Below are 55,593 nucleotides of genomic sequence, written 5' to 3'. Positions count from 1 at the left end.
AAGCGGTCGGCGAGTGACCCGGCGACCGCGACGAGCAGGAGCATCGCGCCGGTCTGGACGAGGACGGACACGACTAGGGGCGGACGAGGTCGGCGACCGCTTCCTGGCTGTTCCGCGACCCGACGACGACGAGGACGTCGCCGGCTTCGAGGCGCGTATCCGAGTCGGGGTTCCCCATCGTGTGCGTCCCGCGCTGGAGCGCGACCAGCGTTCCGCCCGTCCGCTCTTCGAGGTCGACGTCGCGGAGCGTGTGGCCGACGAGCGGCGACTCCTCCTCGACTGTCGTCCAGTCGATGATGCTCTCGCCGAGGGGGACTCCGGGACTATCCGCTTCGACGGGCTGGAAGTACGCGCCTTCGAGGATGGAGCCGAGTTTCCGCGCGTTCGGTCCGTCGACGTCGAGGAGTTTCTCGCTGTCGCTGTCGTCGTCGGGGCGGCGGAAGAGCTCGCGCTTCCCGTCGTGGTGGACGAGGACGACGAGGCGCTCACCGCCGCGGCGTTCGAGCTCGTACTTCTTCCCGACGCCGGGGACGTCCGTCTCGTAGACCGTCATCGGCGATGACTACGAGAGGTTCACGTAAAAGCTCCGAGGCCGACGATGCGTATTTGTTTCACATACTGGCCGTTTTGTTTTTACGGTGTGGCGTCGAAGGTGGTGACGTGACCTCGGGCGGGGCGATACGTCGGTCGCGTGGACCTCGGCCCGCCCGCCGGAGCGCTGCCCTACAATGACACGACACGACGCCGTTCCAAGCGGCGACGACACGACGCCCGCCCGACCCGGCCCGAACCCCGCGGCGGACACGTTCGCGGGCGGCCGCCGGTCCGCCACCGCCACGCTCACCGACCAGTTCCGCCGCGTCCACGGCGACCACGCGGACCCCGACCCCGTCCTCTACCGGCGCGTCGACGGCGCGCTCACGCGCCTCGCCGCGACCGCGACCGGTCGCGAGACCTGGGACGTCGTCCGCTGGTACGCCCTCTACGGCCGTCTCGACTCCGTCGGCTACGACGCCGACTGGATGCACGCGCAGGTCGAACCGCGCTGCACGCGCTGCGGCGGCCGCCTCCGCTACGAACTCGACGGCGACATCACCGGCGTCTGCGCCGCCGACGACGACGACTGCACCGACACCGACCAACTCGCCGCGTTCCGCGCGCTCGTCGCCCGCCTCTACGAGCGGACGTTCGACGACGCCTTCGACGCGGCCCGCCTCATCGTCCCGTGACGGGGACCGGAGGACGCTGACGTGGCCCGCCAGGACATGCGGAAAGTCGAGATGATCATCCTCTCCGACGCCGCGCTCGACACCGTCACCGACGCCCTCGAAGTGAAGAACGTCGACTTCGCCGTCTCCGACCAGACGCACGGCCGGAAGGACGACGCGATGGTGACGTTCACCGTTCCCGTCACGCAGGTCGAGCGGATTCAGAAGTACATCGACACCCGCCTCCCCGACCAGCGGAGCGCGGAGAGCGTCTACACCATCGTCACCGACCCCGAGACCGTCACCTCGCCCCGGCTCGACTCCGGGTCGAACTCGGACTTCCGGGAGCCCGACGGCCCGGCGCGCATCAGCCGCGACGAACTCCACTCGCGCGCCTCCGATATGCTCCCCGACCTCGCCATCTACACCATCCTCACCGCCATCGCCGCCATCGTCGCGACCGCCGGCGTCCTCCTCGACTCCGTGTCCGTCCTCGTCGGCTCCATGGTCATCGCGCCGCTCATCGGCCCGCCGATGGCGACGAGCGTCGCCACCGTCATCGACGACGAACGGCTCTTCCTCCGCGCCGCCCGCCATCAGCTCGCCGGCGGCGGCGTCGCCGTCCTCGTCTCCGTCGCCTTCGCCTTCCTCGCGAAACGCGCCGACCTCGCGCCGAGCGGCGGCGTCTCCCGGATACTCGAGATGTCGAACTACACCAGCCCCGCCGTCCTCATCATCGTGGTCGCCGTCGGCGCGGGCGTCGCCGGCGCTATCAGCATGTCCACCTCCGGCACCGTCGAACTCGTCGGCGTCATGATGGCCGCCGCCCTCGTCCCGCCCATCGCCATCATGGCCGTCGGCCTCGCCTACTTCCAGTTCTGGGCGGCGCTCGGCTCCGCCACCGTCGTCCTCGTCAACCTCTTCTCCATCAACCTCGGCGCGACGCTCAGCCTCTGGTACCTCGGGTATCACGAGACCGCGTGGAACCCGCGACGGTCGACCCGAAGCACTATCCTTCGGCGCGTGCTCGTCATCATCACGATGCTCGGCTCGCTCGCGCTCGGACTGACGATACTCGCTCACGGGAGCGGGCTCACAGACCTCCCGGGGATCTGATATGGGTCTGCTCGACAAACTCAAATCCTCGCACGTTCTCTCCGCCGCGCTCACCATCCTCCTCGGCTGGGTGCACGTCGCCGCGCGCCTCGGCCTCGTCGCCATCCGCGTCCTCGCGCGCCTCACCGGCGTCGGCGTCATCGCCGGCGGCGCGCTCCTCACCAACGAGGAACGCCGCCGCGACGCCCACCACTGGCTCCTCCTCGCCGGCAACCGCTGGCACATCGTCGGCGCGATGGTCGGCGCGCTCGTCCTCTTCACCTTCGCCGCCGGCCTCCTCGGCATCATCGGCGTCCGCGAGTCCGGCTTCGTCACGAACATGTTCTCTACCATTAACGCCGGGCTGTTCTCCTTCGTCCCCATCGTCATCGCCATCAACAGCCTCACCATCAGCCGGCTGTTCGGCACGCCGGAGGGCCTCCGCGACCGCATCGCGGACGTCGAGGAGTTCCGCGAGAACGTCGAAACTCTCTCCCGCGTCACCGTCTCCCCCACCGACCCCGCCGGCTTCCTCGCGCTCATCGTCGACACCGTCCAGGACCGCGGCCACCGCCTCGTCGAACAGGTCGAAGACGCCCCCGACGACACCCGCGACGACGTCGCCGACTACGTCGGCCGCATCCTCGAAGACATGGACCACATCGAGACCGAGCTCGCGCAGGGCGACGCGAGCATCTTCTCCGTCCTCCTCCCGATGGTCAACGACGAGTACTCCCGCGACATCAACCGGGCGCGCGAACTCAGCTTCGAGCACGCCGACGACCTCTCCGAGGACGCCGAGGAAACGCTCTCCGACCTCCAGGACCTCCTCGTCTCCGCCGACGTCGCCCGCCAGTACTTCAAAATCGTCTACCTCCAGCAGGAGCTCTCCGCGCTCTCACGCTACCTCGCGTACTCCGGCATCTCCGCCTTCGTCATGAGCATCTTCATCATCATGATCTACGCGTCCGGCTACCCGCCCATCGTCGACGCGACGCCGCTCCTCTTCCTCGTCAGCTTCTCCCTCGGCCTCGCCTTCCTCCCGTTCTCCATCCTCTTCGCGCACACCATCCGCGTCGCCACCATCGTCAAGCGGACGTCCGCCCCCGGCGCGTTCACCCCGCAGGGCGAACGCCCCGGCCACCTCCGCTGACCCCGACAATCGCGCTCTGACGGCCTTGCCCCCGCTCCGTCACCGCCCCACGGGCATTCTGTCCCCCGCCCGTCACCGTCCCGCTCCCATCCCGTGGACCGGTGTTTTCACGTAACTTCGCGCGGTAAGCAACGGTAGTCAATGGACTCCTCCCGCCGCGCGTTCCTCGCCAGCGGCCTCGCGGGAGCGGGCGCGCTCGCCGGCTGCACGACCCGGAGCGCGAGCGCGACGCCCTGGGAGCACGTCCAGTCGAACACGAGCAGCGCTCTCTACGACGTCGTCGTCGGGAACGACGCGCCCTACGCCGTCGGCGAGAGCGGACTCGTCCTCCGCCGCGGCGGCGGCGACCAGGGCTGGCAGCGCGTCGTCGAGAACGGCCCGCACGCCCTCCAGAGCAGCCTCGTCGGCGCGGCGACGACCGACAACGGCGGGAACGTCTGGTTCTGCGGCGGCAGCGGCACCATCGGCATGTGGAATACGGTTACTCAGTCGATGACGGACTACTCGCAGCCGAACGACATCACGTCCTCGTGGGAGGACGTCGCCGTCGTCGGCCTCGCCGGGCAGGAGTACGTCTACCTCGTGAACAGCTCCGGGGAGCTCCTCGTCGGCTCGAATAACGACGGCGAGATGACGTGGGCGGACGCAGTCACGAAGCCCGGCGGCGGCTCCACCGCGCCCGCCATCGTCTTCGACGTCCACGGCTTCGGCTACGTCGCCGACACCGGCGGCGCGGTCTACGAGTCCGTGAACGGCGGCCGCGACTGGCGGCAGATCGGCATCCCGAACGCCGACGTCGCGCTCCACGACATCTCCGCCGTCGCGACGAACACCATCGACGTCGCCGGCGGCACCGGCTCCCTCTACCGGTTCGACGGCTTCGACTGGTCGACGCTCCGGCTCGGCGAGAAGACGCTCTACGCCGTCGACCGCACGCGCCGCGACGGCATCGTCGGCGGCGAATCCGGCACCGTCTTCGAGTTCACGGCCGACGGCTGGCGGGCGTCTCCGACGCCCGCGGACGACACGCTCCACGGCGTCATCATCGCCTCGCCGTCCCAGCCCGCGCTCGCCGTCGGCGAGAACGGAACCATCATCGAACGCCAGGACTGAGGGGTTCGTTTCGCCACCGATAGCCCCGTGTTTTTTAGTGGAGTACGAGGTAGAGAAACCCATCAGTAGCCCCGTGTCTCACGGGCAGGAATCTACATGGTACTCTCACAAATCATCGACGCGTTCCAGACGTTCTTCGGGATGGCCTGGGACACGTGGTGGGCGCTCGCGCTCGGATTCACCATCACGGGTGCCGTCGAGACGTTCGTCACCGAAGACCAGATGACGGACTGGCTCGGCGGGAACGACTGGGAGGAGATCGGTCTCGGCACCGCGCTCGGCGCGGCCTCCTCTTCGTGCTCGTTCGCCGCGACCTCCACCGCGAAATCCCTCTTCAAGAAGGGCGCGTCCGCCGAAGCCTCCATCGCCGGCTACCAGTTCGCCGCGACCGACCTCGTCGCCGAACTCTTCCTCATCCTCTGGATTCTCATGGGCTGGCAGTTCGTCGCCGCCGAAATCGCCGGCGGCGTCGTCGCCGTCGTCGTCATCGCCCTCACCTGGAAGAAGCTCGTCCCCCAATCCTGGTTCGACGCCGCGCGCGACAACCTCATGAGCTTAGAGGACGTCGAGTGCGCGACCTGCGGGATGTCCGCCGACCCCGACGACCCCGACACCATCACGTGGACCGACCCGCAGACCGGCGCGACGAAGTACTTCTGCTGTGGCTCCTGCCTGAACTCCTACAAGCACATGGACCGCAACCCCGACGAGGAACGCGGCTGGCAGGACAGAGCCACGAGCGTCTCGGGGTGGAAGGACGCCTCCCGGAACACGATGAAGGAGTGGGATATGCTCTGGGACGACATCCTCATCGGGTTCGTCATCGCGAGCCTCCTCGCCGCGTTCGTCCCGAACTCCTGGTGGCTCGCGCTCTTCGGCGGCGACGGCGGCTTCACGTGGGTCGTCACCGGCGCGATTCTCGGCGTCGTCATCGGCATCGTCACCTTCCTCTGCAGCGTCGGGAACATCCCGTTCGCGCTCGTCCTCTGGCAGGCCGGCACGCCCTTCGGCGCGATCATGTCCTTCATCTACGCCGACCTCCTCATCCCCCCGCTCCTCAACACCTACCGGAAGTACTACGGCACGCGGATGGCGGGCGTCATCTTCGTCACGTTCGGCTTCGCGTCCGTCGTCGCCGGCGTCGCCATGCACTACCTCTTCGCCGGCCTCGGCATGATGCCCGCACAGGGACAGGTCGGCGGCACCGCCCCCGAGGGCTACACGCTCTGGCTCAACCTCCTCTTCACTATCGTCTTCGTCGCCCAGGCGTACGTCGCGTGGGGCGAAGACAAAGTGAACGAAATCGCCGCCGGCGTCCCGCCCGCCGCGATGGCGTACGTCGACCGCGGGAAGGAGATCGCCGCGGCCGTCGCGAACGTCCTCGACGACCTCGTCGCCGCGCTCCAGCGGGCCTTCCGCCTCCTTACCTCTGCCGTGCAGAGCGTCGCGAAAGGCATCCAGCTTCTCGCGCGCGGCGTCCGCCTCTTCATCCGCGCGCTCTCCACCGTCTGGGAGGCGCTCGCGAAGCTCGTCCGAGCCATCGCTGACGCCGCGGGAGCCGGGAAGTAGATGGCGACCGACGACCGCGACCCCGAACCGCTCTCCGACCCGCTGGTCGGCGTCTCCTCCGTCCGCGAGTTCGTCGCCATCCCGCCCGAACTCCTCGTCGTCGCCGTCGCCATCCTCGGCTACGACCTCTCCATCCAGCTCTCCATGCGCTTCGTCTCCCTCCACCTGATGTCGCTCGGCGCGTCCGCCGTCGCCGTCGGCGCGTTCGGCTCCGCCGGGATGCTCGCCGGCCTCGTCGTCCCCTACCTCGCCGGCGAGTTCCCGGACGACCTGAACGACACCGCCGTCCTCCTCGTCCTCGGGTCGCTCTCCGTCGCCGGCCTCCTCCTCTGGCTCGCCGCCCCCGAACTCGCCGCCACGACCGGCGACCTCGGCCCCGGCTGGTTCTGGCTGCTCGTCGGCCTCGCCCTCATCCACCTCTGGAAGCTCCAGGGCGTCGCCGCCGAGTTCGACACCGGCCGCCGCCGCCTCCCCTACGAGCCCCTCGTCACCGGCCTCGAATCCGACGAATCCGTCCGCCGCCTCCTCGTCGTCTTCGGCGTCGTCCCCGTCGTCGCGCTCTTCGTCTTCCTCCCCTTCGTCCCCGGCTTCCACGTCCTCGTCGCGCTCGGCGCGGCGCTCGGCTTCACCGCCGTCCTCGCGCAGGTCACCGTCGTCGACCGCGACCCCACCGGCACCGACGGCCGCGACCCGTCGACGCTCGACACCCTCCGCGGGGAACTCGCGTCCGTCCCCGACTCGCTCGAACCCCTCCTCGTCGGCGACCTCCTCGCGCAGTTCGCCGTCGGCATGATTCACCTCTTCCTCGTGATGTACGTCGTCACCGTCCTCGGCCTCGACGCCACCGTCTTCGGCGTCTACTTCTCGCCCCCGTCCGTCTTCGCGCTCCTCATCGGCGTCGAAGCCGCGACCGCGCTCGCCGGCGTCGTCCCCGGCGAGGAGCTCGTCCGCGAGTTCGGCGTCCGCGCCGTCCTCCGGTACGCCCTCGTCGCCACCGCCGCCTTCCCCCTCCTCCTCCTCGTCTCCCCCGGCGTCGCCGACGCCCTCCACCTCCCCCACCTCGCCGTCATCGTCGGCCTCTTCGCGCTCTACGGCACGCGCTTCTTCGCGCTCCCCGCGCGCAACGCGCTCTTCGACGGCATCTCCGGCGTCGCCGGCACGAACGCGGGCGACGCCTACCGAACCGTCCGCAACACCGCGGTCGTCCCGAGCGCGCTCGTCGGCGGCGCTCTCTACGCCGTCTCCCCGAACGCGCTCCTCATCGGCGCGGGCGCTGCCGCCGCGCTCGGCGCGTTCGCCTTCCACCGCGTCGACGACCTCCCCGACCACGCCGACCCATTCACCCATGCTCGATAGCCCAGCCATCGACGGCGACGAGAAACCCCCCGGCATCTGGCGGTGGCTCACCACCGTCGACCACAAGGACATCGGCGTCCTCTACATCGTCTTCGCCGCTTTCACCGGCATCTGGGGGGCCGTCGACGCGATGATGATTCGCACCGCCCTCCTCACGCCGGCCGCCGACATCTGGCACGAGATGACCTACAACGGCCTCTTCACCTCGCACGGCCTCACGATGCTCTTCCTCTTCGCGACGCCGCTCGCCATCGGCCTCGCGAACTACTTCGTCCCGCTCCTCGTCGACGCCGACGACATGGCGTTCCCCCGCGTGAACGCCGTCGCCTTCTGGCTCCTCCCGCCCGCCGCCGTCCTCATCCGCACGGGCATCATCACCGACCTCCTCGGCCTCACCACGTGGGCTCCGCCGATGGTCGGCTGGACGCTCTACGTCCCGCTCTCCATCGAGAAATCCAACTTCACGGTGAACATCGTCCTGCTCGGCCTCCACCTCTCCGGCGTCGCCACGACGCTCGGCGGCATCAACGTCGTCGCCACCGTCGTCGCCGAACGCTCCCCCGACGTCTCCTGGGCGGACCTCGACATCTTCACGTGGACGATGTTCACCACCGGCGGCCTCATCCTGTTCGCGTTCCCGCTCCTCGGCGCGGTCCTCCTCATGCTCCTCGGCGACCGGCTCCTCGGCACGATGTTCTTCACCGGCCCCGGCGGCCCCGTCCTCTTCCAGCACCTCTTCTGGTTCTTCGGCCACCCCGAGGTCTACATCCTCGTCCTCCCGGCGATGGGGCTCATCAGCCACATCCTCCCGCGGTTCACCGGCCGCACCCTCTTCGGCTACAAGGCCGTCGTCTACTCGACGTTCGCCATCGCCGTCCTCTCCTTCGGCGTGTGGGCGCACCACATGTTCACGACGGGCCTCGACCCGCGCCTCCAGGCGTCCTTCATGGTCATCACGTTCGCCATCGCCGTCCCGTCCGCCGTCAAGACGTTCAACTGGATCGCGACTATCTGGAACGGGCGGATTCGGGTGACCGCGCCGTTCCTCTTCTGCTTCGGCGCGATCGCGAACTTCATCGTCGGCGGCATCACCGGCGTCTTCCTCGGCGCGATCCCCGTGGACCGAATCGTCCACGGCACGAACTTCGTCGTCGGCCACTTCCACCTGATGCTCGTCGGGATGATGGTGTTCTCCTTCTTCGCGGCCTGCTACTACTGGTTCCCGCTCCTCACCGGCCGCTGGTACAACGTCCCGCTCGCGAAACTCCACTTCTGGCTCTCCTTCGTCGGCGTCGTCGCCGCGTTCGGCGCGATGCTCGTCCTCGGCATCGACGGCCTCCCGCGCCGCATGGCGTCCTATCCGGTGTCGTTCGCGCCGCTCCAACAGCTCATCACGGTCGCCGCGTACGTCCTCGGCATCGGCCAGCTCGTCTGGCTCTGGAACGTCCTCCGGTCGCTCGTCGTCGGCGACCGCGTCGAATCCGGCGACCCCTGGGACCTCGCCGACGACGGCCTCCTCACCCGCGAGTGGGCGTGGTTCGACGACCGATTCGACCGATAGCCGCCGGCCAACGGCTTTATGCGAATAAGGTGGGAAATGAAAATATGTCCTGCGTGGTGTGCGCTCCGTGACGACGGTGAACGAGGACATCGCGCTCGGCCTGCTGACGTCCGTCGCGTTCGTCCTCGCCTCCGTCATCACGCTCGCGTGGCGGATGCGCGCCGCCGGCAACCTCTCCTGGCGGATGCGGCAGGTCGGCCTCCTCCTCACCGGCGGGAGCATCGCCTCCTTCCTCGCCGCCGAATTCGTCATCGCGTACTGGCTCTTCGGCCAGTTCGCGCTCGCTCCCACCGTGCAGTCCAGCCTCCTCCTCGCCGTCGCCGCGCTCACCCCGTTCTTCCTCTTCATGTTCGTGGTCTATCGGGAGACGAAGAACAAGGCGAACTAACCCCTCTCAGAGCCATTGATTTTATACCAATAAAGTTTGTAAACTATGGTATCGTGACGGCGGTGACCCCGTCAAGCCCCAACCATGAGCAACGACATCACTATCGCGTTGAAGCTGTTGCAGATGATCTCACTGGCGATTCCGCCCGTCGCGGTTCTCGTCAAGATGCTCCGCAAGGCCGAGAACATCTCCTGGCAGACCCGCCAGTTCAGCTTCGCGCTCGCCGGCGGGAGCATCGTCATGTTCCTCTGCGGCGAAGCCGCCGTGCTCGTGTTCTTCTACCAGCAGGTCGAACTCAGCCCCATCATCCAGATCGCGATGGTGTTCATCATGCTCGCGCTCGTCCCGTTCGCCCTGTTCATGTTCGTCCTCTACAGAGAGCAGCAGCTCAACTTCGCCTGAGGCCCCGAGATGTCACTCGCCGTCGCCTCCGGCATCCTCTCCGCCGCCGTCCTCAACGTCCCCTCCGTCCTCGTGCTCTTCCGGATGGTCGACGGCCTCGACGACGTCACCCCGCGCGCCCGCCGCTTCACCGTCACCATCGGCACGCTCTCCCTGCTCCTCCTCATCGCGAGCGCCGCGACCAGCGGCTACTGGATACTCGCACAGGTCACCGGGAGCCGCCTCGTCGCCGGCGCGCTCGCGCTCACCGTCCTCGGCGTCCTCCCCTTCCTCTTCGTCGAGGAAATCCTCTACCGCAGCTACTTCGACGCCCTCAACACCTGACTCCGCGCATCCACCGGCCTTAACCCCGCGCGCCTCCTCTCCTCACGCATGGCCGACGTGCTCGACTCGCTCCCCGACCGCCCGCTCACCACCACGGAAGTCGCCGCGCTCAACGACGCCGACGCCCTCGACCTCGCCCTCCCCGTCGAAACCGAGGAAGCCGTCCGCACCGAGGACGACGAACCCGTCGAAATCGCCACCGGCGTCATCCTCGCCACCCCCGGCCGCGTTACCGGCGTCGTCCACGACGACGGCTGGACCGTCGTCGCCGCCGAACCCGCCGGCGACGACCGCACCGACGCCCTCGTCGCCTGCGAAGACGCCGTCGAAGACGCCCTCAAACCCGGCGAACGCGCCGACCTCGACGAACGAACTGACTAGTCGCCTCTCGACATTTACGACCTGACCTACACGCATTTACATTTCCGCGCGAAACGAGCGCGCGTGTCCTTCCTCGTCACCGTCCTCTTCTGGACGCCGATCGCGCTGGCCCTCATGGCGTACGCCTCGTACCTCGGCACGAAGATGGCGCTCAAGTCCTACTTCGACGGAGAAGCCCTCCCGTCGAGCGTCATCCGCATCGACGACGAAAACGGCAGGAACGACTGAAAACGGCGGGGGCGGCTGACCCCCCTTTCTCCTCTCTGATGTGGCTGCGCCGACGTCGCAGAAGCGGAAGCGACTACCGCAGTCGGAAGTTCACGCGCTCTTCGTCGCTCCCCTTCGTCTCTCGGCCCGTGACTTCGAACATCCCCACGTCAGCGGTGTTGGAGACGTGCGTCCCCGCGCAGGCCGTCCGGTCCACGCCCGCGATTTCGACGATGCGAATCTCGCGGATGGAGTCGGGAAGCAGTTCGATGCGCGTGCGCTCCGGGTCGAGTCTCTCTTCTGCTTCCTCGCGCTCCAGCGTGTACCACTCGACGGGAATCGCGCGCTCGACGTAGTCGTTCACGCGGGCTTCGAGGTGGTCGAGGTCGCCGTCGTCGAACTTCGGGTAGGCACAGTCGATGCGCGCCCGCTCCGCGTACACCTGATTCCCCGTCGTCTCCGCGTCGAACTCTTCTAAGAGGACGGCGGAGACGAGGTGCTGGGCGGTGTGGTGGCGCATATGCCCGTATCGGCGCTCCCAGTCGATGGTTCCCGTGACCGTCGTTCCCGCGCTCGGCGGGTCGCCGCCGTCGAGGCGGTGGTAGATGGTGTCCTTCTTCTCCACGCCGACGACGTCCCACGTCCCGCCGTCCGCTTCGAGCGTCCCGGTGTCGTGGGGTTGACCGCCGCCCGTGGGGTAGAACGCGGTCCGGTCGAGGACGACGCGGTCGTCGGCGACGCGCTCTACGGTCGCCTCGAACGACCGGGTCTCCGTCTCCGCCAGGTAGATCGCCTCCGTCATACGCGTCCGTGGGACGGCCGGGGACTTCAACGCCTCGCGTCCACGTTTCAGCCCTGCAAAAGGCTAAAGAACGAAACCACCATCACTACTAGTAACAATGAGTACGCGACAATCGGTTCCGGAGGTGGACAGATGGGTGTCGAGATAAAGGACTCACGCGTCTCCGACGGCGAGTTCGAGTCCATGCGCACGTTCGTCTACGACTACCTCCAGGCGAGCGTCGACAACGAGGACGACGGCGGCCGGATGCGCTGGTACCCCTGGCACTCCGCCGAATACCGCTTCAACCACATCCGGAACGTCGTCGACCTCGCGACCACAATCGCCGCGAAGGAAGGCGCAGACGAGGACGTCGTCCGCGTCGCCGCCCTCTTCCACGACATCGCGAAACTCGACGCCGACCAGGACGTCCACGCCGAAGAGGGCGCGCGCGTCGCCCGCAAATACCTGGAGACGCACGGCGACTACCCGGCGTCCTTCGTCGACCGCGTCTGCGCAGCCATCGAAGACCACAGCCACCAGGGCGACCTCACGGACCTCTCCCTCGAAGCGCAGTGCCTCGTCGAAGCCGACCTCCTCGATAAGGTCGGCGCGAACGGAACCGCACTAATGCTCCTCCGCATGGGGTACGAGGCGCGGACGCACATGGACGCCGCCGAGATGGTAGAACGCGTCCTCGAACGCGGCCGGAACGCCACCGCGCGCGTCGAGAGCGACGCCGGCGAATCCATCGCCTACGAACGCCTCAAACGCGTCCGTTGGTTCCGCGAGTGGCTCGAAGACGAAGTCCCCGGCATGGACGCGGCCGACCTCGACTGAGCCACCGGCGACGGCTCGTCTCGACCTCTCTCGAGACGCCGAGCGCCGGTCGCGCGGTCAGAGCGTTTTCAGGAGGGCGTCGACGCTCTGGTAGCAGAAGAGAACGCCGAATCCGGCGAGGAGGACGGCGCTGCCGTAGCCGACGGCTTTCGCGAGCGAGTCGACGCGCCGGCCGGTGGTCACGAGGACGCTCGGGAAGCCCGTTATCCAGAGGAAGATGCCGGCGAAGAACCCGACGACGGTGAGCGTGCCATTCCCCGTCGCGAGCGTGTATCCCGCGACCTCGACGCTCCCGGGATCGAGGAGCGCGACGCCGGCGGTGAGCCACCAGACGACCTGATACGGGTTCGTGATCGCGAGCGCGAACGCCTTCCTGAACCCCGCGCCCGGGGCGCTCCGCTCTGAGAGCGCGGTCTGCGCGTCGAGATACGCGCCGTACGCGAAGTAGAGCATCAAGAGCCCGCCGATACCCACCATGACGCCGCGGACGACCGGGAACTCCCGGACGAACGTCACGACGCCGAGGAGCGCGAGCACGAAGAAACAGGCGTCCGCGGTCATCGCGCCGAGCCCGGCGGCGACGCCGGAGCGCCACCCGCCGTTCACGGATTCGTTCGCGATGACGGCGTTCATCGGCCCCGGCGGCGCGGCGAGCGACAGCCCGAGGAGAACGCCGGCGAGTAGTGAGACGACCATACCACGAGACGGCGACGCGACGGGAAAAATCCACGGACAGCGACAGTCCACGCAGCGAGTGACGCGACGGACGACCGACCCGGAGCGCGCTCTTCGAGTTACGCCGTCGCTTCGGTCCGCGGCTGGACGCGTATCTGCGCCGCAATCGCCGTCGGCAGATGGACGCGCTCGCTTCCGGATTCGGCTGGCGCATCGGGACGCCCTTCGCTCGTCCCGGCCGCATCGGGACGCCCTTCGCTCGACCCGGCTGGCGCGTCGGGTCGCCCGTTGACTTCTACCGTGAGCATGTCGATGGGCGTGACTTCGACGACGGTGAGAATCGCGCCGGGTTTGACGCCGGCGTCGGCGAGGTAGGAGAGGTGTTCGTCGTCGCGGTCGCTGACGCGCGAGACGACGACGACGTCACCCTCCTCGGCGTCGGTGAGGCGCGCGGTGTCGTCGCCCGGGAGCGGTTCGAGGTCGGGCGTCGGAATCGGGTCGCCGTGCGGGTCCACGGCGGGGTCGCCGAGCGCGCTCGCGACGCGCTCCTCGAACGCCTCGGAGATGTGGTGTTCGAGCGTGTCCGCCTCCTCGTGGACTTCGCTCCAGTCGTAGTCGAGGTGCTCGGCGAGGTAGGCTTCGAGGAGGCGGTGGTGACGGAGCACTTCGAGCGCGACGGCCTCGCCCTCCTCCGTGAGCTCTGCGCCCTTGTACTTCTCGCGGTCGACGAGCCCGCGCTCTTCGAGCTTGTCGAGCATGCTCGTCACGGTCGGCGGCGTCACGTCGAGGGATGCGGCGATGTCGGACGTCCGGACCGGAGCGCCCTCCTCGCGCTCCAGCGTGTAGATGGCCTTCAGGTAGTCCTCCATCACGTCACTCAGCATCACGAGACGAGTTAGACGGGGCTAACGCTTGAACGTACCGACGCAAAACACGCGCGTTCGACGGGACCGCGAAGCACGGCGAGCGAGAACCCTAGATGCCGCGGCTCATCAGACGCGAGCGGAGCACGTCCGCGTCCTTGTTCCCTTGACTCGTGTTGAGGAGGACGACGGTGTCGTCCGCGGCGAACGCGCCCTCGTCGGCGAGGTTCCACGCGCCCGCCGCGGCGACCGCGCCCGAGACGCCCATCTCGACGCCGACGCCCTCCGCCACGGCGAGCGCGGCGTCGAGGATATCGCCGTCCGTCGCCGTCACGCCCGCGCCGCCGGTGTCCTCGACGGCGTCGACGGCGAGTTGTGCGCCCGACGGGTCGGGGTCAGGGACCTCGATGGCCCCGGCGATGGTGTCCGGCGCGTCCCACGGCTCGACCGCGTGGTCCTCCTGGAGCGCGCGGACGATGGGCGCACACCCCTCGGCCTGCGCGGCGTAGAGCCGCGGCATGGACGGGGCCTTCCCCAGGTCGACGAGTTCGCGCGCCGCCTTCCCGAGGCCCGCGAGCAGTTCGCCGTGCCCGGTCGGCGCGATAACGGCGTCCGGCACCACGCCGAACTCGTCGTCGACGACCTCGTAGAGCACCGTCTTCAGCCCCTCGTGGCGGTACGGCGTGTCGAACGCGCCGACCGCGTGCCAGTCGTCGTGTTCCTCGACCGCGTCCCGGTAGGCGCTCACCGCGTCCCCGAGGCGGCCCTCGACGACGGACATCTCGCCGCCGTGGACGTTCACCATCGCCTTCCGCGAGAACCCCGCGCGCGTCGGCACGAAGGACTCGCTCGGCAGGCCCGCGCGCGCCGCGTACGCCGCCGCCGACTGCGCGTCGTCGCCCGTCGACGCCAGCGTCACTGTGCTCTCGCCGCCCGCCGGCGTCACCGCGAGCGAGAGCCCGCGGTCCACCGCCGTCCCCGTCGGGTTCCGCCCGTCGTCCTTTATCAGCACGCGATTCACGCCGAGCTCCTCCGCGAGCCCCGGCGCTTCGACGAGGGGCGTGCCGCCCTCGCCGAGCGACACCGCCGCCGACCCCGCGAACGGCAGGACCGGCTCGTACGCCCACATCGACCCCTCGTCGTCGAGCGCCACCGACCCGAGGTCGTACTGGGCGTCCAACACCCCGCTGCACTCCGGACACCGACCCAGCGCCGGGTCGTCGAACGTCTCCCCGCAGTCCACGCACGAGAGCCCGCTGAAAGCCGTCGTCGTCTCCATACTCGCCCTCGCATCCGAACCGCGGAAATGCTGTCGGTCTCGCTCCGGCACGGAACGCCGCGTGCCGCGGACCGTCGGGGTTTTTGCCGGTTCGGCGTCGAGACCGTGTATGGTCGACGCGCTCGCCGACAAACGAACGGCGACCCGCTTTCGCATCCTCGCGGAGATCGCCGACCGCCAGCCCGCCGTCAGCCAGGGCGAGATCGCGGACGCCGTCGGCGTCACCACGCAGGCCGTCTCCGAGTACATCCGCGAGCTCACCGAGGACGGCCTCGTCGAGAAGGAAGGTCGGTCGCGCTACCGCGTGACGAAGGAGGGCGTAGACTGGCTCCTCCGCACCGCGAACGACGTCCGCCGATACGCGGACCACGTCACCGGCGACGTCCTCGGGAACGTCCACGAGGACGCCGCTATCGCTACCGCCGCCATCGAACAGGGCGACACCGTCTCCCTCGTCATGCGCGACGGCCTCCTCCACGCCACCCCCGGCGGGGACGCCGCCGCCACCGGCGTCGCCACCACCGACGCCGACGAGGGCGAGGACGTCGGCGTCACCGGCTTCGAAGGCATCATCGACCTCCAACCCGGCTCCGTGACGGTCTTCCAGATTCCGCCCGTCCGCTCCGGCGGCAGCCACGCCGTCGACACCGCCGACCTCGCCAGCGCCTGCGCGGACGCCGACCTCGTCGTCGCCGCCGGCGTCGAAGCCGTCGTCTCCCTCCGCAAGAGCGACGTCGAACCGAGCGTCGTCTTCGCCGCCGGCGACGTCGCCGCCGACGCCGCCGGCCGCGGGCTCTCCGTTACTGTCGCCGCCACCGCCGACGCCGTCGGCCGCGTCACCGACCCACTCAGGGACGCCGGCGTCTCGTACGAAGTTACGGACCTCGCGTAGCGCGTCCGTTGCACGCGAGACTTTGTCTGCGGAGTCACGGATTTAGCGTGAGAAGGTTGGTGAGCAGTCGGTGAGAAGCGGCGGGGAGCGTTCACTGGGTAACACGGAAAGCCCGCGGGACCCAATCAGGAGGTAGTGCTCAGTGATACGCCCGGCGTCCACCACGTCACGGGGACGGTGGGGGACGCGCAGGAGAACGTCGACTTCTACACCGGCGTGCTCGGCCTGCGACTCGTCCGGCAGACGGTGAACCTGAACGATATTCTCGCCTACCACCTCTTCTACGGGAACGCGACGGGCGAGCCGGGGACGGTCTTCACGACGTTCCCGTCGCGGGACGCCGAGGAGGGCCGCGTCGGCCCGCCACAGCCAGAGGCGCTCGCGTTCGCCGTTCCCGAGGGGAGCCTCGACGACTGGCGCGACCGCCTCGACGACCACGGCGTCGACTACGCGGAGCGAGAGCGATTCGGCGACGAGACCGCGCTCGCGTTCGCGGACCCGGACGGCACGCGCCTCGAACTCGTTCCGACTACTCAACCCGTCGAGCCGTGGACGGAGGTCGTCCCCGAGGAGACGGCCATCCGCGGCATCTTCGGTGTCACCGTCCGCTCCGTGAACCCGTACGCGACCGCGAGCGTCCTCGACACGCTCGGCTTCGACCTGGTCGCCGAGGACGACGACCGCGTCCGCTACCGCGCCGCCGGCGACCACGCCGCCGTCGTCGATATTCGCACCGACGACGTCGAGGGCTTCGGCCGCGACGGCACGGGGACGCTCCACCACGTCGCCGTCCGCGTCCCCGACGAGGACGCCCTCCACGAGTGGCGGGAACTCCTCGCCGACCGCGACGGCCTCGAGGTCTCCCGCGTCAAAGACCGCCACGTCTTCCACGCCCTCTACGTCCGCGAACCCGGCGGGATTCTGTTCGAGCTCGCCACCGAAGGGCCGGGGTTGGTCGGCGATCAGGACGAGCCCTACGGTGAGGACGTCGTCCTTCCCGGTCGCCTCGAAGAAGACCGAGCGCTCGTCGAATCCCAACTCCCTCCTCTGAATCCGTGAGCGAGCGATTCCTCCCCGGCGACCCCGCGGACCCGCACGCGGACCAGCCGCTCGTCGCGTCGGGCGCGCCGCTCCGCGCCGCCGACGTCGCGGTCGTCCTCCTCCACAGCCGCGGCGAGAGCGCCGAAAGCGTCACGAAGCTCGCCGAGGAGTTCTACCGGCACGGCGTCGCCTTCCTCGCGCCGCAGGCCGCGAAGTACACGTGGTACACGGGGCGAACGGAGAGCGGAGACGGCGAGAGACCCCCACGAGGCGCGGAGAACGCGGACGACCCGTGGCTCGTCTCGGCCGTTTTGGCCGTCGACCGCGCCGTCTCCACCGCCGTCGACGCCGGCGTCCCTCGCGAGAAGGTCGTCCTCTGGGGGTTCAGTCAGGGCGCGTGCCTCGCCGCCGAATACGCGGTCAGGCATCCACAGCGCTACGGCGGCGTCTTCGCGCTCGCCGGCGCGCTCCTCGCGGACCACGAGAATCCCGCGGGGTCGCTCGACGGCACGCCGGTGTTCCTCGCCGCCGGCGACGACGACCCCCACGTCACTCGGGAGGAGCTCGAAGCGACTCGCGAGACCTTCGACGCTCTCGACGCCGACACCACGCTCGAAACCTACCCCGACACCGGTCACGTCATCACCGATGAGGAAATCCACGCCACCGAAACCCGCCTCGACGCCCTCCTTAGCGAGTAGCCGTCCGGGAGAACCGACCGGTGACACAGACAATTCGGGTGGGACTGAAAGGGTCCTCGCGAGGACCAACGGTCCGAGTGAGGGCAAGCGGGACCGGAGGTCCCGCCATGGTCGGCGGGTCGCGTGATTCTCACGAGGCAGGCACGTGAGCGAAGCGAACGCGCGCAAGGAGGGACGCGCAGCGTCCCTCTAGCAGTCGACGCGGAGCGCCGACGACAGCGAGTGAGAGCGCGCGAGCCGACGGGGGCTTTCGAGGAGACGAAGTCGGCCAGTACTACGCGGTTACGGTCACGATAGCCGAAGAAAACGGCGGAACCGGATCAGCCTCTTACTGCTAGCCGATGTAGCGGAGGTCTTCTTCGCTCGGCGCTTGCTGTTGGCCTTCCATCTGCTGCATCTGCTCGACGACGTCTTCCATCTCGTCGGCGCGGTCGTCGAGGGCGTCGTGGTCGGTTTCGAAGTCGAGGTGGGTTTCGAGGACGTCGAGGACGGCGGCGGCGCTCTTGGGGTCGACGAGGTAGCCGGAGGTTTCGCCCATGAGGCAGGCGACGTGGAACCCGCGGCGGCCGCCGAGGCCGACGAGGAGGCCGCTGGTGCCGACGATGCCGCCGGCGGGTTCCTCGGCGCGGAATTCGACGCCGGCGTCGTCGAGGTCGGGTTTGAGGTCGGCGTCGCTGACCGCGCCGACGACGGTGTACTCGTCGACGAGTTCGCCGGTGGGGACGCCGCCGAGCGCGAACACGTCGCTCACGTCGAAGTCGTCGGCGACGTCGAGGAAGGTCTCGGCGACGCGGTAGTGGCCGGGGCCGTCGCTCGCCTGGTGGTTGCCGGTGAGGACGAGGAGGTCGCGGCCGTCGGTCGGGCACGCGTAGAAGTCGACAGAGGCGAGCGAGCCGACGCCGTCGTCGTCGACCTCGACCTGCGGCGGGAAGTGCTCGGAGTGGACGCGTCGGACGAGCGTGCTCTCGGTCTCTTCAACGAGGTGTTCGGCGACGAGCTTGCCGACGTGCCCGACGCCGGGGAGGCCTTCGACGAGCACGGGGTCGTCGAGTGACGCCTCTTCGACGGATTCAACGAGGATTTCTTCCATGCGGGCTAGTCGCGGGCGCGCCGCTTAAGAGCGCGTCGGTACGCGCCATAGGGGTCCTCGGGGCCGAATCGCGCGGGTGCGGAGTTCACGGCGTCAGCTCCGCACTCCGGGCACTGTTGAGAGAGCGTGTAGACGGGACGGTCGTGCGCCGACTCCCACGCCGAACAGACGCGGATGTCGGATCTGACCATCTAGTCCTCGTCGAGCTGGCGCTCGCGGTGGAACTCGCCGCTCCCGCCGGCGGCGTCGATGGCGTCGACGGCGCGCGCGGCGGCGGCTTCGAGTTCGTCCTCCGCCGTCTTGTAGTTCGGCGCGCGGACGCGAATCCGGTATTCGGGCGACCCGACGTACGTCACGTCGAGTTCGGCTTCGTCGGGGACGTCGTCGCCTTCAGCGGCCTGCAACGCCTCCTTCACGTCGTCGACGCCGTCCGGGTTCGGTGATTCGAGGTGGACGTAGCCGGTCACGGTGACGTAGGGAACGGAGACGTTCTCCCGCGCCGTCTCCACGATGGCGTCCACTTCGTCGTCGTCGAGCCCGGTCGGTTCGAGGGCTTCGTGGCCGTGAATCGCGGCCTCCTCGAACCCGTCGTAGAGGCCGCCGAACGACTCTAAGAGTTCGTTCGCGATGTGGCGGTACTGGTCGTCCGCCATGTCCTCGCCGAACGCGATGGCGAGCCACTTGTCGGCCTTCTGCTCGTTCTTCCACTCCTGAATCTTATCGGAGCGCTGGTGGTCGTTGACGTCCTTGATCGTGAGGTCGATCTGCTGGGCGGACTCGTCGACGTCGAGGACTTTGGCGACGACAGTCTGCCCTTCGCGGACGTGGTCGCGCACGTTCTTGATCCAGCCGGACGCGACCTCGCTGATGTGGACGAGACCGCGCTTGCCCTCGTATTCTTCGAGGTCGACGAACACGCCGAAATCCTCGATTTCGTCGACCTTCCCGACGACGAGCTCGCCGGGTTCAGGCCACCCCTCGTACTTCATCGAGCCTCGACGGTCTCCAGGACGTCGCCTTCGATGTCGGCGTTCCCACCGGTGGGTCGCGCGAGCGTCGTCCCGCAGACGGCGCACGCGACCTCGGTGGACGCCTTCCCGAAGACGACCTGTTCGTTTTCACAGTCCGGACATTCGACTTTGTAGAAGCTCCCGGACATGATTACTCCTGGAACTCCAGTTTGCCGGCGCGCCATCCCTCGCGGAGGTGGGCCTTCCCGCAGTCGCTGCAGCGGTACTTGAGGTCGGTCTTCTTCGTCGGCTTGTCGCCGCCGGGCACCTTCGAGAACTTACCCGAGTTCCCGATGGTGGACGACTTCCGCTCGGACTGGCGGTCGTTCACCTTCTTCATCCCCGTCGAGCGTCCGGTGCGGACTTTCTCGACTTCGTGTTCGTTGTGCTCGTTACAGTGCGGGCAGTACGTATTGAAGCGTCGTGGCATCTGCATAGCGAATCAGCTCTGTTGTCCTTCGGTTCGTGTCGCCCCCTTAAAATCGACACGGTTCGAGCCCGGCGGTGGTTCCGACTCCCGGCTACGAGTTCGCGTTCTCGTTCGAAACCCGCTTTGCGTCGACCACGCTTCGCGCTCGTCGCCAGGACGTGGCACGCGACGCGGGGAGCGGTCTGCAACGGCCGGCGTCGACGGCCGCTCTGCGGATGGATGAGCGATTCGTGTGAGCGACCCGTAGTTATAGGTTCGCGCGCGTCGATGCGCCGATATGACGCGAGCTGCCCTCCTCGCCCTCCTCGTCGTCACCGCGAGCGTCGGACTCGGCGTCGTCGCCGTCGACTCCGCGACCGCGCGCGCACCGCCGCAGGCCGCGTGCGGTGTCTGCACCGACGCGCTCGACGACGCCGCCGCCGACCACGGCGTCACCGTCGAACGCGGAACCAGCGTGATGCACGTCCACGTCTACGCGAACGGCTCTTCGCGGTGGACCGCGACCGTTCAGCTCACCGACGGCGCGGCCGCGCTCGCCGCGAACGACACCCTCCGTCGCGCCGTCGTCGACACTGCTCGACACCGCGTCATCGTCGACGACCCCGTACACCTCCAGAGCCGCGTCGTCGACGACAGCCTCCGCGTCACCTACCTCGCGCGGAACACCAGCCACACCAGGCTCGGCGTCGTGCGATTCGACGCCTTCTACGCCTCCTCTGCGGCCCCGTTCGCGGTGGGCGGCGAGGGCGCACCCTACCCCGGCGCGGACACCCTGGTCGTCCACGCGCCCGCCGACCACACCGTCTCCGGGCACGGCGACACCGGCAGCGCGAACGCCACCGCCGTCACGTGGCAGGGCGACAGCCACGCCCGGTACGCCGGCGACATCGACGACCACACCGTCGTCTCCTTCACCGAACGCGGCGCGCTCCTCCCCGGCGTCCGCACCGCGCTCGCCGGCCTCGTCGACTGGCTCTGAGCAACGCCAGTGCGAAGCGTTTAATCGGAGCGCCGGAGAACCCACGGGCATGAAGCGGCTCATCATCCACGGCGACCCCGGCATCCGGAAGGGCGCGGTCGTGGAGGTCGACGGCCTGGACGGCGAACAGGTCCTCTTCGGCATCTCCCGAAACGGCGAGTGGCACGGCCCGGACCGCGTCCAGCTCTGGTGTACCGCCGGCGACGCCTCCGAACGCGAAGACTACGACCGCCGGAACTACGTCCCCCAGTTCCTCGACGTCGTCACCGCCGACGCCGAGGACGTCACCGTCAAGCAGGCGCGCGGCGCGCACTCTGGCGTCTAACGCCCCGCAGTCACTCGGTCTCGTTCTCGCCCAGTCTACCTCTCACCGTACTTCAACTCCCGGTGGTTTCGCTCTCGGTCGCGTTGTACGCGTAGATGGTGACGCCGTCGTCCTCGTAGGCGGCGGTGAGCGCGGGGTCGTCGTCGAAGCGGTTCTCCACGTCGCCGTAGCGCTCGCGTTCGAGCGGGCCGACGTAGACGTACTCGACGTCGTACTTCTCGAGGAGGACGTGGCGCGTCCGGGTGTCGTTCGTCGTGTAGGCGATGTCGGCGTCGTTCGCGCGCGTCTGGTAGGCGTCGCCGCCGCGATAGATGGCCTCGTGCACCCAGCCGACGACCGACGGGACGCCGGTGAGACTCGACGCGGGGTTCCGCCACGTGTACGCGGTCCGCCCGGGGCGTTCGAGGATGTGCGGCTGGCCCTCTCGGTCGTTCACCCACTCGATGGCGTCCGCCTCCGCCGGGTGCGTCTGGTGCGTGTACTCGATGGCGTCGAGCGTCGGGTCGCTCGCGCCGTCGAAGTGCTGGGTGAGCGCCATTCCCGCGTACGGCGCGAGGACGACGGCGAGCACGAGCGTGACGAGGACGATGCCGACGGACCGCCGGCGGTCGGCGTCGACGGGGAGCCACGTGCGCGTGCGGGCGAGGAGGCTGGCGAGCGCGACGCCGGCGGCGACGCTCCACAGCGACCACGTGGAGAAGTAGGTCTTGAAGACGGTGTTGAGGCGGCCGGGCGCGGCGGCGTCGGAGAGGTAGGCGAACTCGACGACGACGAGGAGGCCCGCGCCCGCGACGACGAGGAGCGTCTCGAACCCGACTCCTCGTTCTCTGAGCGCGTACCAGCCGACGGCGACGAGCGGCCCGGCGAGGAAGAGGCCGACGAGGTCCAGCCACCACCCCGCGACGACGAGCGCCGCGCCGGCGAGAACGACGCCAGCGACCTGTCGACGGTCCGGGTCGAACGTCCCGGTGAGGTGGCTCGCGAAGACGAGGAGGAACGCGCCGTGGACGAGGAGGAAGCCGCCGAGCGGGCTGCGCTCCGGCGAGAAGGAGACGTGCCGGCTCCCGACCCCGGTGAGGAGGACGTTGTCGACGAACGGCGCGACGACGAGGAGGGCGAGCGCGGCGACGACTGCGGCCCCGGCGACGCCGACGAGCGGTCGCGCGGCCTCGTCCGCCAGACGCGTTCGCGGCTCCACCGTCGCGAGTCGCGCGGGGAGGAGCGTCCACGGGCTCGCCGGCGCGAGCGCGAGCGTCAGCGTCACGAGGCCGAGCGAGACCGGGAGGCTCCACGTGTTCACCATCGTCACGAACCCGACGCAGGGCGCGAGCGCGAGCAGGAGGCCGCGTCGCCGCCGCACCTCGCGCTCCGGCGTCTCGTAGTACGCGTAGAGCACCGCGGCGACGAGGAACGTCACGAGCACGGCGAGCATGTGCGCGTGCAGGTCGCCGTTCCGGTAGGAGAAGAGCGGGAACTCCGTGATGTAGGTCATGTCGCCGCGCTGCATCGCCCGCGACGCCGGCCAATACGAAAAGGTCGCCGGCGTCGTCCCCGCCTTCGAGAGCGGGACGCCGAGCCAGCCCGCGATTGGTGCGACCCACGAGGACGGCAGGACGCCCGCGAGCAGGCGAACGGGCGTGTAGAGGTTGCTCGCCAGCCCGAACCACACCGCGCCGAGCGCGCCCGCCGCCCGGGCCGGATACTCTCTCTCTGCCGCGAGGTCGCGCGCCAGCCCGAACACCGCCGTCACCTCCGCCGCGTACACGCCCGCGAGCGCGAGATTGTACGCGTACCGCCCCGACGTGTCGGTCAGGAGGGCGAGCGTCGCCGCGAGCAGGTGGCCGCCGTAGTAGTAGACGACGCGCTCCCCCGCGAACCACACGTCCTGTGGCGGCAGGGAGTTCGCGCGCAGCAGCGACTGGAGGATGCCGAAGTCGAGGAACTTCTCGCCCGCACCCGGGTCCGCCGCCGGGTCGACCGCGCGGACCGCGAGCAAGAAGCAGAAGGCGAGCGTGAACACCGCGAGCGTCTCCGCGAGCTCGCGCCGCGGGAGGTCGACGCCGCCGCGCGCCGCCAGCGCGGCGAGCGCGACGAGGACGACCACGCCGACGAACACCGCCGGCCGGCCGAACGCCCACAACCCCACCCAGTACGTCGGCAGCACGACGACGACGAGCGCGAGCGGCAACGCCACGCCCAGCCCGCGGTCCACCGCCGCCGGAAGCAGCCGCGCCGCGAGCGGCGCGCCGAGCAGGAACAACCCCGCGAACGCCACCCACCAGAGCGCGACCAGCCCGAACTCCATTACCGACAACCCGGGCCACGACGCGCTAAACGCTTTCGGGTTCCCGACTCACCGCGCCGCCGACGCCCGAGGCGACGTCACCACTCTCCGACGAACTAACGCGAGGAAGCCGTTTCGGCCGAGTTCACTCGGCGGTCGAGTCGTCGAGGAGTCGGTCCGCGAGCCCCGCCGCGACCGGCACGCGGGGCGTCTGCCCCTGGTACGCGCGGACGAGCAGGTAGAGCCAGAGACCGAACGCCCCGAGCCCCATTACGAGCCAGACCACGCCGAGCAGCAGCGACAGCGCGCTCCCGAGCGCGAACGCCCAGCCCCCGCCCGCGAAGAACGACGCGGACACCACGAGCTGCAGTATCGAGAGCGCCACGTACGCGACGACCACCACCCCCGACACCGCGATGCTCTGCGCCGCGTGGAACCGAACGAACGCGCGGTCGTCCACCAGGAAGAACGCCACGCCCGTCACCACACCGAACAGGTACGCCAACGCGCCCGCCACGTTCTCGTCCAACCCGGCCGCCCCAGCCGTCGCTCGCGGCTCTCGCCCGAGCTCCATCGCCGGCTCACGCTGTTCAGTCGTCGTCATTGTCTCCTCCGGCGACCCCGCGCCCGGCCGCCACGCTCGGCGGTCACTCAGACGCCATCGCCACTCCCAGTAGGCGCTCTCCGACTCTCAAGTCACCGAGTGACCGAATCAATCGAAAACCGCCATGAACGGCTCTCCAGTCCACCACGTACTTCCCTCCCGATACGGAACTCCGTCGACGCCGAGACATTGAACACAACAGGACTTACTCATCGATCGGTAGAGCGCGCACACCTGTTCTAAGTAATAGCGGGAGGTGAACTGCCGGGCTCGGCTTCCCGCGGGTTCTGCTGACACTCCCGTCGCCCATCGGCGTGGTATCCTCAGACTGGGCCACGGGTCGCGGTCGGGGCGTTCACGGCCCCCGATACCTCCCGTCTCAGACTCGAACCGCCGGGAGTCTTTCGAGAGGAGGGACAGTTACGTTCGTTTTTGACGACCCCCGTATCGCGATATTCACACTGGCGTTCCTATCCGCGTGGTCTTGATGACCGCAGGAACGACATTTGAACCGATCTTTCCGCCGGTTGCCTCGTTCGACATGCCGACACCACGTCAGCGCGCACGTCTGGCTCGTGTATGCTGGGTCGACTCGAAGGTTGGGTATTCCCTCGAAAGCCGCCTTATACGCGGTGTAAAATTGGAGCATCTCGAACGGGATTCGGTGGACGCGATTGTTCGTCACGGCATCGTAGTGGAGATCGTCGCGGAGGCCTTTGAGGTCTTCAAAGACCACGCACGCGCTCTGGAAGCGTTCCGCGAACTCGACGATTCGACGACTCACCTCGTGAACCCGGTTCTTCACGTACCGGTGTTCTCGCTTCCTGAGTGTTTCGAATGCGCTCGTCTTCCCGGCACGCTGTATGCGCTTTCGAATTGTAAGGTATCTGTGGCGCTGAGACTTGACATCCGTGTACTCGACACGCCGACTCTCTCGAATGCCATCGGTCGTCAGTGCGGTGAGCGTCACGTTGTCCTCGTTGATGTCGACGCCGATCACGGTTTCACAGGACATCGGATTTCTCACTTCACGCTCCGTGTTTCGAACGGTGATGTGAAGCTCCGGAACGTCACTGACGAACAGTGCTTCCGCGGTTCCGACATCCCACTCTTTGCTCGTGAGCGCGGCACGAAGCACTGCAGTGTCTGCTTCACTCCCGTTGAGGATCCCAGTAATGTGTTGATAGGGTTTGGAACTCACTCGGAACTGAATGTCCCCGGCGTCGCTCGTGTCGAGCGTATACCCTTCTCCGAAGTTCGACCTGAGGGGGTACGGTTCGCTTTTTTCGGTGTCTGGCACGCCGTAGTCGTCGTTCTCACGATACGCGCGAACGGAGTCCAGCGCTTTCGAGACAATTCGCTGGGTCGTGTTCCTGACGAGCGCAACATCGTCAGCCACGCGTGACGGAATCGACCGGAAGTCGACACCTGACAGTGCGAGGCTCACTGCTTCGTTGTACGCTTGACGTGCTTCGATTGTGGCGTCACGAAGCAGTTCCCGACCGTTTTCCTCCACGTCTAACTGGAAGACGAGCGTCTTGACCAGTGTGGAGGACGACATCGGGATACCCGACCAAGGGCACCCAAGTACAAAATATCACACGTCGAAAACGTCGCGCGATAGCGGGAGGTAGATTTGAACTACCGATCTCCGGGTTATGAGCCCGGCGGAATCTCCTGGCTATCCCATCCCGCTGATTCTTCGTAACGCCGTGCGACAGTTAAGGGTTCTGATTCGGCCGCCGTCGTGTGATTTCCTCTCAGTGTTCGAGCTCGTCGAGGAGGGTGTCGGCGGCGGCGGCGGAGGAGCCGGGGCCGCGGGCGGTGATGAGGTCGCCGTCGACGGTGACGCTCGTGTCCTGGTCGAGTTCGGCGTCCCAGTTCGCGCCGATGGCCTTGACTTCGTCTTCGACCCAGTAGGGGAGTTTGCGGCCGTCGGGCATCCGGTCGTGGTCGTCGACGATGCCTTCCTCCCACTCGTTCGGGAAGCCGGTGACGTCGCGGCCGGCGGCGAGCGGCGCGCCGTCGCTCGCGCTCGTGAAGGCGAGGATGCCGACGGCGTGGCAGACGACGAGGGCTTTCGCGTCCTCGCCTTCGACGGCGTCCCGGAGGAGCGCGCGGGCGTGCGTGTCCTGATTGATGTCCCACTCGGTGCCGTGGCCGCCGGGGAAGACGACGGCGTCGTAGTCGGCGGCGTCGACGGCGGCGACGGGTTCGGGGTCGTTGAGTCGGGGGTCGGTGTCGTCGACTTCGAGCACCCACGCGGCGGTGTTCTCGCCGACGTTGTCGGGGTCGGCGGAGCGCTCGTCGATGACCGGTGGCTCCCCGGTGGGCGTCGCGACCGTGATGTCGATTCCGGCGTCGTCGAGGGTCGTGAGCGGCTCGATACATTCCTCGCCCCAGTAGCCGTGCTCGCTCACGACGAAGAGTGCGGACGTCATCGCTCGACGCTTCGAGCGGACGCGAGTTAAAGGTAGGTTCGCTCGCGAGCCGCGCCGGATGCGGAAGAAGAACGAGACCCGTCAGCCGTCGCCGTGCTCGCCGGAGACGACGCGTCAGCCGTCGCCGTGCACGCTCCGACGCGTCAGTCGTCGCCGTGTTCGTCGGTGATGACGACTTCGCCGTCGACGACGTCGACGTTGATGAGGGTCTTGACGTTGACGTCGGTGTCGTCGAGGTCGTTCGGGCCTTCTTTCTTGATGACTGCGAGGACGTCGGAGACGTCCGCGCCGATGTGTTCGAGGGCGTCGGTGATGGCGCGGAGCGTGCCGCCCGTGGAGAGGACGTCGTCGAGGACGAGGACGCGGTCGCCGTCGTCGACGTCGTTGATGTACATCTCGCTCTCGGAGTAGCCGGTCTGCTGGGTGAGGGAGACTTCGCCGTCGAGGCCGTACTTGCGCTTCCGGATGACGACGAGCGGGATGTCCGTCATCAGGGAGACGGCAGTACTGATGTGGATGCCCATCGCGGCGGGGGTGACGATTTTGTCGACGTCCTCCAGTTCGGCCTTCCGGATGATCTTGATGACGATTTCGCGGAGGAGTTCGGGTTCGAGCATCGGCACGCCGTCGCTGATGGGGTGGACGAAGTAGTGGTAGCCGTCCTTCTCGATGATGGGCGCGTCGAGCAGCGACTGCTTCAGCTTATCCATGTCTCAACTTCTCGCTGTAGGACTAAACGGTGACGGAACGTCCGTGGGGTTCGTTCTCGTTCACCGTCCGAGCGGCGCGAGGTGGTCGGCGAGCCAGCGGACGGTGGGGAGCGCGAAGTCGCCGCCGCTCGGGAGGTAGAGCCACGCGCCGAGGAGGCAGAAGAGCGTGGTGACGGCGGCGGCGAGGCCGAGGGCGAGCGCGCCGAGGCGCGGCCGAGGGCCGACGGCGGTTTCGAGGACGAGCCACGCGACGACGCCGGCGGCGGCGGCGAGCGAGACGAGCGCGTGGAGCTGGAGGGCTTCGACGGTCCAGAGGCCGGCGAGCGCGATGGCGACGACGAGGAGCTGTCCGCCGACGAGCACGGTGGCGGCGTACGTCCACGCGAGGACCTGCGTCTCGTCGAGCGCGCGGACGACGGCGGGGACGCGGACGACGGCGTAGGTGGCGACGGCGAACGCGGGGACGAGGTACCGGAGGTTCACCATCGCGTGCAGGGGGAGGCGGGGGAGGTAGGCGAGCGTGAAGAGGACGAGGTAGACGGCGACGACGGCGTCGAGCGCGCGCACCGGTGACGGGTCGCGCCACGAGTCGGGGAGGCGGCGGTTCGCGGCGAGCGGGAGCGCGAGGAGCGCGGTGGCGAGCGGCATCGATTCGAGGACGGAGAGCGAGACGGCGCGGTTCTGGTCTTCGGACGCGACGCCGGCGATCCACCCGCTCCGGACGAACGTGTGGTAGAGGCGGTCCGGGTCGGAGAGCACGTGGACGCCGGCGGCGACGTAGGACGCGAAGAACGCGACGCGGGCGTAGAGCGTGCCCGCCGAGGCTGAGACCGACGATGCCGCTGTCTTCGTCGTCCCTGACACGCTCGACGCCGATGTGTCCGACGCGGACGCCGTATCGGGCGCGGTGGTCGCGTCGGGTGCGGTGGACGCGTCGGGCGCGGTGGTCGCGTCGGGCGCGGTGGACGCGTCGGGCGCGGTGGTCGCGTCGGGGGTGGTGGCGTTCGCGGCGAACGCGCTGGGGTCGCCGTCGAAGTCCGGGGTGAGGCGCGGCGGCGTGAGCGCGTTCCCGGCGACGAGGACGTTCGTGGCGAGGAAGGGGAGGAGGGCGAGGAGGAAGCCGCCGGCGAGCGCGCCGAGGGTTCTCGCGTCCGTCGGCGGGCGGGTGGGGAGGTCGACGGCGGCGAGCGCGATGCAGTACGCGAGGGCTTCGAAGGGGTGCGTCCACGCGAGGAGCGCGCCGGCGGCGTAGGCGGCGACGCGGAACCGCAGGCGGTCCTCCGGTGTTTCGGCGGCGCGCGAGCGGTAGAAGCAGTAGAGGCCGAGGAGGGTCCCGGTGGCGACGAGCGCGTGGCGTTTCGGAATCGTCGCCCAGAAGCCGAACGGCGTGGCGAGCGCGAGCGCGAGGCCGGCGGCGACGCCGACGCGCGGTGATTCGACGGCGGCGACGAGTCGATAGAGCACCGTCGCGCCGAACGCGGCGGCGAGGAGGCTGACGAGCTGGAGGGCGGTCTGTGCCGTCCAGAGCGGGTCGATGGTGGTCGCGAGCGGGAGGGTCACGGCGAAGAGGGCGACGGCGGCGAGCGCGCCGAGCCGGTCGAAGGCGACGGGTTCGTCGAGGAGGACGCCGGTTTCGTGGCAGAGCGCGAGCACGCCGAGACACCACGCGGCCGCGAGGGCGACGCGGAGGGACACCACCGAGTCGAGGAGCGCGAGCGCGCCGAGCGCGGGGAGCGAGAGGACGACCTGGCCGTAGTTCCGCCCGTAGAGTCGACCGTCGACGACGTGCATGCCGGGCGTGGCGGTGTGCGGCTGGTAGGGGAAGGCGGCGAGGTCGAGGTGGCCGTCGGCGACGTTCACGAGGGTGTTCGCGACGGTGACGGTGTCGTTGATGAAGAAGCCGAGTCGCCACGTGAGGCCGAAGGCGACGGCGGCGGCGAGGAAGACCGCCCAGCCGCGCCGGTCGCCGAAGGCGGCGTCGCGGACGCGCGCCCACGCCGTCGTCGCGGTCACGAGTTCACCTCGACGGTGACGTTCGCGCGGGCGAGCACGTGTTTCTCGCCGCCGGCGCGGACGAGGAGGACGGCTTCGGCGTCGTAGCTATCCCGGGTGACGCGGTCGGGGGCGAACGTCGCGCCGCGGAACGTGAAGGACCGCGCGCCGGCGTCGGCGGACGCGAGGAAGGTCGTGCTGGCGCTCGTCCAGCCGAGCCCGGGGATGCGGAGTTTGTAGACGACGCGCGGGTGACCGGTCACTTCGGTGACGGTCGCCGACGCGGCGGGGACGGTGAGGTGGTAAGCGCGCGCGTCGTAGTCACCGCGGTCGAGCGTGAAGCCCGAATCGGGAAGCGCCGCGTCAGTGGCCGTGAGTGAGCCCTCGCCGTAGGTCGCGGCTTCCCCGCTGGGGACGGCGAAGAGGCCGAGCGCGGGGGCGGTGGCGAGCGTCCCGGCGAGGACGACGGCGACGGCGAGGAGGACGCTCCGGTCGAGTGGCACGCCAACTCATTGCTGAGTGGTGAGAATAAACCCACCGGACGCCGCTACTCCGTCCAGGGGATGAGGGCCGCGCCGACGGCGAAGGCGGCGACGGCGAGCGCGAGGAGCACGGCGAACTCGGCGGTGACGGAGCCGGGCCACCCCGGGGTCGCGCCGGAGTAGGTGGCGGCGCGGACGCCGCGCGCGAAGTACGTGAGCGGGCTGAGGTTCATCACTGGCGCGAACCAGTCGGGGAGCGCGGCGGGCGAGAGGAAGGTGTCGGAGAGGAAGAGGAGCGGGATGGCGACGCCGTTGGACGCCGCGATCGCGCCGTCCTGGCTGTCGGCGAGCGACCCGAGGACCGCGCCGACGCCGCAGAAGACGACGGACACCGCGGGAACGAAGACGACGAACCACGGGGAGAGCGCGAAGGACGCGCCGGCGGCGAGGAGGGCGAGGAGGAGGAGGACGCTCGCCGCGGCGATGAGCGCGACGTTCACGAGCGTCTGCGCGAACAGCCACTCCCACTTCTCGAGGGGCGTCGTCGCGAGCTTCTCGAAGCGCGCGCCCTCGCGGTGGCGGGCGACCTCGCTACTCACCCGCGAGAGCGGCGTGAAGAGCACGACGACGGCGAGATAGGCGGGGACGTAGTAGCCCGGCGGCTGACTGAACAGCCCGGTACCGCCGCCGCCCGTACTGATGAGGCCGGCGAAGATGGCGATGAGGAGCACGGGGAAGAAGAACGTGAAGAAGACGGCCGTGCGCCGCCGCACGAACGACGTGTAGGCCGCGCGCGCCTCCGATCGAACCCGCGAAAGCCGGCTCACGCCGCCACCTCCTCGCTGTCGGCGTCGACGACGTCGGGGTCGTCGGTGAGCGCGAGGTAGACGTCTTCGAGGTCGGGTTCGCTCCACGAGAGCGAGTCGAACGCGATGTCTCTGGACTCGAAGGCGTCGACGACGCCGCCGATGTCCTCGGGCGCGATATTCTGGACGCGGAGGCCGTCGTCGGTCGCTTCGACGGTGTAGCCGGCGTCGGCGAGGTCGTCGGGCGTCGCGTCGGTGTCGACGTCGAGTGCGGGGTCGCCGCCGTACGCCGCGACGAGCTCGTCGGGCGTGCCGGACGCGACGATGCGGCCGTCGGCGAGGAGGCCGACGCGGTCCGCGAGCCGCTGCGCTTCCGCCATGTAGTGCGTCGTGAGGAAGACGGTCGTCCCCGCCGCTGCGAGGTCCTCGAACACCCGCCAGAGCGCGCGGCGGCCCGCGGGGTCGATGCCCGTCGTCGGCTCGTCGACGAAGAGGAGCGAGGGGTCGTTCGCGAGCGCCGCCGCGACGCACGTGCGGCGCTGCTCGCCGCCGCTCAGGTCGCCGTACCACGTCTCCACCTCGGGGTTCACGCCGACGGTTTCGAGGAGGCCGTCCACGTCTCGCGGGTCGTCGTAGAGGCCGGCGTAGTAGTCGACGAGTTCGCGCGGCGTCAGGCGGTCCGGCGGATTGAAATCCTGGGGGAGGAGGCCGAGGCGGTCGGCCTGCACCTCGCCGGGCGGCGCGCCGAAGAGTTCCACGGCTCCCTCGTCGGGGGTGCGCGTCCCCGTGAGGCAGCGCGTGAGCGTCGTCTTCCCGGCACCGTTCGGCCCGATCAGCGCGAAGACCTCGCCGTCGTCGATGGCGAGGTCGACGCCGTCGAGCGCGACGGTGTCGCCGTATCGTTTCGTGACGTCGTCGGCGACGACCACCGGACTCATGTGCCGTGGTTTCCGTGACGGCGCGGTAAGGCTACCGATTCACGCACGCGCGAACGACGGCGTCGGCCGCCACACGAGGAGGGCGACGGAGAGACAGAAGACGAGCGTGGAGACGCCGAGCGCGCGCGAGGACGCGACCGTCGCGGCCGCGGACGCCGACCCGAAGAGGCCGGTGAAGACGGTCGCGAGGAGCGGCCACGTGCAGGAGACACAGGAGAAGAGGCCGACGACGCCGGAGAGCATCGACGCCGACGTGTCCGTCGCGGTGACGTAGACGAGGTAGGCGAGCGTCGCGTAGCCGACGAGCTTGTACGGCTCGACGACCACGCGCACGAGCTCGCCCGCGTAGGTGAGCGCGGGGCCGTAGCCGGGCGGGAGCCAGTGGAGCGACGCGCCGAGGGCGCGCTCTCCCCCAGTGCCGACGAGCCCGCCGAAGTACGCCATCACGGCGAAGTACGCGACGCCGACGCCGACCGCGGCGTACCGGTGGCGGTCCGAGACGGGCGTCGGGGAGGCGGCCCAGACGGCGAGCGCGCTCGCGTTCACCCACACCCACGGGTAGACGTAGACGAGCGGCTCCGTCACGGTCGCGTTCGTCACGAACACGTACAGGAGGACGAGCGCCACCTCCGTGTTCAGGACGAGTGCGCCGGCGAGCAGTCGCGGCGTCGTGAACCACTCCGAGAGCGCGCGCATTAGACGAGGAGGGAGTCGAGGACGACGGCGATGAGGAGGACGCCGAGGAAGGCGTTCGACGCGTGGAACGCCCGCATCGCCGCCGACCGGTCGCGCTCGGCGTGCAGGCGGACGACCGCGTAGAGGAAGACCGCGCCGAGCGCCGCCGTCCCGAGCGCGTAGAGCACTCCGAGGTCGGCGAGCCAGCCGAGCACGGCCGACCCGGCGAGCGTCGCGCCCAGCCAGAGCACGATGTGCTTTCTCGTTTCCACGCCGCCGCGGACGACCGGCATCATCGGGAACCCGCCCGCCGCGTAATCGTCCTTGTACGCGAGCGCGAGGTTGTAGAAGTGCGCCGGCGTCCACAGGAAGATGACGCCCGCGAGCGCGAGCCCGGGAAGGCCAATCGTGTGCGTGACCGCCGCCCAGCCGATGAGCGCCGGGAGCGCGCCCGCCGCCCCGCCGATGACCGTGTTCTGCACCGTGTTCGGCTTGAGAACGAGGGTGTAGACGACGGAGTAGAAGACGATAGCGACGACGCCGAGCGCCGCGGCGAGCACGCCGACCTGGAGGAACGCGACCACGGAGAGCGCCGCGAGCGCGACGCCGAACGCGAGCGCGTTCCGCTTCGGAATCTCCTGCGACGCCAGCGGGCGGTCCGCCGTCCGATTCATCTTCTTATCGACTTCCCGCTCGAAGACGTGATTGAACGTCCCCGACGCGCCGATAGACAGGACGCCGCCGAGCAACGTGAAGACGACCGTCGAGACCGTGAGCCCGTCGCTCCCGGCGGGCTCGGAGCCGGCGGCGAGCGCCATGCCCGCCGACGCGACGAGGCACAGCAGCCACATCAGCCGCGGCTTCGTCAACGACATGTATGTACGCGCGACGCCGAGCGGCCCGTCCGACGGCGACGGACCGCCGTCGTCGCCGCTCTCTCGCGACTCGCCCTCCCACTCCTTCGACGGGAGGTCCGCGGTGCGCGCTTCGAGCGTCCACGCGAGCGCGACGACGAGACACGTGAAGACGCCGAGACCGACGACGAGGTGGACGAGCGCGAGCGCGTTCCACGCCTGCACCGTCGACTGCGACGTCGCGACCACCGCGCCGATACCGACTTCGACCGCGTAGAGCGCGACCGTCGTGAGGAGCGCGAACCGAACGCGGCGCGGCTCGTCGCGCAGCCACGCCCACGCCACCACGGCGAGGACGACCAGGCCGACGACGACCGTCGCGACGCGATGCGCCCACACGATGCTCAGGTTCGCCGAGGACGCCTGGAGCCACGCCCCGTTACAACTCGGCCACGTCGGACACGCCGCGGCCGCACCGGTCAGGGACTCCGTCGCCCCGACGACGATCAAGGCGTACACGCCGCAGATAGCCGCGGCGAGCCCGCCAACGAACCGGGAGGTCACGTCTGACGACACTACTCCCGTGTTTCGCTCGAACCCACTTAGCCTCCCCGACTTTCCCGTTCAGCAAGTCAGTATCTATTTATGCGACACCACGCAATTTGCGCGTACGAATGAACGTCAAGCGGCTCGGGTCGGTGCTGGTGGTGGCGACGGCGTTTCTCGTCAGCGCGACTGGAAGCGTCGCCGCCGCGGGCGCGCTCACCAACACCGCCGAACACATCAACCAGCTGAGCGACCTCCTCCTCGCGGTCGCGATTCCGCTCACGCTGATCGTCGAAGGGATCCTCGGATACGCCGTCTGGAAGTTCCGGAAATCCGACGAAGCGAAACCGACGGTGGAGAACCGTCGCCTCGAACTCACGTGGACGGTCGCGACCGCCGTCATCCTCGTGTTCGTCGGCGTCGCCGCCTACGGCGCGATGGCGTCGCCGGGCGTCACGACCACCGAACAGAGCGCACAGCAGACCATCGCCAACGAAGACCCCGTCGTCGTCGACGTCCACGGCTACCAGTGGGCGTGGCGGATGCACTACCCGAACGGCGACTTCAACACCACGAACGAACTCGTCCTCCCCGCCGACCGCACCGTCGTCCTCCGCCTCTACTCCGACGACGTCATCCACGCCGTTCACGTCCCCGCCCTCTCCCTGAAGAAGGACAACATCCCGGGGCAGACGAACTACATCCAGACGACGATTAACTCGAACGCCGTCCGCGAAGAACCCTACAAGCTCTACTGCGCCGAGTTCTGCGGCGCGGGCCACTCCGAGATGCTCGCCGACGTCTACGTGAAGTCGCCGGCCGACTACCAGGAGTGGGTCGAACAGCAGTCCTCCAGCGGGAACGACACGAGCAGTAACTCGACGTCGACCAACAGCAGCAGTAGCCTCGCCGCGCCCGCACCTGCGGTCTAACGTCTAACGCGGACGCGTTCTTTCTCTCCTCGTTCGCCGACGCGCTTCCTTAGGGTTTTTAGTGGACCCGCGAGAACTCACCGGTACATGACTGCAACGGACGAGTCAGACGGGCACGGCTACCTGCCAGCCACCGCCGACTTCCCGAAAGGCTACGGGGAGGCCAGCTGGTGGCCGTTCATCGCCACGATAGGGGCAGTGCTCCTCTACAGCGGCGCAATCCTCTTCGTCTTCGCACACCGCGGCACCGGCCTCGCGACTGAGACGACCGGGCTCGCCGTCTTCGGGCTCGGCGCGACCATCATGGTCGGCGGGTTCTTCGGCTGGATCTACCACGCCTTCGCCGGCGACTGGATCTCGAAGACCTCGCACAACGACGGACGGAGCCTCCGCCTCGGGATGATTCTCTTCCTCGCGACGGACGTCGCGACCTTCGGCGCGGGCTTCGCCTACTACTTCTTCATCCGCGCGGGCACGTGGCCGCCAGCCCACCTCCCCGCCGAAGAGCTCCTCACCGCCGTCCTCGCCATCAACACCATCCTCCTCGTCACCTCCAGTTTCACCTACCACTGGAGCGAGGTCCAGCTGAAGAAGGGGAACCACGGCCGGTTCATGCAGGGGCTCGCCATCACGTTCCTCCTCGGCGCGGTGTTCGTCGGCGGGCAGGTCTACGAGTACATGGCCCTGCTCTCCCACGGCTTCGAGCTCTCCACCGGCATCTTCGGGAGCGCGTTCTTCGGCCTCACCGGCCTGCACGGCCTCCACGTCTCCCTCGGTGTCATCCTCATCGGCGTCCTCCTCTACCGGGCCGCGCGTGGTCACTTCACGAGCGACCGCCACGTCGCCGTCACCACCGTCTCCTGGTACTGGCACTTCGTCGACGCCGTCTGGATCTTCCTCGTCGCCGTCCTCTACATCGGTTCGGTCGTCGGCACCGAAGCCTCGCCGTTCTAACCCGACAGCCGTCGTCTTTTCCGGCCTCTCACGTCTCGCTCGTCTCGACCCGGGAGCGATGGGTTTCTTAGCGTGGCTATCCAACGTGGGCGTATGACAGAACAACCGGGGCTCTCGGAGGGGTACCGGAAATCGAGTCCGTGGCCCGTGTTCGTGGCGCTCGGCCTCGCGCTCACCGAGTTCGGCGTGTTCTTCGGCGGGATGTTCATCCCGGTCGGCGTCGGCGGCATCCTCCTCCTCGAAGGCAGCGTCGTCGGAATCCTCCGCGAATCCGGCTACGCTTCGACGCTCTGGAAGACCGCGCTCGGCGTCGGCGCGTTCTTCGCGCTCTTCGGCGGCGTGCTCCTCGCGTTCAGCGCGCAGTCCGCGGAGTTCAACCTCTACACGCGCGGGCTCGCGCTCCTCCTCGGCGGCGTCGTCGCCGTCGTCGGCGGATTCGCGTTGAACGTCTGGGAGTTCGGAAACGCCGAGGTCACCCCGTAGACGGAACCCTCAACCTATATTTGTACGCGGCCACGAGTCACCGGTAATGGTCAACATCTTCGAGAAGGACGTCCTCCTCGACATCACGGTGAACCTCATCCCGCTGGTGATCATTACGATCTTCACCGCTATGATACTCGTCGTCGAGCCCTGGGGCGGGTCGCTGCTCGGCCGCATCGAACAGCTCCTCCTCCTCGTCCTGCCGTTCATCGGGCTCGCCATCCTGACGTACTGGGCGGCGCAGAAGATCGAGGGCGCGCCCGGCGAGGTCGAACCCGCTGGCGTCGGCGTCGGCGAAGAGTAAGCGAACACGCGGACGGCTCCCGGACTGACGCTCGAATCCTTACCTTTGATAACCGTGGAGCGGACACTGCTACGTATGGCTGTGACCCCGCAACTCGTGCTGACAGTGCTTATGGGGGTGCTACTCGTCGCTGTGGCGGGCTGGCTCGCGCGCGTCGAGGACTGGCGCTCGTACACCCCGATCGGGACCGGTGCTGGTGGGTACGGCGACGGCTCCCATCACGAAGAGAAACCCGGCGGTCTCACGCGCTGGCTGACGACCGTCGACCACAAGGACATCGGGAAGCTCTACGCGCTCTTCGGTGTCGTCGCGTTCGCGTGGGGCGGACTCGCCGTCCTCCTGATGCGCGTCGAGCTCATGACGCCGAAAGCGGACGTCATCTCGCCGACGTTCTACAACGGCCTGATGACGACGCACGGCATCACGATGCTCTTCTTGTTCGCCGCGCCGTTCATCTTCGCCCTCGGGAACTACGTCGTCCCGCTCCTCGTGAACGCGGACGACATGGCGTTCCCGCGCATCAACGCCTTCGCGTTCTGGATCCTCCCGCCCGCGACCCTGTTGATGTGGGCCGGGTTCTTCCTCCAGCCGCTCGGCATCAACATCGCGCCCGCCGCGATGGGGTGGACGATGTACACGCCGCTGGTGACGATGCAGCAGAACGCCGGCGTCGACCTCTTCCTCCTCGGTTTCCACCTGTCCGGGATCTCGACGACGCTCGGTGCCATCAACTTCATCGCGACCGTCGTCGCGGAGCGCGACTCCGAGACCGTCCCGTGGTCGAAACTCGACATCTTCAGCTGGACGATCCTCACGCAGGGCGTCCTCATCCTCTTCGCGTTCCCGCTGCTCGGCGCGGCGGTCATCATGCTCCTGCTCGACCGGAACTTCGCGACGACGTTCTTCACGCCGGGAACCGGCGGCGGCCCGCTGCTCTTCCAGCACCTCTTCTGGTTCTTCGGCCACCCCGAGGTCTACATCCTCGTCCTCCCGCCGATGGGGCTCGTGAGCCTCATCCTGCCGAAGTTCGCGGGTCGGAAGCTCTTCGGTTTCAAGTTCATCGTCTACTCGACGCTCGCGATCGGTATCCTCTCCTTCGGCGTGTGGGCGCACCACATGTTCACGACGGGCCTCGACCCGCGCCTCCGCACGTCCTTCATGGCCGTCTCCTTGGCCATCGGGGTGCCTTCAGCGGTTAAAATCTTCAACTGGATCGCGACGCTGTGGAACGGGAAACTCCGGATGACCGCCCCGATGCTCTTCATGCTCGGCGCGGTACAGAACTTCATCATCGGCGGCGTCACCGGCGTCTTCCTCGCCGCCGTCCCGTTCGACCTCGTCATGCAGGACACCTACTACGTCGTCGGCCACTTCCACTTCATCGTCTACGGCATGATCGGGTTCGCGCTCATGGGCGCGTTCTACTACTTCTTCCCGATGCTCACGGGACGGATGTACAACAAGAAGCTCGCCCGCTGGCACTTCTGGACCGGCCTCGTCGGGTCGAACGTGACGTTCTTCGCGATGCTCATCCTCGGCTACGGCGGGATGCCGCGGCGGTACGCGACCTACCTCCCGCGCTTCACGACGTGGCACGAAGTCGCGACGCTCGGCGCGATCCTCATCACGATCAGCACGGCGGTCTGGGTCTGGAACGCCTTCCAGGCGTGGCGCGCCGGCCGCACCATCGACAGCGCCGATCCGTGGAACCTCAAGGAGTCCGGGCAGTTCACGAACGACTGGCAGTGGTTCGAGCGCAAGCGCCAGACGATGCTCGCCGACGGCGGCGAGGACGTCGACGCGGACGCCGACACCGACGCCTCTCAGACCGCGGACTGACGCACGACTGACCCGCCGTCGCCGTTTTTCGTTTCGCTCTCAGCTGACTCGGAGAGCGACGGCTACTCGGAGCAGTGCCGGCGAGAAGGGGGATTCGGTGTGTGACCCTACACGAACGAGTGGTGGCCCTGTCGAGAGGGGGCTGGAAGTACGCGGGGGCCGCGGGAGTGCGCCGTTAGTGTTGGAAGACGACGGCGAAGCCCGCGAGCATGACGAGGAGTGCGGTGGCGACGAGCGCGAGCATCAGGTAATCCTTCTCCTGCATACGTGGGTGTTCGCCGCGGAGCGCAAAAGGCTAATCGCTCCGGTGTGAAGACGCGAGTGTGAGCGTCGAGACCCACGCGGAGACGGGCGGGCGGCGGATGGTCGGGTACCTCTACGTAGTCGCCGTGTCGCTGATGGCGATTCTCGGCCTGATCGTCGGCGTCGTCATCCAGCCGAACCTGGCCGCGAACGGCGCGTCGAACGTCGGGTCGCTCGGCCCGATAACGTTCGCGTTGACGCCGCTGAACCTCGCGGTCTACGGCGCGGTCATGACCGCGATCACGCTCGGCGTCTTCTTCCTCGCCGCCGGCTACGCGACCCGCCACGAGTCCCGGGGGTCGAGCGAGAACTAGAGCGCTTCCGCGAGCGCCGCGAGCGACGCCGCTTCGATGTCGGCGTCGCCGCCGACGCGCTCTGCGGGGTCGTTCCCGCGATTCACCCACGCCGCCTGCATGCCGGCGGCGCTCGACCCGGCGACGTCCCACGCGTTCGACGACACCAGCATGCACTCCTCCACGTCGTAGCCGAGCGCGTCGGCCGCCGTCTCGTAGACGCCGGGCGCGGGCTTCAGCGTCCCCGCGGCGTCCGCACTCAACACGTCCGCGAAACACTCCTCCAGGCCGGCGTTCTCCACGAGCCGCGCGAGCATCTCGGGGTTGCCGTTCGAGAGCGCGACGACCTCGTACGTCTCGCCGAGCGCGTCGAGCGCGTCCACCGCGTCCGGATACGGCTCCAGCTGGTCGTACGCGCCGAGGATGGTGTCGCGCTCCGCCGCGCTCGCGTCTAGCGCGTGGTAGTCGAGCGCGTAGTCGAGTGCGTCCCCCGTCACTTCGAAGAACGACGCGTAGTCGTCCATCGCGGCGCGCTGGAAAGCGTACTCCAGTTGCTTGCGCCGCCAATGCGCGTCGACGTCGCCCGCCACGCCGGCCGGCACGTCGAGCGTCTCCCGAATCGTCGACCGCACGCTCGACACGTCACACACGGTTCCGTACACGTCGAAGCAGAGCGCTTCCGGCATACGCGGCGTGTCGGCCGCCGACGGGAAAGGTCTACGGACCGCGGCGTAGAGGCCGTCGACGACTGACCGCGAAAAAACGACCCGAGGAGTTGAATGTATCCGAACCGAGGAACGGCGTTTACCGCTGGACTTTCTGCCGGATCTCCTCGACGATTTCGGGGTTCCGGAGGGTGGAGGTGTCGCCGAGTTCGGCCTCGTTCGCGATGTCTTCGAGGAGGCGGCGCATGATCTTCCCGGAGCGGGTCTTCGGGAGTTCGGGCGTGAAGATGACGTCCTCGGGGCGCGCGATGGGGCCGATGGCGTCCTCGACGCCGTCGACGATGCGCTGTCTCATCTCCTCGTCGCCCTCGTAGCCGTCCTCGGTGATGACGTAGGCGTAGACGGCTTCGCCCTTGATGTCGTGGTCGCCGCCGACGACGGCGGCCTCGGCGACGCCCTCGACGCCGACGATGGCGGACTCGATCTCCATCGTCCCCAGCCGGTGGCCGGAGACGTTGATGACGTCGTCGACGCGGCCGAGCACGGTGATGTAGCCGTCCTCGTCGATCTTCGCGCCGTCCTCCGGGAAGTACACCCAGTCGTCGGGGTCGTCCGAGTCGGTGTCGGAGTACTCCGCCCAGTACTCATCGATGAAGCGCTCGTCGTTCTGATAGAGCGTGCGGAGCATCCCCGGCCACGGCTTGTTCACCGTGAGGTAGCCGGCGCGGCCCGGTTCGACCTCGTCGCCGTTCGTGTCGACGATGCGGACGTCGAGGCCGGGGAGCGGCGGGCCCGCGGAGCCCGGTTTCATGTCCTTCACCCCCGGCAGCGTCGTGATCATGTGGCCGCCGGTCTCGGTCTGCCACCACGTGTCCACGATGGGCGTGGACTCGTTCCCGATGTGCTTGTAGTACCACTTCCACGCGCGGGGATTGATGGGTTCGCCGACGGTGCCGAGGAGACGGAGGCTGGAGAGGTCGTGCTCGTTCGGGAATCGCTCGCCCCACTTCATGAACGAGCGGATCGCGGTCGGCGCGGTGTAGAAGACGTCGACGCTGTACTTCTCGACGATCTCCCAGAGCCGGTCGCGGTCCGGGAAGTCCGGCGTCCCCTCGTACATCACGGTCGTCGTGCCGAGCGCGAGCGGCCCGTAGACGATGTAGGAGTGCCCGGTGATCCACCCGATGTCCGCGCTGCACCAGTAGGTGTCCTCTCTCTTCAAGTCGAGGACGTTCTGACTCGTCCACGCCGACCACGAGAGGTAGCCGGCCGTGGTGTGTTTCACCCCCTTCGGCTGCCCGGTCGTCCCGGACGTATACATCAAGAAGAGCATGTCTTCTGCGTCCCGGGAGACGGGGTCGACGCGCTCGCCGCGGTGCTCGGCCATGAGCTCGTCCCAGTCGTGCTGGCTCGCGGTGAGGTCGTGGCCGAAGTCGTCGTCGCCGAGGCGGTCGACGACGACGGTCGCTTCGACGCCGTGGTCGACGCCGTCGAGGCCCTCGTTCGTCTTCTCGAGGTGGTCGAGGGCGTCGCCGCGGCGGTAGTAGCCGTTCGCGGTGACGAGGAACTCCGAGTCCGCGGCGTTCATGCGGGTCGCGAGCGCGTCCGCGGAGAACCCGGCGAAGACGACGGAGTGCGGCGCGCCGATCCGCGCGCACGCCAGCATCGCGATTGGGAGCTCGGGAACCATCGGCATGTAGAGCGTGACGACGTCGTCCTCCTCGACGCCGAGGTCTCGGAGCGTCGCCGCGAACTCGTTCACCTCTCGATAGAGGTCCTGGTAGGTGTAGGTGCGCGTGTCACCGTGCTCGCCTTCCCACTTGATGGCGACGCGGTTCTTCTCTCCGGCCTCTACGTGACGGTCGATGCAGTTGTAGGCGGCGTTCAGCTTTCCGTCGGTGAACCACTCGTAGAACGGCGGGTTCGAGTCGTCGAGGACTTCGTCGTATCCGGAGTCCCAGTCGAGGAGGTCGGCGGCGTTCTCCCAGCACTCCGGCCAGTTCTCCTCGAACTCCTCGTAGATTTCGGGGTCGCCGGCGTTCGCCTGCTCGACGAACTCCGCCGGCGGTTCGAAGACGTCCCGGTCTTCGAGTCGTGCCTCAAGTTCGACGTCGTCACCAGACATACATCAACAACCATCGTAGACCCCGAGTATAAGTGTTAGCCCGGCAGCGAATACCCGGGCGAAACGACCCAGAACGCCCGCTGGAAGCCGTTAAGCGACCGACGCGGTCTCCTGATAGCTACCGTGTTCGGATTCGAACACGTTCATGATCTCACCCATGGTCGCGTACGCCTTCACGGCGTCGACGATGTACGGCATCGCGTTCTCGCCCGCCTCGACCGCGTCCGCGAGCGCGGCGAGCGTCTCCGCCACGGCGTCGTCGTCGCGCTCCGCCTTCACGTCCGCGAGACGGCCGAGCTGCACCTCGCGCGCCCGCTCTTCGTCCACGTGGAGCGTGTCCGGGCTCGTGTCCTCGTCCACCGCGTACCTGTTCACGCCGACGACCGTCTCTTCGTCCTCGTCGACGCGGCGCTGGTACTCGTAGGCGGCCTCCTGAATCTCGCGGTGGAAGTACCCCTCCTCGATGCCGGCGAGGACGCCGTCGCGCACGGAGCCGTCGCCCATCTCCCGAATCTCCTCGATGTACGCCATCACCCGCGCCTCCATCTCCTCAGTGAGGGCTTCGATGGCGAAACTCCCGCCGAGCGGGTCGACGATGTCCGCCGCGCCCGACTCCTCCGCGATAATCTGCTGCGTGCGGAGCGCGACCCGCACCGCGTCCTCGGACGGGAGTGCGAGCGCCTCGTCGTACGAGTTCGTGTGCAGGCTCTGCGTCCCGCCGAGCACGGCCGCGAGCGCCTGCAGCGTCACGCGCACGATGTTGTTCAGCGGCTGCTGTGCGGTGAGGCTCTGCCCGGCGGTCTGCGTGTGGAACTTCAACTGCTTCGACGCCTCCGACTCCGCCGCGTACCAGTCCTCCATCACGCGTGCGTAGATGCGGCGCGCCGCGCGGAACTTCGCGATCTCCTCGAAGATGGAGTTGTGGGAGTTGAAGAAGAAGCTCAGCGTGGGCGCGAACTCGTCGACGTCCATCCCGCGGTCGATGCCGTCCTCGACGTACGCGAACCCGTCCGCGAGCGTGAACGCGAGCTCCTGGGCCGCCGTCGACCCCGCCTCCCGGATGTGATACCCCGAGACGCTGATGGGGTGGAACTTCGGCGTCTCCTGCGCGCAGTATTCGACCGTGTCCGTGACGAGGTCGAGGCTCGACTCGGGCGGCGTCACCCACTCCTTCTGCGCGATGAACTCCTTCAGCATGTCGTTCTGGAGCGTCCCGCGGAGCTCCTCCCTGTCGACGCCCTGCTGGTCGGCGAGCGCGACGTACATCGCGTAGATGACGGGCGCGCTCGGATTGATGGTGAAGGACGTGCTGACTTCGTCGACGTCGATGCCGTCGAAGAGAATCTCCATGTCGCGGAGCGTGTCCACGGCGACGCCCTCCTTCCCGACCTCCCCGAGGCTCATCGGGTCGTCGGAATCGAGGCCCATCAGCGTCGGCATGTCGAACGCCGTCGACAGTCCCGTCTGGCCGTTCTCGATGAGGTAGTGGAAGCGGTCGTTCGTCTCTTCGGCCGTGCCGAACCCGGCGAACTGCCGCATCGTCCACGTCCGCCCGCGGTACCCCGTCGGGTAGACCCCGCGCGTGTACGGGTGTTCGCCGGGGAATCCGAGGTCGTCCTCGTAGTCGACGCCGTCGACGTCCGCCGGCGTGTACAGCCGGTCGACTTCCTCGTTGGAGACGGTGGCGAATCGGTCTTTCCGCTCGCCGTGCTTCTCCAGTACCGGGTCGAGCGACTCAGCCTCCCACGCCTCGCGACTCTCGCGGATCGCCGCGAGCTCGTCCTCGTCGTACATACTCGTAAAATTCGCCGGAACGATAATCAAGGTTCCGCGATACCGAGCGCACCTCGAAGCCGTCGTCGACGGCGAACGCCGCCTACTCGTCGGTCACCGGAAGCGTTCGGTGGTCTCGACGAGCGGGTGGCGGGCGTAGTCGACGACGCTGATGTCTTCGACGTGGCGGAGCCCCTCCTTCTCGGCCGTGCGCGCCATCCCGAGGTCGACGCGTTCGTCGAGGACGATGACGTAGGCGTCCATGTCGTCGATGCCCTGGCGCTTCGCCGCCATCACGCGGTGGTGGCCGTCGGCGAGCAGGAGCGTCCCGTTGTTGTCGATGACGACGAGCGGCTCCGTCAGCCCGTGCTCTAACTCGTAGCTCCGGCCTTCGAGTTCGTCCGCGTAGACCTTCGACTGCGTCGGCACGAGCGCGTCGATGCTGACCGTGCGGCGCTCCTCGTGGACGTCGATGCCGTGAATCGTCTCCAGCGTCCGCATCAGCTTCCCGACTTTCTCCGGAGTGGCGCGCTCGATCTGCGAGCGGATGACGTCCGCGTTCGAGATGATTCCCACGAGATGGCCGGCGTCGTCGACGACCGGGAGTTTCTGGATGCCGGACCGGAGGATGACGCGCGCGGCCTCGTTCACGTCCATGTCGGGGTGCGCGACGATGAGCTCGTCCGTCATCACCTTGAATATCGGCTCCGAGTCCGCGGCGAGCAGGAGGTCTCGCGCCGTCACGAACCCCTCGACCTTCCGGCCGTCGGTAACGGGGAAGCCGTTGTGGCCGTCGCTCTCCGCGATGCGTCGTTTCACGTTACCGACCGTGTCGTCCGGCGAGACTGTCGCGACGTCCCGCGTCATGTACTCCTTCACGGTCGGTTTCCGGCCGTTCGCGTCCAGCCCCGAATCCATCACGGTCTCGCTACGGCCGCCGTGCGCAAAAAGCTTCTACCGTCGCACTACCGGGACTGCACGGCCTCGAAGAACCGGCCGCCGACGGATTCCTCCAGCATCGCGCGGAGCGTCTCCTCGGCGTCCTCCTCGACTTGGTCGAAGAGGCCGAGGTCGAGTTGCGCGCCCGCCATGTCCGCGTGTCCGCCCGCGCTCCCCATCTCGTCGAAGGCGGTGCGGAGCGCCTCACCGAGGTCGACGTCCGCGCCGCGAGCGCGCGCCGACGCGTACACCGTCCCGTCCATGAACCCGTAGACGAACGTCACGGAGAGCCCCTGCATCGCGAGCAGGCGGTCGGCGGCCTGCGCGAGCGCGTCCCGGTCGTTGATGCGGCCGACGCACGTCGAGAGGACGTTCCCGCGGACTTCGCGTTCGCCGATAGCGGTCGCGATGACGTCGAGGGTGTCGGCGGAGACGCTCGGCGTCTCGATGCGTTCGAGGACGTCCCAGTCGGCGTGCTCGGTGAGCGTGGCCGCGGCCTCGAAGTCCGCGACGCTCACCTCTCGGCGGAAGTCGTCGGTGTCGACGCGAATCCCGTAGAGGAGCGCGGTCGCGATGTCGCGGTCGAAGTCGACGTTGAACCGTTCGAGGTAGTCCACGAGGATCGTGCTCGTCGACCCCGCGTCCACCCGGACGTCCACGAAGTCCGCGTCCGGCTCCTCGGCGCTCGGGTGGTGGTCGACGACGACGGAGATCTCGGTGTCCGGGTCGAGCTGGTCGTTCACGCCCGGGTGCGAGTGGTCGACGAGCGCGACCGCGTCGAAATCCGGCGTCTCGCCCGCTTCGACGTTCGTGAGCTCGATGTCGAGGAGGTTGACGAACGCGCGGTTCTCCTGGTGGCTGATGTCGCCGAAGTAGCAGGCCTCCGCGTCGACGTCGACGGTCTCCGCGAGGCGGCAGAGCGTCACGGCCGCCGCGATGGCGTCCGGGTCGGGGTTGTCGTGCGCGAACACGCCGAGCGTCCCCTCCACGTCCGCGAGTACTTCGCGGAGGCGGCGGAGGCGCGCGTCCGCGCTCCCGCTCGCGGCGTCCGCCACTCGGTCCGCGAGCGCGTCGCCGAGCGAGACGACGCGGTCCGCCGCGGCCCCGAGCGCGTCCCGCTGCTGGGTCGTCGCGTCGAGGCCCGTGTAGCCGACGCAGCACGCGTCAGCGAACGCGGCGTCCGCGGCGCGCGCCGCGGCGACGTTCTGCCCGGCGTCGTCGCTCGCGACGAAGACGATGTCCGCGTCGTACTCGTCGAGCGCGTCCGCGTCGGTGACGTCCACGCGCTCCGCCGGCGTCTTCTCGTTCCGCAGTGACTCCACGCGGCTCGCGTCCGGGTCGAGGACGAGGACGTCCCCGTGCCAGCCCTCGATGCGGTCGAGGACGTCGTGGCCGGTCGCCCCACAGCCCAAGAGCAGACGCGTCACCATTCTACTCAGGGTTGCGGGATGCGAGCGGTAAAAGGTGTACCTTTCGCCGCGCTCGGCGTCCTGACCGTCAGAGTAACTAGAGACGGCGTCGCGAAGCCGAGAAACCCCGGGTCGAGTCAGAGGAGGCTGGCGGCGTGCTGGGCGGTCTCGTAGACCGCGCCGAAGCCGCCGAGGAGGAGGACGGTGCCGACGGCGGCGGCGAGGACACCGGCGTAGAGGCCGGCGGGCGTCCCGGGGAGGTCGAAGCCGTCGTCGGCGTCGTTCACCCACATCGCCTTGACGACGCGGGAGTAGTAGAAGACGGAGAGCGCGCTGTTCACGATGGCGATGGCGACGAGCCAGCCGAAGCCTGCGCCCCACGCGGAGAGGAAGAGGACGTACTTCGAGAGGAAGCCCGCGCCGACGGGGAGGCCGGCGAGGCTGAACAGCACGACGGTCATCGCGGCGCAGGCGACGGGCGCGCGCTTCGCGAGGCCGTCGTAGTCCGCGAAGGTCCGGCCGACGCCCCAGTGTTCGACGAGGGCGACGAAGAGGAACGCGCCGGTGTTCATGAAGCCGTAGACGAAGAGGTGCGTCATCGACGCGCCGACGACCTGGGAGTCGACGCTCCCGGCGACGGCGGCGAGGCCGATGAGGACGTAGCCCGCCTGCCCGATGCTGGAGTAGGCGAGCATGCGTTTGACGTTCGTCTGCGTGGCCGCGGCGAAGTTCCCGAGCGTCATCGTCACCGCCGCGAGGACGGCGAAGAGGAGCGCCCAGTCGACCGTCGCGGAGACCGCGGAGAGCGGGAACGCGACGGTGAACACGCGGAAGGCGGCGGCGAACCCGGCCGCCTTCGAGGCGGAGGAGAGGAACGCCGACACGGGCGCGGGCGCGCCCTCGTAGGCCTCCGGTGCCCAGAAGTGGACGGGCACGGACGCGGTCTTGAAGAGGAAGCCGACGGCGACGAGGACGACGCCGAGGCCGAGCAGGCCGCCGGGCGTCCCCGACGTGACGGCGTCCGCGATACCGCCGAGGCGCATCGTCCCGGTCGCGCCGTAGACGAGGCTGACGCCGTAGAGCATCGTCGCCGACGACAGCGCGCCGACGAGGAAGTACTTTAACGCGCCTTCGACGCTCCCCTCGTTGTGTTTGAGGTACGCGACGAGCGCGTACGAGGGGAGGCTGACGAGTTCGAGCGCGATGAAGACGGCGGCGAGGTCGTTCGCGACCGCCATCAGCGCCATCCCCGTCCCCGCGAGGAGGACGAGCGCGTAGTAGGACGCCTGGTGTGGCAGGTCGCGGACGTAGTCGTAGCTCGCGACGGCGACGAGCGCGGTGACGACGCCGAAGAGCGCGACGAAGAACAGCGCGAACGGGTCGACGACGATGGCGTTCTCGAACGGCGTGAACACCGAACTCGACGTGCCGGGTTTCCCGAGGAACCAGGCGGCGACGCCGGTCGCGGCGAGCGCGCCGAGCGCGGTCGTCGCGGCGAGCAGGCCGTTCTTCCGCGCGGCGGGCGCGAGCGTGTCGATACCGAGGACGAGGAGCGCGGTCAGCCCGAACAGGTAGACCGGGGTGAGCGCGGGGAGTGTGAACAGTGCATCAGTCATCTAGAGACCACCTCCGAGTGCCGCCGCGAGCGGGTGGACGGCGGATTGAATCGCGCCGAGCACGAGGTCCGGCGCGGTCCCGAGCGCGACCGCGAGCACGACGAGAACGACCGCCGGCGCGACCTCGTAGAACGAGGGCGTGCCGAGGTCGCCGTCGACGTCGTGCGCGAACGGCCCGAAGAGGACGCGCTGGAGGAAGTAGAGCAGGTAGCCGGCGACGACGACGATGCCGAACATCGCGACGGCCGTGATGACCTGCGCGCCGGGGTAGGTCGCGGCGAAGGAGCCCGTGAAGACGAGGAACTCCGCGGCGAACCCGCTGAGGAGCGGGAGGCCCATGTAGCCGAACGCGCCCGCCACGACGACGGCCGCGGTGACGGGGAGGCGGTCGGCGAGCCCGGACAGCTTGTCGATAGTGCGCGTCCCCGTGACGCGTTCGAGGATGCCGACGCCGAGGAAGAGCACGGCGATGAGGAGGCCGTGGCTCACCATCTGGAAGCCCGCGCCGGCGAGCCCGTACGGCGTGCCGGCGGCGAGGCCGAGCAGTAAGAAACCCATCGAGGGGATGGACGTGTAGGCGACGAGGCGTTTCGCGTCCTGCTGGCTGAGCGCGACGAACGCGCCGTAGAGGACGGTGAGCGTCGCGACGCCCGCGATGTAGGGGGCCCACTGCTGGGCGACCTCGGGGAGCATCGTGTAGTTGAAGCGGACGAGCGAGTACGTCCCCATCTTCGTCACGACGCCCGCGAGGACGACGGTGACGGGCGTCGGCGCTTCGACGTAGACGTCCGGCAGCCAGGTGTGCACGGGGACGAACGCGCTCTTCACGGCGAACCCGAAGAAGAGCAGGGCGAACGCGAGCTGCGCCACGGGGACGCCGTAGTACGTCCCCATCCCCGTCCCGGCGGCCGCGGCGATTGCGCCGAGGTCGAAGGAGGGCGTGCCGCTCGCGTAGACGAGCGCGGACACGCCGAGGAAGAGGACGAGGCTCGCGACGTTCGTGTAGACGAAGAACTTGATCGCGGCGTACGTCCGCCGCGGGCCGCCGTACATCGAGACGAGGAGGTAGAGCGGCGCGAGGACGAACTCCCAGAAGACGAACCAGAGGAGGAAGTCGAGCGCGGAGAACACGCCGATGAGGGAGAACTCCGTGAAGAGGAGGAGCGCGTAGTAGACGCGCTTCTTCTCCGCGACGTACGGGCGGCTCGCGAAGATTGCGACGGTCGTCAGGAGCGTGGTGAGGATGACGAGCGGGAGGCTCAGGCCGTCGAGGCCGAGGTGGAAGCTCGCCGCGACGCCGCCGAACTCGAACCACGGAATCTGCGTCTCGAACGCCGGCCGGCCTGTAAGCGCGTTCCCGGTCGCGTCGAAGGACGCGTAGAGCGCGAGGCTCCCGAGGAGCGGGAGCAGGCTCGCGTAGTACGCGAGGCGTTCCGCCCACGATTCGGGGGCGAGCAGGACGGCTGCGGCACCGACGAGGGTGACGGCGAGTAGGAGTTCGAGTAGCATCTAGAACCACCCCCCGTAGAGACCGAGGGCGACCGCGAGCAGGACGATGCCGGTCGCGGCGTACGCGACGTAGTGGCTCGCGTGTCCGTCCTGGATGCGTTTGACGCGCGACCCGGCGAACAGGCTGACGCTCGACGCGGCGTTCACGACGCCGTCGACGACTGCGCCGTCGAATCGGTCGACAGCGCGGGCGACGGGCTGTGCGACGCCGTCCGCGAGCCAGACCTGGAACTCGTCCTGGTAGTAGTTGTTGTACAGTACGGTCTTCGCGGGGCCGAGCTTGTCGGTGTGCTCGACGGGCTCGCCGCGGTAGAGGGCGAGCGCGGCGGCGACGCCGACGAGCGCGACGACGAGGGAGATGCCCGCGGAGGCGAGCATCGACACGCCGGCTTCGTGGAACCCGGCGACGTCGTGGACGAGCGTCGCGTAGTGTTCGGCGCTCGTGAGCTCCTCGGGGCCGATGAGCCACTGTTCGAGGAGGAGGTATTCGTGCGGGATGTACTCGGCGAAGGTGTCGACGTTCAGGAGGCCGACGAGGAGCGCGCCGACGCCGAGCACGGCGACCGGAACCCGCATGGAGAGCGAGGCGGCGTCCGCGTTCTCGGCGGCGCTGCTCCGCGGCTCACCGTGGAAGGTGAGGACGACCATGCGGAAGGTGTAGAAGCCCGTGAAGACCACGGCGACGAGGCCGAGGACGTACGCGAGCAGGATCGCGGGGTTGCCGTCGAGGCCGACGGCGAGCGCGTGGTAGAGGACGGCGTCCTTCGACCAGAAGCCCGCGAAGGGCACGATACCGGCGAGCGCGAGCGACCCGGAGAGGAACGCGTAGTAGACGACCGGCATGCGGTCTCTGAGCCCGCCCATGTTCCACATGTCCTCGTCGTGGTGCATCGCCACGATGACGGCACCCGCGCCGAGGAAGAGGAGCGCTTTGAACGTCGCGTGCGTGAGCAGGTGGAAGACGCCGGCGACGTAGCCGCCAGCGCCGAGGCCGAGCATGATGTAGCCGTATTGGCTGATGGTGGAGTACGCGAGCACCTGCTTGATTTCGCGCTTGACGAGCGCCATCGTCGCGGCGAAGAGCGCGGTGAACGCGCCGACGACCGCGATGACGGCGAGGACCTGCGGGAGCAGGGCGTAGAACCCGTACATGCGCGCGACGAGGTAGACGCCGGCGGCGACCATCGTCGCGGCGTGGATGAGCGCGGAGACCGGCGTCGGGCCCTCCATCGCGTCGGGGAGCCAGGTGTGGAGCGGGAACTGACTCGATTTCCCGATGACGCCGCCGAGCACGAGCAGCCCGATGACGGGGAACCAGTTCGCCGCGTCGAGACCGAGGAACGTCCGCACCGACTCGCCGCCGGTGAGGGCGGCGTGGGCGAGCGCGGGGAACGACCCCTCGCCCGCGAACGCGGCGGTGCCGAACGTGCCGAGGACGGCGACGACGCCGACGAGCAGGAAGTAGTCGCCGAAGCGCGTCACCAGGAAGGCCTTCTTCGCGGCGCTCGCGGGGCCGGGTTCGCGGAACCAGTGGCCGATGAGCCACCACGAGCAGAAGCCGACGAGCTCGAAGAAGACGAACGCCTGCACGAGCGTCGTCGACAGCGTGAACGCGAGCATGCTCGCCGAGAAGAGCGCGAGGCCCGCGTAGTACCGCGGGAGACCGGGCTCGCCCTCGTCGTTCATGTAGCCGAGGCTGAAGACGAAGACGAGGAGCGCGACGGTGGAGACGATGACCGCCATGAGGGCGGAGAGCGGGTCGACGAGCACGCCGAAGGAGAGCCCGTAGGTCTCCCCGGTGGGCGCGACCCACGTCCACACGGTCTCGTTGATGACTTCGCCGCCGGCGACCGAGAGGGCGAGCCAGGCGGAGAGGAGGAGCGACCCGGCGGTCGCGATGACGCCCGGCACCGCGCCCTGTTTCGGGAGGACGCGCGGCAGGTAGTGTCCCGCGAGCAGCGCGATGAGGAACGCGACGAACGGGAGGAGCGGTACGGCGGTCGCGAGATTAGCTAGTTCCGACATGTTACCACTTCATCCCCTCTGGAACGGAGAAGTCCGTCGTCCCGAAGTTCCGGTAGAGGACGAGGACGATGCCGAGACCGACAGCCACTTCCCCCGCGGCGAGCGCGAGCGTGAAGAGGCCGAAGGTCTGGCCGATGAGGTTCCCCCACTGTGCGGAGAACGCGGCGAAGTTGAGGTTCGCCGCGTTCAACATGAGTTCGACGCTCATCAGGAAGACGAGCGTGTTCCGGCGCGCGAGCGCGCCGAAGACGCCGACGCAGAAGACGGCGGCGGACAGCACGAGGTAGTATTCGACCGGCACCATCACCGCTCACCTCCGCTCTTCTCGAGCGGCGCGCCGTCGGATTCGCGGCGCGCGAGCAGGACGGCGGCGACGAGCGCGCCGACCAGGAAGAAGTCGATCATCTCGAAGGCGGCGAGGAAGCCGGTGCCGTCGACGGCCGCCTGCCCGGGCATGTCGAAGAGCAGGTAGCCGATGCTCTCCGTGAGCGCCACGTCCGGGGAGAAGCCCGCGGCGGGCGCGAAGCCCTGCGTGAGGAAGACGGCGGCGAACACGGCGAAGAGCGCGACGGCCACGAGGCCGGGGGCCCAGTGGACGTCGTCCGCGAAGCGCGGTCGTTTCGTCACGCCGCCACCCCCCGTTCGCCCTGCGTGAACATCACGGCGAACGCGATGAGGATGAGGACGCCACCGACGTAGACGAGCACCTGCATCGCCGCGAGGAACTCCGCCTGTAGCATCACGAAGTGCACGGCGACGGAGAGCAGCGTGACGCCGAGGAAGAGCGCCGAGTGCCAGACGTCGCGCGCGAGCACGACGCCGAGACTCCCGACGAGCGTCACCAGCGCGAACACCGCGAACGCCGCGGTCTCCGCGATCATTGGTAGTCCACCTCGCCGTCGCCCTCGCCGACCCACGCCCCGCGGTCGGGTTCGCGCGCCGCGAGCGGGTCGACGTCCTTGTACCACGGGACGTTCCGCAGCATCTCCTTGTTGTAGGCGAGCTCGTGCTTCGTGTCGCCCGTGAACTCGAAGTTCTCCGTGAGGAGAATCGCGTCCACCGGGCAGACCTCCTCGCAGAGCCGGCAGTAGATGCACTGGCCGACGTGGAGGTTGTACTGTTCGCCCTGTCGCTTGTCGTCGGTGACGATGTGGATCGTGTCGTTCGGACAGACCTTCTCGCACTGGCGGCACCAGATACAGCGTTCCTGGCTGAACTTGTGGATGCCGCGGAAGCGCGGGCTGACGTCCGGCGCTTCGTCGGGGTAGTCGACCGTGAAGGTCTGCCCGTCGAGCGCGTGCTTCATCGTCGTCGCCATCGATTTCAGAACTCCGATCATAGCTGGAACACCCCCACGATGACCGCCGTGAGGACGAGGTTCGCGAACGCGAGGACGAGCAGGAACTTCCACCCGACCTCGATGACCTGGTCCATGCGGAGTCGCGGGACCGCGGAGCGACACCACTGCGTGAAGAGGAAGACGCCCCAGATCTTCACGATGAACCAGACGATGCCGAGCCACTCGGGGCCGGGCCCGGCGGGGCCGCCGAGGAAGAGCGTCGCGATGATCGCGCCGCCGAGGAAGATGTGGAGGAACTCCCCGAGGAAGAACAGCACGAAGTAGACGCTCGAGTACTCGGTGATGTAGCCGCCGACGATCTCCGTCGCCGCCTCCGGGAGGTCGAAGGGGTTCCGGCCGACCTCCGCGAGGTTCGCGATGACGAAGAGCACGAACGCGAACGGGTTCACGAACGCGTACCACTGCGGGATGGTGACCGGGCCGAGCGCGAGGAGCGCGCCCTGCTGGGCGGCGACGATCTCGCTGATCTGGAGGGACCCGGCGAAGAGCACCACGGACGCCGCGAGGACGACGAGCGGAATCTCGTAGGCGATGTTCTGCGCGACCGCGCGCAGGCTCCCGAGGAGGCTGTACTTACTCCCGGAGGAGTAGCCGCCCATGACGAGGCCGACGCTCGCGATGCTGGCGACGGCGAAGAGGTAGACGACGCCGGTCTCCGGGTCGGCGAGCTGGAGGCCGCTCCCGAACGGGATGACGGCGAAGCCCATGAACGCCGAGAACGGGAGGACGAACGGCGCGAGGTCGTAGGCGGGGCGGTCCGCGCCTTCGGGGATGATGAGCTCCTTCGCGGAGAGCTGTATCGCGGACGCGATGATGATGAACAGCCCCCAGGGGCCGACGCGGTCGACGGCGATACGGTCCGTGAACGCCGCCGTGATCTTCCGCTTCGCCCACGGGCCGGCGAGCGCCGACATGAGCATCATGATGGTGGCGACGACGACGGCGACGACGAAGCTCAGCGCGACCTCGACCCAGAGCGGGGGGTTCGCGCCGTAGCCGAGCCACTGCGAGAGAATCCCCGTCGTGGTCATCGATCCACCTCGCCGAGGATGATGTCGAGGCTGCCGAGCGTCGCGATGAGGTCGGGGATGTACTCGCCCTCGCTCATCTCGTGGAGCGCGGAGAGGTTACTGAAGCAGGGGCTCCGAATCTTGAACCGCCCGGGCTGCGAGGTGCCGTCGGAGCGGATGTAGATGCCGAGTTCGCCCTTCGCGCCCTCGACGGCGCGGTAGACTTCGGCGTCCTCCTCGGGCGTGAGCGTGCGCGGGACGTTCGACTGGACCGTGCGGTCCTCCTCGTCCCAGTTCTCGAGGAGGTCGACGCACTGCTCGACGATGCGCGCGGACTGCTCAACCTCCTTCATGCGGACGAGGAGCCGGGAGTAGTTGTCCTTCCCGGAGTCCGTGATGACGTCCCACTCGAGGTTCTCGTAGTACCCGTAGGGGTCGTCGCGGCGGAGGTCGTAGTCGATGCCGGACGCGCGGGCGACCGGCCCGGTGACGCCGTACTGCTTCGCGATTTCGGGTTCGAGGATGCCCGTGCCCACGGTGCGGAGCTGGAAGAGCTCGTTCTCCGTGATGAGGTCGTGGTACTCGTCCATCCGGTTCGGAATGCCGTCGAGGAACTCGCGGACGTTCGCGAAGAACTGATCGCGCGGCTCCGGAATGTCCCAGACGACCCCGCCGAGGCGGAAGTAGTTGAACATCATCCGCTGGCCGGTGAGGTCCTCGAGGAGTTTCTGGACGCGCTCGCGGTCCTGCATCGCGTACATGAAGATGGCGGTGAAGTCGCCGTAGATGTCGAGGCAGAACGTGCCGAGCGCGAGGAGGTGGGAGGCGATGCGGCAGAGCTCCGCGCCCATCGTCCGGATGACCTGCGCGTACTCGGGGACCTCGATGTCGTTGAGGTCCTCGGCGACGCGGGCGTACGCCCACTCGTTCAGCAGGCCGGCTGACGCGTAGTCCCAGCGGTCCGGGTACGGCATGATCTGGTGGCGGTAGTCGCCGTTCTGTGCCATCTGCTCCTCGCAGCGGTGGAGGTAGCCGATGTCGGGTTCGACGTGCGCCACCTGCTCGCCGTCGAGCACGGTCTTCAGGTGGAGGACGCCGTGCGTCGCCGGGTGGTGCGGGCCGATGTTGAGGAACATCGTGTCTGCGTTCTCCCCGCGGTGGCTGTCCGCGAGCGGGTTCTCGTGCTCCTCGAAGGAGACGATCTGGGGTTTGTCCTGGTTGTAGTCGAGCCCCATCGGGTGGCCCTGCCAGGTCTCCGGGAGGAGGATGCGGCGGAGGTCCGGGTGGTCGTCGTAGTTAATCCCGACGAGGTCGTAGGCCTCGCGCTCGTGCCAGTTCGCGGTCTCGAACACGGGCGAGCCGGACTCACTGACCGGGTCGTCCCGGGGCGTCGGCACGACGACGCTCACTTCCTCCGTCGGGTCGTCGTACTTCTTCAGGTGGTAGATCGACTCGAAGTGCGTCTCGTACTCCTGTGCCGTGACGGCGGAGAGGTGGTCGAACCCGGCGTCCTCTCTCAGCGCGGAGAGGGCGTCCTGCACGCGGTCCGAGCGCACGCGGAACGCCTCCGCGTTCAGATGCGTCTCTCGGCCCGTGACGGCGTCGCCGAGGAGCGCTTCGAGCGCGTCGTAGTCGACGCCCTCGACGGGCGGCTCTTCGACCTCGACGTCGCCCTCCTCGGGCGTTTCTTCCTGCGTGCTCATGGCGAATCAGCCCAGTTGTACCGCATCACGAGGTCGTCCTCGTCGATGTCGTCCGCGAGCTGGCGGACGAACTCGTCGCGCTCTAAGTCGCCGAACTCCTCCAGCTCGTACGGCTTGACCGTCACCGGCGCGGTCTCGCCCTCGCGAACGCGCTCTTGGAGTTTCTGCACGCCGTAGACGAGCGCCTCCGGCCGCGGCGGACACCCGGGGACGTGGATGTCGACCGGGATGACCTCCTCTGCGCCCTTCAGGACGTTGTATCCCTCCTGGAAGGGGCCGCCGGAGATGGTGCACGAGCCCATGCCGACGACGAACTTCGGCTCGGGCATCTGGTCGTAGACGCGCTTCATGCGCGG

Annotated in this window: 61 protein-coding genes and 1 tRNA gene (2 of these 62 only partly in view); 24 read left to right on the top strand and 38 right to left on the bottom strand. The window is 68.4% G+C overall.

Annotated features, from left to right (window positions below; all coding sequences use genetic code 11):
• Positions 1–71, bottom strand: the 5' portion of a protein-coding gene (locus IEY26_RS10005; RefSeq protein WP_188978485.1) for a cation:proton antiporter. It extends 1,138 nt beyond the left edge of the window; only the first 71 of its 1,209 coding nucleotides appear in the window; it begins with the start codon at positions 69–71; its stop codon lies beyond the left edge, outside the window.
• Positions 72–73: 2 nt separating this feature from the next.
• Entirely contained in the window at positions 74–553 is a 480-nt protein-coding gene (locus IEY26_RS10000) for a cation:proton antiporter regulatory subunit (protein ID WP_188978483.1), read from the bottom strand.
• 175 nt (positions 554–728) lie between these two features.
• On the opposite strand from IEY26_RS10000, the gene IEY26_RS09995 reads away from it, so the two are divergent.
• The 12 genes from IEY26_RS09995 to IEY26_RS09940 all read left to right on the top strand — a co-directional run bounded on the left by IEY26_RS09995 (position 729) and on the right by IEY26_RS09940 (position 10,778).
• Complete coding sequence (locus IEY26_RS09995; protein ID WP_188978481.1) at positions 729–1,229, top strand: hypothetical protein; 501 nt, start codon at positions 729–731, stop codon at positions 1,227–1,229.
• Between the two features lie 21 nt (positions 1,230–1,250).
• Positions 1,251–2,324, top strand: coding sequence for a TIGR00341 family protein (locus IEY26_RS09990; protein ID WP_188978479.1), 1,074 nt, complete (start codon positions 1,251–1,253; stop codon positions 2,322–2,324).
• A gap of 1 nt (position 2,325) precedes the next feature.
• Entirely contained in the window at positions 2,326–3,456 is a 1,131-nt protein-coding gene (locus tag IEY26_RS09985) for a hypothetical protein (RefSeq protein ID WP_188978477.1), read from the top strand.
• 141 nt (positions 3,457–3,597) lie between these two features.
• Positions 3,598–4,569 (top strand): sialidase family protein, encoded by a 972-nt coding sequence (locus IEY26_RS09980; RefSeq protein WP_188978475.1) that lies wholly within the window; start codon positions 3,598–3,600, stop codon positions 4,567–4,569.
• A gap of 96 nt (positions 4,570–4,665) precedes the next feature.
• Positions 4,666–6,138: a permease gene (locus IEY26_RS09975; RefSeq protein ID WP_188978473.1), complete on the top strand. Its 1,473-nt coding sequence runs from the start codon at positions 4,666–4,668 to the stop codon at positions 6,136–6,138.
• Positions 6,139–7,494, top strand: a complete 1,356-nt coding sequence (locus tag IEY26_RS09970; RefSeq protein ID WP_188978471.1) for a hypothetical protein — start codon at positions 6,139–6,141, stop codon at positions 7,492–7,494.
• Complete coding sequence (locus tag IEY26_RS09965) at positions 7,484–9,055, top strand: cbb3-type cytochrome c oxidase subunit I (RefSeq protein ID WP_188978469.1); 1,572 nt, start codon at positions 7,484–7,486, stop codon at positions 9,053–9,055. Before IEY26_RS09970 ends, IEY26_RS09965 begins: the two co-directional genes overlap by 11 nt.
• Before the next feature lie 67 nt (positions 9,056–9,122).
• Entirely contained in the window at positions 9,123–9,443 is a 321-nt protein-coding gene (locus IEY26_RS09960; protein ID WP_188978467.1) for a hypothetical protein, read from the top strand.
• 84 nt (positions 9,444–9,527) lie between these two features.
• Positions 9,528–9,845, top strand: a complete 318-nt coding sequence (locus IEY26_RS09955) for a hypothetical protein (RefSeq protein WP_188978465.1) — start codon at positions 9,528–9,530, stop codon at positions 9,843–9,845.
• Between the two features lie 9 nt (positions 9,846–9,854).
• Positions 9,855–10,169: a hypothetical protein gene (locus IEY26_RS09950; RefSeq protein ID WP_188978463.1), complete on the top strand. Its 315-nt coding sequence runs from the start codon at positions 9,855–9,857 to the stop codon at positions 10,167–10,169.
• A 48-nt stretch (positions 10,170–10,217) separates the two neighbouring features.
• Positions 10,218–10,550: a hypothetical protein gene (locus tag IEY26_RS09945; protein ID WP_188978461.1), complete on the top strand. Its 333-nt coding sequence runs from the start codon at positions 10,218–10,220 to the stop codon at positions 10,548–10,550.
• Between the two features lie 63 nt (positions 10,551–10,613).
• Positions 10,614–10,778, top strand: a complete 165-nt coding sequence (locus IEY26_RS09940; RefSeq protein ID WP_188978459.1) for a hypothetical protein — start codon at positions 10,614–10,616, stop codon at positions 10,776–10,778.
• Positions 10,779–10,851: 73 nt separating this feature from the next.
• Here IEY26_RS09940 and IEY26_RS09935 read toward each other — a convergent pair whose 3' ends face one another.
• On the bottom strand, positions 10,852–11,559 hold the full coding sequence (locus tag IEY26_RS09935) for an alanyl-tRNA editing protein (RefSeq protein ID WP_188978457.1): 708 nt from the start codon (positions 11,557–11,559) through the stop codon (positions 10,852–10,854).
• Between the two features lie 132 nt (positions 11,560–11,691).
• Here IEY26_RS09935 and IEY26_RS09930 point away from each other — a divergent pair, with 132 nt between their 5' ends.
• On the top strand, positions 11,692–12,378 hold the full coding sequence (locus tag IEY26_RS09930; protein ID WP_188978455.1) for an HD domain-containing protein: 687 nt from the start codon (positions 11,692–11,694) through the stop codon (positions 12,376–12,378).
• A gap of 57 nt (positions 12,379–12,435) precedes the next feature.
• Here IEY26_RS09930 and IEY26_RS09925 read toward each other — a convergent pair whose 3' ends face one another.
• From IEY26_RS09925 to IEY26_RS09915, 3 genes are all read right to left on the bottom strand, one after another.
• Positions 12,436–13,074 carry a LysE family translocator gene (locus IEY26_RS09925; RefSeq protein WP_188978453.1) on the bottom strand — a complete coding sequence of 213 codons (639 nt, stop codon included), beginning with the start codon at positions 13,072–13,074 and terminating at the stop codon, positions 12,436–12,438.
• Positions 13,075–13,172: 98 nt separating this feature from the next.
• Positions 13,173–13,937 (bottom strand): metal-dependent transcriptional regulator, encoded by a 765-nt coding sequence (locus IEY26_RS09920; protein WP_188978451.1) that lies wholly within the window; start codon positions 13,935–13,937, stop codon positions 13,173–13,175.
• 91 nt (positions 13,938–14,028) lie between these two features.
• Positions 14,029–15,195 carry a threonine synthase gene (locus IEY26_RS09915; protein ID WP_188978449.1) on the bottom strand — a complete coding sequence of 389 codons (1,167 nt, stop codon included), beginning with the start codon at positions 15,193–15,195 and terminating at the stop codon, positions 14,029–14,031.
• 109 nt (positions 15,196–15,304) lie between these two features.
• Between IEY26_RS09915 and IEY26_RS09910 the strand changes: the two genes are divergently transcribed.
• The 3 genes from IEY26_RS09910 to IEY26_RS09900 all read left to right on the top strand — a co-directional run bounded on the left by IEY26_RS09910 (position 15,305) and on the right by IEY26_RS09900 (position 17,829).
• Entirely contained in the window at positions 15,305–16,087 is a 783-nt protein-coding gene (locus IEY26_RS09910; protein WP_188978447.1) for a DUF7839 domain-containing protein, read from the top strand.
• A 135-nt stretch (positions 16,088–16,222) separates the two neighbouring features.
• On the top strand, positions 16,223–17,146 hold the full coding sequence (locus IEY26_RS09905) for a VOC family protein (protein ID WP_188978445.1): 924 nt from the start codon (positions 16,223–16,225) through the stop codon (positions 17,144–17,146).
• Entirely contained in the window at positions 17,143–17,829 is a 687-nt protein-coding gene (locus IEY26_RS09900; protein WP_188978443.1) for an alpha/beta hydrolase, read from the top strand. Before IEY26_RS09905 ends, IEY26_RS09900 begins: the two co-directional genes overlap by 4 nt.
• Positions 17,830–18,163: 334 nt before the next feature.
• On the opposite strand, the gene IEY26_RS09895 is transcribed toward IEY26_RS09900, so the two are convergent.
• From IEY26_RS09895 to IEY26_RS09875, 5 genes are read right to left on the bottom strand one after another with little or no spacing between them, the layout of a single operon-like run.
• Entirely contained in the window at positions 18,164–18,919 is a 756-nt protein-coding gene (locus IEY26_RS09895; RefSeq protein ID WP_188978441.1) for a proteasome assembly chaperone family protein, read from the bottom strand.
• Positions 18,920–18,924: 5 nt separating this feature from the next.
• Positions 18,925–19,110 (bottom strand): RNA-protein complex protein Nop10, encoded by a 186-nt coding sequence (locus IEY26_RS09890; RefSeq protein ID WP_188978439.1) that lies wholly within the window; start codon positions 19,108–19,110, stop codon positions 18,925–18,927.
• On the bottom strand, positions 19,111–19,908 hold the full coding sequence (locus tag IEY26_RS09885) for a translation initiation factor IF-2 subunit alpha (RefSeq protein WP_188978437.1): 798 nt from the start codon (positions 19,906–19,908) through the stop codon (positions 19,111–19,113).
• Positions 19,905–20,078: a 30S ribosomal protein S27e gene (locus IEY26_RS09880; RefSeq protein WP_188978435.1), complete on the bottom strand. Its 174-nt coding sequence runs from the start codon at positions 20,076–20,078 to the stop codon at positions 19,905–19,907. The genes IEY26_RS09885 and IEY26_RS09880 overlap by 4 nt, the downstream gene beginning before the upstream one ends.
• Before the next feature lie 2 nt (positions 20,079–20,080).
• Positions 20,081–20,365, bottom strand: a complete 285-nt coding sequence (locus IEY26_RS09875; protein ID WP_188978433.1) for a 50S ribosomal protein L44e — start codon at positions 20,363–20,365, stop codon at positions 20,081–20,083.
• Positions 20,366–20,636: 271 nt separating this feature from the next.
• Here IEY26_RS09875 and IEY26_RS09870 point away from each other — a divergent pair, with 271 nt between their 5' ends.
• Together IEY26_RS09870 and IEY26_RS09865 are read left to right on the top strand one after the other, a co-directional pair.
• Positions 20,637–21,338: a hypothetical protein gene (locus IEY26_RS09870; protein WP_188978431.1), complete on the top strand. Its 702-nt coding sequence runs from the start codon at positions 20,637–20,639 to the stop codon at positions 21,336–21,338.
• 49 nt (positions 21,339–21,387) lie between these two features.
• Positions 21,388–21,663 (top strand): HAH_0734 family protein, encoded by a 276-nt coding sequence (locus IEY26_RS09865; RefSeq protein WP_188978429.1) that lies wholly within the window; start codon positions 21,388–21,390, stop codon positions 21,661–21,663.
• Positions 21,664–21,715: 52 nt separating this feature from the next.
• Here IEY26_RS09865 and IEY26_RS09860 read toward each other — a convergent pair whose 3' ends face one another.
• The 12 genes from IEY26_RS09860 to cyoE form a co-directional block, all read right to left on the bottom strand.
• Positions 21,716–23,968: a DUF2298 domain-containing protein gene (locus IEY26_RS09860; protein WP_188978427.1), complete on the bottom strand. Its 2,253-nt coding sequence runs from the start codon at positions 23,966–23,968 to the stop codon at positions 21,716–21,718.
• 124 nt (positions 23,969–24,092) lie between these two features.
• Positions 24,093–24,551: a DUF4870 domain-containing protein gene (locus IEY26_RS09855; protein WP_188978425.1), complete on the bottom strand. Its 459-nt coding sequence runs from the start codon at positions 24,549–24,551 to the stop codon at positions 24,093–24,095.
• A 379-nt stretch (positions 24,552–24,930) separates the two neighbouring features.
• Complete coding sequence (locus IEY26_RS09850; RefSeq protein ID WP_229774021.1) at positions 24,931–26,112, bottom strand: RNA-guided endonuclease InsQ/TnpB family protein; 1,182 nt, start codon at positions 26,110–26,112, stop codon at positions 24,931–24,933.
• A 60-nt stretch (positions 26,113–26,172) separates the two neighbouring features.
• Positions 26,173–26,247 (bottom strand) — tRNA-Met (locus IEY26_RS09845).
• Positions 26,248–26,311: 64 nt separating this feature from the next.
• Complete coding sequence (locus tag IEY26_RS09840; protein ID WP_188978423.1) at positions 26,312–26,992, bottom strand: DJ-1/PfpI family protein; 681 nt, start codon at positions 26,990–26,992, stop codon at positions 26,312–26,314.
• 143 nt (positions 26,993–27,135) lie between these two features.
• The gene (hpt, locus tag IEY26_RS09835) at positions 27,136–27,702 is read right to left on the bottom strand and encodes a hypoxanthine/guanine phosphoribosyltransferase (RefSeq protein ID WP_188978421.1); all 567 of its coding nucleotides are present in this window, start codon (positions 27,700–27,702) and stop codon (positions 27,136–27,138) included.
• A gap of 60 nt (positions 27,703–27,762) precedes the next feature.
• Entirely contained in the window at positions 27,763–29,715 is a 1,953-nt protein-coding gene (locus IEY26_RS09830) for a hypothetical protein (protein WP_188978419.1), read from the bottom strand.
• Complete coding sequence (locus tag IEY26_RS09825) at positions 29,712–30,197, bottom strand: hypothetical protein (protein WP_188978416.1); 486 nt, start codon at positions 30,195–30,197, stop codon at positions 29,712–29,714. The genes IEY26_RS09830 and IEY26_RS09825 overlap by 4 nt, the downstream gene beginning before the upstream one ends.
• Positions 30,198–30,241: 44 nt before the next feature.
• Complete coding sequence (locus IEY26_RS09820) at positions 30,242–31,003, bottom strand: ABC transporter permease (protein WP_188978415.1); 762 nt, start codon at positions 31,001–31,003, stop codon at positions 30,242–30,244.
• Complete coding sequence (locus tag IEY26_RS09815; RefSeq protein WP_188978413.1) at positions 31,000–31,920, bottom strand: ABC transporter ATP-binding protein; 921 nt, start codon at positions 31,918–31,920, stop codon at positions 31,000–31,002. Before IEY26_RS09815 ends, IEY26_RS09820 begins: the two co-directional genes overlap by 4 nt.
• A 39-nt stretch (positions 31,921–31,959) precedes the next feature.
• Positions 31,960–32,616 (bottom strand): DUF7546 family protein, encoded by a 657-nt coding sequence (locus IEY26_RS09810; protein ID WP_188978411.1) that lies wholly within the window; start codon positions 32,614–32,616, stop codon positions 31,960–31,962.
• The gene (cyoE, locus tag IEY26_RS09805; protein ID WP_229774015.1) at positions 32,616–34,013 is read right to left on the bottom strand and encodes a heme o synthase; all 1,398 of its coding nucleotides are present in this window, start codon (positions 34,011–34,013) and stop codon (positions 32,616–32,618) included. Before cyoE ends, IEY26_RS09810 begins: the two co-directional genes overlap by 1 nt.
• A 110-nt stretch (positions 34,014–34,123) precedes the next feature.
• On the opposite strand from cyoE, the gene coxB reads away from it, so the two are divergent.
• The 6 genes from coxB (at position 34,124) to IEY26_RS09775 (ending at position 39,124) form a co-directional block, all read left to right on the top strand.
• The gene (gene coxB / locus IEY26_RS09800) at positions 34,124–34,927 is read left to right on the top strand and encodes a cytochrome c oxidase subunit II (RefSeq protein WP_188978406.1); all 804 of its coding nucleotides are present in this window, start codon (positions 34,124–34,126) and stop codon (positions 34,925–34,927) included.
• A gap of 87 nt (positions 34,928–35,014) precedes the next feature.
• A complete protein-coding gene (locus tag IEY26_RS09795; RefSeq protein WP_188978404.1) occupies positions 35,015–35,881 on the top strand; it encodes a cytochrome c oxidase subunit 3 in 867 nt (288 codons plus the stop codon).
• 93 nt (positions 35,882–35,974) lie between these two features.
• Positions 35,975–36,364: a DUF7541 family protein gene (locus tag IEY26_RS09790; RefSeq protein WP_188978402.1), complete on the top strand. Its 390-nt coding sequence runs from the start codon at positions 35,975–35,977 to the stop codon at positions 36,362–36,364.
• A gap of 46 nt (positions 36,365–36,410) precedes the next feature.
• Positions 36,411–36,668, top strand: a complete 258-nt coding sequence (locus IEY26_RS09785; protein WP_188978400.1) for a DUF6684 family protein — start codon at positions 36,411–36,413, stop codon at positions 36,666–36,668.
• 75 nt (positions 36,669–36,743) lie between these two features.
• Positions 36,744–38,507, top strand: a complete 1,764-nt coding sequence (locus IEY26_RS09780) for a cbb3-type cytochrome c oxidase subunit I (RefSeq protein ID WP_188978398.1) — start codon at positions 36,744–36,746, stop codon at positions 38,505–38,507.
• A gap of 323 nt (positions 38,508–38,830) precedes the next feature.
• A complete protein-coding gene (locus IEY26_RS09775; protein WP_188978396.1) occupies positions 38,831–39,124 on the top strand; it encodes a DUF7520 family protein in 294 nt (97 codons plus the stop codon).
• Here the strand turns inward: IEY26_RS09775 and IEY26_RS09770 are convergent.
• From IEY26_RS09770 to IEY26_RS09700, 15 genes are all read right to left on the bottom strand, one after another.
• Complete coding sequence (locus IEY26_RS09770) at positions 39,121–39,789, bottom strand: haloacid dehalogenase type II (RefSeq protein WP_188978394.1); 669 nt, start codon at positions 39,787–39,789, stop codon at positions 39,121–39,123. The genes IEY26_RS09775 and IEY26_RS09770 overlap by 4 nt on opposite strands.
• Positions 39,790–39,907: 118 nt before the next feature.
• The gene (gene acs, locus IEY26_RS09765; protein ID WP_188978392.1) at positions 39,908–41,893 is read right to left on the bottom strand and encodes an acetate--CoA ligase; all 1,986 of its coding nucleotides are present in this window, start codon (positions 41,891–41,893) and stop codon (positions 39,908–39,910) included.
• Positions 41,894–41,983: 90 nt separating this feature from the next.
• A complete protein-coding gene (locus tag IEY26_RS09760; RefSeq protein WP_188978390.1) occupies positions 41,984–43,687 on the bottom strand; it encodes an acyl-CoA mutase large subunit family protein in 1,704 nt (567 codons plus the stop codon).
• A gap of 93 nt (positions 43,688–43,780) precedes the next feature.
• On the bottom strand, positions 43,781–44,584 hold the full coding sequence (locus IEY26_RS09755) for a CBS pair associated ParBc domain-containing protein (protein WP_188978388.1): 804 nt from the start codon (positions 44,582–44,584) through the stop codon (positions 43,781–43,783).
• Positions 44,585–44,631: 47 nt separating this feature from the next.
• Entirely contained in the window at positions 44,632–46,035 is a 1,404-nt protein-coding gene (locus IEY26_RS09750; RefSeq protein ID WP_188978380.1) for a DHH family phosphoesterase, read from the bottom strand.
• Between the two features lie 116 nt (positions 46,036–46,151).
• Positions 46,152–47,630: an NADH-quinone oxidoreductase subunit N gene (locus IEY26_RS09745; RefSeq protein WP_188978378.1), complete on the bottom strand. Its 1,479-nt coding sequence runs from the start codon at positions 47,628–47,630 to the stop codon at positions 46,152–46,154.
• On the bottom strand, positions 47,631–49,139 hold the full coding sequence (locus tag IEY26_RS09740; RefSeq protein ID WP_188978376.1) for a complex I subunit 4 family protein: 1,509 nt from the start codon (positions 49,137–49,139) through the stop codon (positions 47,631–47,633).
• On the bottom strand, positions 49,140–51,164 hold the full coding sequence (gene nuoL, locus IEY26_RS09735; RefSeq protein ID WP_188978374.1) for an NADH-quinone oxidoreductase subunit L: 2,025 nt from the start codon (positions 51,162–51,164) through the stop codon (positions 49,140–49,142).
• A 1-nt stretch (position 51,165) separates the two neighbouring features.
• On the bottom strand, positions 51,166–51,468 hold the full coding sequence (gene nuoK / locus IEY26_RS09730) for an NADH-quinone oxidoreductase subunit NuoK (protein WP_188978372.1): 303 nt from the start codon (positions 51,466–51,468) through the stop codon (positions 51,166–51,168).
• A complete protein-coding gene (locus tag IEY26_RS09725; RefSeq protein ID WP_188978371.1) occupies positions 51,468–51,791 on the bottom strand; it encodes an NADH-quinone oxidoreductase subunit F in 324 nt (107 codons plus the stop codon). Before IEY26_RS09725 ends, nuoK begins: the two co-directional genes overlap by 1 nt.
• Entirely contained in the window at positions 51,788–52,045 is a 258-nt protein-coding gene (locus IEY26_RS09720) for an NADH-quinone oxidoreductase subunit J (RefSeq protein ID WP_188978369.1), read from the bottom strand. Before IEY26_RS09720 ends, IEY26_RS09725 begins: the two co-directional genes overlap by 4 nt.
• The gene (locus IEY26_RS09715) at positions 52,042–52,503 is read right to left on the bottom strand and encodes a NuoI/complex I 23 kDa subunit family protein (protein WP_188978367.1); all 462 of its coding nucleotides are present in this window, start codon (positions 52,501–52,503) and stop codon (positions 52,042–52,044) included. The genes IEY26_RS09720 and IEY26_RS09715 overlap by 4 nt, the downstream gene beginning before the upstream one ends.
• On the bottom strand, positions 52,500–53,555 hold the full coding sequence (locus IEY26_RS09710; RefSeq protein WP_188978365.1) for a complex I subunit 1/NuoH family protein: 1,056 nt from the start codon (positions 53,553–53,555) through the stop codon (positions 52,500–52,502). Before IEY26_RS09710 ends, IEY26_RS09715 begins: the two co-directional genes overlap by 4 nt.
• Positions 53,552–55,237 (bottom strand): NADH-quinone oxidoreductase subunit D, encoded by a 1,686-nt coding sequence (locus tag IEY26_RS09705; protein WP_188978363.1) that lies wholly within the window; start codon positions 55,235–55,237, stop codon positions 53,552–53,554. The genes IEY26_RS09710 and IEY26_RS09705 overlap by 4 nt, the downstream gene beginning before the upstream one ends.
• Positions 55,234–55,593 carry the 3' portion of an NADH-quinone oxidoreductase subunit B gene (locus IEY26_RS09700; protein ID WP_188978361.1) on the bottom strand. 348 nt of this gene lie beyond the right edge of the window, so only the last 360 of its 708 coding nucleotides appear in the window; its start codon lies off the right edge, out of view — the gene reads right to left on this strand; the stop codon is at positions 55,234–55,236. The genes IEY26_RS09705 and IEY26_RS09700 overlap by 4 nt, the downstream gene beginning before the upstream one ends.

The sequence above is a fragment of the Halocalculus aciditolerans genome (assembly GCF_014647475.1).
In the GTDB taxonomy this organism is placed as follows: domain Archaea; phylum Halobacteriota; class Halobacteria; order Halobacteriales; family Halobacteriaceae; genus Halocalculus; species Halocalculus aciditolerans.
This window is presented reverse-complemented; position numbering and strand designations above follow the sequence as displayed.

Bases quoted from the DNA above. Each gene is read 5' to 3' on its own strand.
- IEY26_RS10000 (WP_188978483.1), bottom strand. From the start codon at position 553: ATGACGGTCTACGAGACGGACGTCCCCGGCGTCGGGAAGAAGTACGAG.
- IEY26_RS09995 (WP_188978481.1), top strand. From the start codon at position 729: ATGACACGACACGACGCCGTTCCAAGCGGCGACGACACGACGCCCGCC.
- IEY26_RS09985 (WP_188978477.1), top strand. From the start codon at position 2,326: ATGGGTCTGCTCGACAAACTCAAATCCTCGCACGTTCTCTCCGCCGCG.
- IEY26_RS09980 (WP_188978475.1), top strand. From the start codon at position 3,598: ATGGACTCCTCCCGCCGCGCGTTCCTCGCCAGCGGCCTCGCGGGAGCG.
- IEY26_RS09975 (WP_188978473.1), top strand. From the start codon at position 4,666: ATGGTACTCTCACAAATCATCGACGCGTTCCAGACGTTCTTCGGGATG.
- IEY26_RS09970 (WP_188978471.1), top strand. From the start codon at position 6,139: ATGGCGACCGACGACCGCGACCCCGAACCGCTCTCCGACCCGCTGGTC.
- IEY26_RS09965 (WP_188978469.1), top strand. From the start codon at position 7,484: ATGCTCGATAGCCCAGCCATCGACGGCGACGAGAAACCCCCCGGCATC.
- IEY26_RS09955 (WP_188978465.1), top strand. From the start codon at position 9,528: ATGAGCAACGACATCACTATCGCGTTGAAGCTGTTGCAGATGATCTCA.
- IEY26_RS09950 (WP_188978463.1), top strand. From the start codon at position 9,855: ATGTCACTCGCCGTCGCCTCCGGCATCCTCTCCGCCGCCGTCCTCAAC.
- IEY26_RS09945 (WP_188978461.1), top strand. From the start codon at position 10,218: ATGGCCGACGTGCTCGACTCGCTCCCCGACCGCCCGCTCACCACCACG.
- IEY26_RS09935 (WP_188978457.1), bottom strand. From the start codon at position 11,559: ATGACGGAGGCGATCTACCTGGCGGAGACGGAGACCCGGTCGTTCGAG.
- IEY26_RS09930 (WP_188978455.1), top strand. From the start codon at position 11,692: ATGGGTGTCGAGATAAAGGACTCACGCGTCTCCGACGGCGAGTTCGAG.
- IEY26_RS09925 (WP_188978453.1), bottom strand. From the start codon at position 13,074: ATGGTCGTCTCACTACTCGCCGGCGTTCTCCTCGGGCTGTCGCTCGCC.
- IEY26_RS09920 (WP_188978451.1), bottom strand. From the start codon at position 13,937: ATGCTGAGTGACGTGATGGAGGACTACCTGAAGGCCATCTACACGCTG.
- IEY26_RS09915 (WP_188978449.1), bottom strand. From the start codon at position 15,195: ATGGAGACGACGACGGCTTTCAGCGGGCTCTCGTGCGTGGACTGCGGG.
- IEY26_RS09910 (WP_188978447.1), top strand. From the start codon at position 15,305: ATGGTCGACGCGCTCGCCGACAAACGAACGGCGACCCGCTTTCGCATC.
- IEY26_RS09895 (WP_188978441.1), bottom strand. From the start codon at position 18,919: ATGGAAGAAATCCTCGTTGAATCCGTCGAAGAGGCGTCACTCGACGAC.
- IEY26_RS09890 (WP_188978439.1), bottom strand. From the start codon at position 19,110: ATGGTCAGATCCGACATCCGCGTCTGTTCGGCGTGGGAGTCGGCGCAC.
- IEY26_RS09885 (WP_188978437.1), bottom strand. From the start codon at position 19,908: ATGAAGTACGAGGGGTGGCCTGAACCCGGCGAGCTCGTCGTCGGGAAG.
- IEY26_RS09880 (WP_188978435.1), bottom strand. From the start codon at position 20,078: ATGTCCGGGAGCTTCTACAAAGTCGAATGTCCGGACTGTGAAAACGAA.
- IEY26_RS09875 (WP_188978433.1), bottom strand. From the start codon at position 20,365: ATGCAGATGCCACGACGCTTCAATACGTACTGCCCGCACTGTAACGAG.
- IEY26_RS09870 (WP_188978431.1), top strand. From the start codon at position 20,637: ATGACGCGAGCTGCCCTCCTCGCCCTCCTCGTCGTCACCGCGAGCGTC.
- IEY26_RS09865 (WP_188978429.1), top strand. From the start codon at position 21,388: ATGAAGCGGCTCATCATCCACGGCGACCCCGGCATCCGGAAGGGCGCG.
- IEY26_RS09860 (WP_188978427.1), bottom strand. From the start codon at position 23,968: ATGGAGTTCGGGCTGGTCGCGCTCTGGTGGGTGGCGTTCGCGGGGTTG.
- IEY26_RS09855 (WP_188978425.1), bottom strand. From the start codon at position 24,551: ATGACGACGACTGAACAGCGTGAGCCGGCGATGGAGCTCGGGCGAGAG.
- IEY26_RS09850 (WP_229774021.1), bottom strand. From the start codon at position 26,112: ATGTCGTCCTCCACACTGGTCAAGACGCTCGTCTTCCAGTTAGACGTG.
- IEY26_RS09840 (WP_188978423.1), bottom strand. From the start codon at position 26,992: ATGACGTCCGCACTCTTCGTCGTGAGCGAGCACGGCTACTGGGGCGAG.
- hpt (WP_188978421.1), bottom strand. From the start codon at position 27,702: ATGGATAAGCTGAAGCAGTCGCTGCTCGACGCGCCCATCATCGAGAAG.
- IEY26_RS09815 (WP_188978413.1), bottom strand. From the start codon at position 31,920: ATGAGTCCGGTGGTCGTCGCCGACGACGTCACGAAACGATACGGCGAC.
- IEY26_RS09810 (WP_188978411.1), bottom strand. From the start codon at position 32,616: ATGCGCGCGCTCTCGGAGTGGTTCACGACGCCGCGACTGCTCGCCGGC.
- coxB (WP_188978406.1), top strand. From the start codon at position 34,124: ATGAACGTCAAGCGGCTCGGGTCGGTGCTGGTGGTGGCGACGGCGTTT.
- IEY26_RS09795 (WP_188978404.1), top strand. From the start codon at position 35,015: ATGACTGCAACGGACGAGTCAGACGGGCACGGCTACCTGCCAGCCACC.
- IEY26_RS09790 (WP_188978402.1), top strand. From the start codon at position 35,975: ATGACAGAACAACCGGGGCTCTCGGAGGGGTACCGGAAATCGAGTCCG.
- IEY26_RS09785 (WP_188978400.1), top strand. From the start codon at position 36,411: ATGGTCAACATCTTCGAGAAGGACGTCCTCCTCGACATCACGGTGAAC.
- IEY26_RS09780 (WP_188978398.1), top strand. From the start codon at position 36,744: ATGGCTGTGACCCCGCAACTCGTGCTGACAGTGCTTATGGGGGTGCTA.
- IEY26_RS09770 (WP_188978394.1), bottom strand. From the start codon at position 39,789: ATGCCGGAAGCGCTCTGCTTCGACGTGTACGGAACCGTGTGTGACGTG.
- acs (WP_188978392.1), bottom strand. From the start codon at position 41,893: ATGTCTGGTGACGACGTCGAACTTGAGGCACGACTCGAAGACCGGGAC.
- IEY26_RS09760 (WP_188978390.1), bottom strand. From the start codon at position 43,687: ATGTACGACGAGGACGAGCTCGCGGCGATCCGCGAGAGTCGCGAGGCG.
- IEY26_RS09755 (WP_188978388.1), bottom strand. From the start codon at position 44,584: ATGGATTCGGGGCTGGACGCGAACGGCCGGAAACCGACCGTGAAGGAG.
- IEY26_RS09750 (WP_188978380.1), bottom strand. From the start codon at position 46,035: ATGGTGACGCGTCTGCTCTTGGGCTGTGGGGCGACCGGCCACGACGTC.
- IEY26_RS09745 (WP_188978378.1), bottom strand. From the start codon at position 47,630: ATGACTGATGCACTGTTCACACTCCCCGCGCTCACCCCGGTCTACCTG.
- IEY26_RS09740 (WP_188978376.1), bottom strand. From the start codon at position 49,139: ATGCTACTCGAACTCCTACTCGCCGTCACCCTCGTCGGTGCCGCAGCC.
- nuoL (WP_188978374.1), bottom strand. From the start codon at position 51,164: ATGTCGGAACTAGCTAATCTCGCGACCGCCGTACCGCTCCTCCCGTTC.
- nuoK (WP_188978372.1), bottom strand. From the start codon at position 51,468: ATGGTGCCGGTCGAATACTACCTCGTGCTGTCCGCCGCCGTCTTCTGC.
- IEY26_RS09720 (WP_188978369.1), bottom strand. From the start codon at position 52,045: ATGATCGCGGAGACCGCGGCGTTCGCGGTGTTCGCGCTGGTGACGCTC.
- IEY26_RS09715 (WP_188978367.1), bottom strand. From the start codon at position 52,503: ATGATCGGAGTTCTGAAATCGATGGCGACGACGATGAAGCACGCGCTC.
- IEY26_RS09710 (WP_188978365.1), bottom strand. From the start codon at position 53,555: ATGACCACGACGGGGATTCTCTCGCAGTGGCTCGGCTACGGCGCGAAC.
- IEY26_RS09705 (WP_188978363.1), bottom strand. From the start codon at position 55,237: ATGAGCACGCAGGAAGAAACGCCCGAGGAGGGCGACGTCGAGGTCGAA.